Consider the following 57,671-nt stretch of genomic DNA (forward strand, 5'->3'; position numbering starts at 1 on the left):
AAAAGTGTATCCGTTAGAACGGTATCGCCGCGCGCCATTAACTGAACACTCACCGGACGTTTGGTGTGTCCGTAAAAAAGTCGCATATTTTCGTATTCGCGGGTACGTTTGTATGATATATCTGATTTCGAGACATTCATTTCAGCCTCATAAATTATTGAGTCTTTAAAAGGGATGGTATCGCTGGCCAATGGTGCATAGCGCGAAAAGGCTCCCATCACACCGTAACGACTGTGCTCTACCGTAGAATCGACTTTGCCGTATATCGGATAACGTTTCCAGTTATCGGAATTCAGTTGTTTTGCACTAAAAATATAATCATAAGGTTGCAAAGCAGGACGCAACCCCACTCCTGTTCCGCCAAATTTCACCTGCAGTTTGTTTCGAATAAAAGATGTTATCCGGTCGCCTTCAATCTGGCTGTCGCCGTAATGCATAATCCGAACCAGCGAATCACTTTTCAGATGACCAAAAAAGCGGTACAGATTTTCTTTGCTCTGTTCTGTCATTTCAATACGGTGTATCGATTGAACAAGCGTATCATAATCTGCACGATGAACGACTTCAACAATAGTATCTCCGGCTGTAGTATCCATTTCAATATTTACCAGTGAATCTATTTCAAATTGTTGCGAGATAATTTCTGAAACATCGGCATATTCCACATCATCACCAATAATCATTTCAGAGAATGTTGGCATATGAAAAGTCATTTCACCCATCTCGAAACCATCGTCTGGCATCAGCCACATTGCGCCAGCCAACAAGGTAATTACGCCTAAAATAAATGATAATGTGTGTAATGGCTTCATCTCATTAAAATTTAAAACTTTCAGTGGTATTCGATGTAACTCGCTGACAATTTTGCTCCTTTATGCAACTATTTTTACGTGCTCGTTTCATTGAACGTAAATAATTAGTTTCTGACCTATTTGAATTTTACGTGCATCGCTGATGCTGTTCCATTCCAGTATTTTTTCGGGTGTTACCCCATCGTATTTTTGTGCAATTACATAAGGCGATTCACCACTTTTTACTATGTGCTCCACTTTTCTCGACGACTCAGGAATAACAATACCCGGTAAAGTTCCTGAGCCAAAATTTGGAACTATTGTTTTGGGCTCCTCATTTTTTGCTGTTTGTTGTTGAAGATTGCGATAGTGTTCCGCATTCTCATCGTCGACAAAAATATCGAGCGTTTTCCCTGCCTGAATTTTTCGTTCGTTATAAATATTATTCCAGTATTTTAAATCGGCCACACGCACATCGTAATCTTCGGCAATAAAACCCAACACATCACCCGATTTAATGGTGTATTCTATTTTTGTCTTTCCTTCAATCTCCAGATCTTTTACCTTCTCACCCAAATACTGACGATTGGGTGCCGGTGGATATTCAATCTTTTGGGCTACAACCTCAAACAAAGTAGAGTCGACACCCTTATAAATGGAATCCTGCAGAAACAAAAAGTCTTGTTTCATTTCTTCAGGTAAAGTAATCGATGCCTTTTCAGGTATAATGGAGTAATGATATTGCGGATTTAAAAACCAGAGTTCATTATTTGAAATCGGTAACACCGCACTAATTTGGTCAAAATGTGTTTGCAAGCGTACTTTTGCTAGCGCTGTTTTTGGAAGTTCCTGTTCATAAAAAAATTTGTTCTGACTCAAAAATGCTGCAGATGCCTGGTAAGCCGCCATAAAATCAGTCATTTCTTCCGGTGCAATTGCCAGCAATTCGTTTACCGAACAATCATCACCGCCCGCCCTGCGACATAAATTCTTTATTTTGGTTTTCCCGAAAACAAAAGCCAGTATGGCTTTTTGGGGATCATCAAACAATGTTTCATTCTTCTTCAATTCCTGAACCGCTGCACGAGTAGCTTTTTCTGTATTTATGCGTTCATCTACAAGTTTATTAATTTGCAAACCATTCAATACCCCCTGAAAATGTGTTAACTGCCAAATTCCTGCCCGTTTAAAAGAACTTTTGGCTTCGGTATTAAAAGCAGAAAGTACCGCCGGCAGATACTGTAAATCTTCGCCTAGCCCTGCCTGGACTAATTCTTTTATTATTTCCGGCTGATAGAAATAAAAGCTTTTGATAAAAATTGCCTTATCGGGTGCAGATAAATTATTTAAAGCCGAAAAGCTAGCCTCAAATTTATCGGGATTATATGCATATTCCCTCGCGTCCTTCAGTTTTCGTTTCATCGTCTGCCGGCTAGCAAGCTCCAGCTTCCCCGGGAGAAAAGCAGCATCGTTCCAGGGATATTCAAAAACCTGCTGATGGATATTTTTCAACAACCGATTTTCGAAACCTTCGTTGATTGTACTTTGCTGCCCACTATTTACCAATGGAACAAGCAACAGTAAAATCATAAATAGTCCAATAAAAGAACCTGGCTTATTTTGTACTAATTCTTTCAAATATAATTCTTGCAAAAATGTTACGCAAAAATATGATTTCCGATTAAACAGGCGACAATTATTCCAAAGGAATTCTATAAAAACATCTAACCCGTTCCGGATTGGATAATCGATAATCTATTTTGATTCATTATCGCGGTCACGAATCTCTACACGGCGAATTTTTCCGCTAATGGTTTTGGGCAATTCATCAACAAATTCAATTTGCCTGGGATATTTATACGGGGCGGTAACTTCTTTTACATGAGCTTGCAAAACCTTAACCAATTCATCACCGGCCTGATCTTTATAATCTTTTGCCAAAACAACCGTCGCTTTTACGATCTGTCCTCGTATTTCATCAGGAATACCGGTAATAGCACATTCCACCACCGCCGGATGTGTCATCAGCGCACTTTCCACCTCAAAAGGCCCAATTCGGTACCCCGAGCTTTTTATCACATCGTCGGCTCTTCCCACAAACCACAAATAACCATCCTCATCTTTCCAGGCCAAATCGCCGGTGTAATAAATTCCATCCGACATCGCTTCATCGGTCAATTCCTGGTTGCGATAGTAGCCTTCAAAAAGTCCGGCCGGATATTGTTTGTCGATACGAATTACAATTTGCCCTTGCTCTCCGGCTTCGGCAGACTGGCCTTCTGAATTCAGCAAATCAATATCGTAATGCGGACTTGGAAGTCCCATCGATCCCGGCTTTGGTTCTACCCATGGCGAAGTAAATACCGATAGGGTTGTTTCACTTTGTCCATATCCTTCTCGCAGTTTAATTCCTGTTAATTCGAGAAACCGGTTGTATACCTCGGGATTTAAAGCTTCTCCGGCAATGGTACACCATTCAAGTGCTGACAAATCATATTTTGCAAAATCTTCCCGGATCAGGAATCTAAAAATTGTTGGCGGGGCACAAAGCGATGTAACCCGATATTTTGATAATACTTCCAGAATATCGGAAGGCGTAAATTTTTCGTGATCGTACACAAAAACAGAAGCGCCAACCAGCCATTGTCCGTATAATTTTCCCCAAACCGCTTTTAGCCAACCGGTGTCGGCAATAGTTAAATGCAGGCTATCTTCGTGCAGGTTCTGCCAGTATTTTGCAGTAACAATGTGTGCCAGCGGATAAACACTGTCGAGTACCACCATTTTCGGATCGCCAGTAGTTCCCGAGGTAAAACTAACGATTAAAGGATCTTCATTTTTTGTGGGTTCTTTTGGGCGTTGCAATGGTTTTGCCTTTTCAATTCCCTTATGAAAATCTTCCCATCCTTCCGGAATTACCGGACCGATAGAAACCACCTTTTCAATTGATGGCGACTCGGGCAAAGCATCATTTACGTGCCTTGTTATCTGCTCATCACCATCGCAAATAATGGCTTTTATTGTTGCGGCATTGTTACGGTAAATAATGTCTTTTTTAGTCAACAAGTGTGTGGCCGGAATAATTACGGCGCCAATTTTATGCAATGCAATAATGGTAAACCAAAACTCGGCACGACGCTTTAAAATGGCCATTACCATATCTCCTTTCCCAATTCCCAGCGACGATAAATAACCGGCAGTACGATCCGTAATTTCTTTCAATTCGTCAAAAGTAAACGAGCGGCTTTCGCCTTTATCGTTTGTCCAAAGCAATGCTCGTTTATTCGGTTCTTTTGCGGCCCACCCATCTACCACATCGTAAGCAAAGTTGAAATCTTCCGGAATAAGTAACTCATAATTGGCTTTAAAATCCTCAAAATCGGTAAAAGCCGTTTGTTTTAAATATTTTTCAATCATGTAGCGTCAAAGTTTTTATTATAGAATTACAGCCAGAAATTTTACTGTTTTCCCGTCCAGTGCTTTCATTCCGTGCGGAAGTGTTGCATCAAAATAAAGGCTGTCTCCTTCGTTCAGTATTAATTCGTGCCCTCCAACACTCAGCAACATTTTACCTTGCAAAACATAGTTCATTTCCTGTCCGCTGTGACTATTTAAGTGAATTGGTTTTTCTTCGGTATCCGGTTCAATGCTTACAATAAACGGATCGGCTTTCCGTCCTGTAAACCCCGATGCCAATGCCTGGTATTTATATGCCTGTGTCCGTTCCATGGCGGTTCCCTGCCCCGCCCGGGTTAGACAAAATGATTTCATGTGAGGCTCATCGCCAAACAGCAATGCCGTTAATCCAATGTTATATTTTTTAGATATATTTTCGAGAACGCCAATCGGAATGTCGTTTTTTCCACTTTCGTATCCTTCGTATTCTTCGGCAGACACTTTGCAGCAAGTTGCTATTTCATCAATAGAAATATTGAGCATATCGCGTAAACCTCTCAATCTTAAAGCTATTTCCTTAATTTGTTCGTTCATAATGTTTCGATTCTATTGCTTCGTTTAAACCAAAGTTGTTGCTTTTTATATTGGTCGCTCAGTTTTCAAGTTTCACAATTCCAGTCGTAAATTTAAAAACAAAAAAGTATTTACAAATTCTCGAAGAAATACTGACTTACCTTCTCCATCAGATGTACGCGATCTTTACCACGGACATTATGCGGATGAGCTGGGTAGGCGAAAAAGTCAACCTGTTTGTTTTGTTTTACACATTCGCGCAGAAATTTCATGCTGTGCTGCATTACTACTGTTTCGTCCTGTACGCCATGAATAAGCATCAGTTTTCCATCCAGACTTATCACGTAATTGCTCATGTCTGCATTATTATATCCTTCCGGATTTTCCTGCGGCATATCCATGTAGCGCTCGCCATACATTATCTCGTACATGCTCCAGTCTACTACCGGACCACCGGCCACAGCCACTTTAAAAATATCGGGATGTTTCAGTTTTAAATTCAGGGTCATAAAACCACCGTAGCTCCATCCATGAACACCAATCCGGTCGGTATCAACATAAGGAAGAGAAAGTAAGTATTCAATTCCCTGCATCTGATCTTCGGTTTCCAGCTCGCCCAATTTACGATGAATGGCAGTTTCAAAAGCACGACCACGATTTAACGTTCCGCGGTTATCGAGCGTAAATGCAATGTAGCCTTGTGCTGCCATATAATATTGCCACCAACGTGCCTGGTTGTGCCAGCCCTTGGTTACCAGTTGCGAGTGCGGTCCGCCATAAACATATACAACAACCGGGTATTTTTTTGCAGGATCAAAATCTACGGGCAGAATCAAGCGTCCGTGCAAATCATATTTTTCATCTTTGGTTTTTAAGGTTACCAGTTTGTTTTCGCCCAACTGATATTCCTCCAAGGGATTTTCTGCTTCGAAAATTATTCTTTCAAACCCTCCTTTTGATGAAAACAAATCAACTTTTCCAGGCACTTCATTTGCCGACCAACGATCAATGAGATAGGTTGCTTCGGGGCTTAAATTTCCGCGATGAACGCCAGTTTCAGTTGAAAGCCGTTCTGTTTTTCCCGTTTTCACATCCACTTTATAAATGTTATTTTGCAGCGGATCATCTATTGTAGCTTCAATAAACAGAGTTTCTTCTTTTGCATCGAAACCAAGCATGTTTGTTACTTCCCATTCTCCTTTTGTTATTTGCTGAACCAATTCACCATCGGTGTTGTATTTGTATACATGAAACCATCCATCGTGGCGACTCAGATAATAAAATTCGGTTGGATTTACTTTTGAAAACTGAATGGGATAAAGCGGCTCAACATAGGTATCTGAAGACTCTTCAAAAAGTGTTTTTACTTTTTCACCGCTTGCCACATTGTAACAATTTAATTGCATGTGGTTTTGTTCCCGATTCAATTCGGCCATGTATATATTTTTCTCATCGGGCGACCACGCTACATTCGTAAGAAAATGATCCAATGGCTCTCCGGTTTTTAGGAAAGTTGTTTTTCCAGTTTCAATGTTATAAATGCCCAGCGTTACATGATGACTTGCCATTCCGGCCATTGGGTATTTTACCGGATTGTATTCTGCTTCGCGTGCCATAAAATCCACCAGCGGATAATCTTTTACCATACTTTCATCTTTGCGGTAGAAAGCCACAAAATTTCCTTTTGGCGAATTAAAAATGCCTCCTGAAATACCAAACTCATTACGGTGAACGGTTTGTCCGTTTACAATTCCGTTTCCGCCATCGTTCGTAATTTGTTTTGTTATTCCATCAGTAAGGGTAATAAATAAATCATCGCCTTGCGTGAAAGCCACAAATTGTCTTGATTCAGAAAAATTCGCATTTTTTGCTTTCTCCGGAAGTTCAATTACATATTCCGCTTCCTTTTTATTTAAATCAATCAACCAGTGCTTTTTTGATGACAAAAAAAGGAGCTTTGCTTCACTAATCCAGCGGTGTGATGGTACACGTCGGAAAGTTGAACCCGTAATTTCATTGAGTTCATCAAGCGTAACAACAGCTTTTTGGTCGCCTGTTTTTGCCGATTCAGTAACGATATTTTTGTCTTCAACAAAAGAAAAATGTTCATCATCTATCCATTGTAAACCGGACATCGATTTCGGACTCAAATAAGTGTACCGCCCATAAACGGCATCTTCCAGACTCATTTGTTTGGTTTGGGCAAAAGCAAAAGCTTGAACAAAGAGGAACAGGATAATTATAATTCGACGCATTTTTTCGATTTTAAAAATGAAGTCCGAAAATAGCAAAAGTTCTGCTTTTTCCTGCCATGAGAAACAACAGGAATTAAAACTTTTCAGTCATTCGCATTCAGCAAGGTTTTAATAAAAGTACCTCTTTCAGCTTACGCCGCTGGAATGATCACTAATAATCACCCATCCCCCATCAATCTTCTGAATAATTAGCGTAAAATGCCCGATCAGATCACCAATCTCGCGTGTCAGTTCATAACGTCCGATCAGAAAAACTGTTTTGGTATCGATTTTCCTTAAATCCAGAATTTTAAATTCCAGATGCCCCATCGCCGTTTTGCCGGGATAACCTTTTTTGTAACCATCAAGCGTTGCCTGCCAGCCGTAAGTTGGTCCGCGTGATCCCATAAATACCAGTTTATCCGATTTCCAGTAGGTTTCCATAAACTTTTCGAGGTCGCCTTCATTCCAGGCTTCAGTCTGTTTATCAAGCAACAACAATATATGCTCCTTTTCATTCTCCGTGATTTTTTCTTGTGTAAATCCCAAGTTGGAGAACAGCAAAAAAATGATGCTGATTACAAGAGTCTTTCTCATAAAATTGATTTTTAAAATTGAGTGTTGAAAATAGTGTATTTTTCAGATGCCGTGGCAACAAACCAATGAAAAACAAATAAACGAACGTTTTTTATACCGATCAGAAAAAATACCGTATTATTGTTTTTTAGACAGTATGAAAAGTCTTTGTTGTAAACCAATAAACTAAACGATCAAATCGAACATAAATGAAAATCTTATTCTCTGTATTTCTTCTGGTATCAAGTCTGCTATTATCAGGTCAAACCCGCGAAAAAGCGTTTGAAATAAACGCTCAATTGGGTCGTGGTATTAACTTCGGGAATATGTTCGAGGCTCCTTCTGAAACTGCCTGGGGCAATCCGTGGAAACCGGAGTATCCAAAAATTATTGCTGATCTTGGCTTTAACCATGTTCGTATTCCTGTTCGCTGGGAGCCGGAAGAAAGAAGTGCTGCAACCGAACCATTTACAATAACCCCGGAATTTTTAAATCGTATCAAAGAAGTGGTTGATTCATGCTTAAATACTGGATTGTACGCCATCATAAACATGCATCATCACGAGGAGCTTTTTGAAAATCCTGATGGGCAAAAAGAGCGATTCCTCACCCAGTGGAAACAGATTTCGGAGTATTTTGCCGACTACCCCGATTCGTTATTATTCGAGATCTTGAATGAGCCTCACGGAAATCTTGATGCCACAAAATGGAATACTTTTTTCGCCGATGCACTTTCAACAATTAGGGAAGACAATCCCGACAGAGTGGTGCTAATCGGGACTGCAGAATACGGAGGGCTGGGCGGTTTATCAAAACTGGAATTACACGACGATGATAATATTATTGTTACGGTGCATTATTACAATCCCTTTTCGTTTACGCACCAGGGAGCAGAATGGAGCAACGGTACCGACGCATGGCTGGGAACGGAATGGACGGACACTGAAACAGAACGCGAAATTGTACAAGATGAATTTGCTCCATTAAAAGCATGGGAACAGCAGAAAAATATTCCGGTACATGTGGGCGAATTTGGATCGTATAGCAAAGCAGATATGGATTCGCGCGAGCGCTGGACAACTTACATCGCACGTTTTATCGAATCGCAGGGATGGAGCTGGACCTACTGGGAATTCAGTGCAGGTTTTGGCATTTATAATCCCGATGATGACAGCTACAATAATCGACTGATTGATGCATTACTAAATAACGAAATGTCCGAACCTGCCGTATATGTTGGCACAGCGATTTACTCCTCACAATTTGATCAAACGATTAACGACTGGTCATTATCAACAAACAACGGAGCAGGCGCAACGTTGATACAAAGTAGCGGAAACCTGGCAGTGGATATTACAACTGCAGGTTCTGAAGGCTGGCACATTCAACTCGCAAAAAACAATGTAGCTTTGGAAGCCGGGAAAAAATACCGGCTTACTTTTAAAGCCAAATCGGTGGATGACAGAACTGCAACTTCGTATGTTGGCATGAATGTTTCGCCATGGAGTTCTTACAGCGGTTATTCCGGTTTTAGTCTGACTGATACTTTTAGGGTGTATTCAACTGTTTTCGATATGACAACAACCGACAACTATGCCCGGATCGTTTTTGACCTGGGAACAAATGCATCAGATATTACAATTGAATATATAACGCTTGAATCGGTTGAAATCCAATTTCCAACTTCGGTTGAATCTGTAAAAATTCTTAAAAGCAAAATCTATCCCAATCCCACTTACAATCAACTTTTTATTGATAATCAGGATGATTTTCAGCAACTACAACTAAAAACTATCGACGGGCAAACCATACAACAAACACAACTTGCAAATCACCTTAACGAGATTACTGTTGATAAACTGTCTTCTGGCATATACTTTGTAACTTTATCAAACCAGGTTTTACAACAGACCTTTAAAATCATTAAAAAGTAAGTCATGAAAAGAATTATTGTATCCTTAGCCCTTATCGTTTTTTCACTCGTCACTTTTGCGCAAAATACTGAAAGTGGAATTATTACTGTTGAAGGAAAATCGACAGTAAAATTAGTTCCCGAAGAAATTTCCTTTACAGTTAACCTGAGTGTTAAAGACAGTAACTATTCCCGTTGTGCCGATATGGCTGTTGAAAAACTGGCAAAAATAAAAGCACTTTTTGTGGAAAATGGAATTGATGAAGACTTGATAAAAGCCAGTAGTTATTCCATCAGGGAGGTACAACGCCACGATCCACAACTCCGAAAAATGGTTTTCGATGGTTATGAAGCAAATATCCCGCTTACATTAAAAACACAGCGCGATTATGAAAAAAACGATCTCATATTTTCAATAATAAAAGATAATGTTGAATCCAATTTCAACCTGAGTTTTGGACTGTCGGAAGAACAACGCAATGCAGTAAAAGAAAAACTGATCGATCTTGCGGTACAAGACGCGCGTGACAAAGCGGAAATTATTACAAAAAGTGCAGGAGTAAAATTGGGGACAATCAAATCGATACAATATGGCGATCAAAGAACTATTGCCCGGATGAACGACCGCGAATTGTTATCTTCCGGATCGATAGCAATGAAAATGCAGTCTGAATCATCGATTACCGAGGTACTATCGCCCGACGAAATTATTATGGCCACCAATATTATTATTTCTTGGAATTTGTAAGAACATTCCCTGCTGAAGGATATAAAAAAGGCTGTCCAAAATTAGTATTGGACAGCCTTTATCTTTAGAGCAAAATTAGTTGCTATTCTAAATCAAAACGATCAGCGTTCATCACTTTATTCCAGGCTTTTACAAAGTCGGTTACAAATTTTTCTTTGCTATCGTCTTGTGCATAAACTTCAGAATATGCGCGTAAAACAGCATTCGATCCAAACACTAAATCAATACGAGTTGCCGTCCATTTTACGTCGCCTGATTTTCGATCGCAAATTTCGTAATAACCTTTATCCGTTGGCTTCCAGTTGTAAGCCATATCCGTTAGATTTACGAAAAAATCATTGCTTAATGCTCCAACTTTATCAGTAAACACGCCATGCTGTGTACCACCATAATTTGTTCCCATCATGCGCATTCCACCAACCAAAACGGTCATTTCGTGTGCTGTTAATCCCATTAACTGTGCCCGGTCGAGCATCAGTTCTTCCGGACTAACCACATAATCTTTTTTCTGCCAGTTTCTAAATCCATCAGCCAATGGTTCCAACGGAGCAAACGACTCGGCATCGGTCATTTTATCGGTAGCATCTCCCCGTCCGGGCAAAAACGGAACAGAAACATTCATTCCTGCTTTTTTAATGGACTGTTCAACCCCAACATTTCCGGCCAATACAATTACGTCGGCTACGCTAATTCCAAACTCAGCCGCTATTGGCTCAAGCACCGCTAAAACCTTCGCCAAACGTTCCGGCTCATTTCCTTCCCAATCTTTCTGAGGAGCCAAACGAATGCGGGCACCATTGGCACCACCGCGCATATCCGATCCACGGAAAGTTCTTGCGCTATCCCATGCTGTAGAAACCATGTCGGTAATGCTAAGTCCTGAAGCAGCAATTTTTGCTTTTACCGCATCAACATCATAATCCGATTTACCTGCCAGAACCGGATCTTGCCAGATCAGATCCTCTTCAGGAACATCCGGGCCAAAATAACGTGCTTTCGGTCCCATATCGCGATGCGTTAGTTTAAACCAGGCGCGGGCAAAAGCATCAGAAAGCGCATCGAAATCATTCATGAACTTTTCAGAGATCTTTCTGTACTCCGGATCCATTTTTAAGGCCATATCGGCATCGGTCATCATCGGGATGGTACGAATTGAAAAATCCTCTACATCAGCCGGTTTATCTTCATCTGCAATACTAACAGGTTCCCATTGTTGGGCACCGGCAGGGCTTTTGCGCAATTCCCATTCGTGGTTAAACAGCATCTTAAAATAACCGTTATCCCATTTGGTTGGCTCTGTTGTCCAGGCACCTTCCAAGCCACTGGTAACTGTATGTCTACCTTTTCCTGTTTTATGCGGATTCTTCCAACCCAAACCTTGCTCATCCACATCGGCAGACTCAGGGTCGGGCCCCAAGGCCTCTGCATCGCCGTTACCGTGAGTTTTTCCTACGGTATGTCCACCGGCAGTCAGCGCCACTGTTTCCTCATCGTTCATAGCCATTCGGCGGAAAGTTTCGCGCATTTGCTGAGCAGTTTTTAACGGATCGGGTTTTCCGTTTACTCCTTCCGGGTTTACATAGATCAATCCCATTTGAACGGCAGCCAACGGATTTTCCATCGTCTCAGGTTTTGTTACATCATCGTAACGTTCGTCACTTGGTGCCAGCCATTCTTTTTCGGCTCCCCAGTAAGTATCTTTCTCCGGATGCCAGATATCTTCGCGGCCAAATCCAAAACCAAAGGTTTTTAGTCCCATACTTTCGTAGGCGATGTTACCGGCCAAAATGATCAAATCGGCCCAACTTACTTTATTGCCGTATTTCTTTTTAATGGGCCAAAGTAAACGACGCGCTTTATCCAGACTCACATTATCGGGCCACGAGTTTAATGGTGCAAAACGCTGGTTTCCTGTTCCTCCGCCTCCACGGCCATCGGCAATTCGATACGAACCGGCAGCGTGCCAGGCCATTCTAATCATCAATCCTCCGTAATGCCCCAATCGGCCGGCCACCACTCCTGGCTATCGGTCATTAAATCGTGAAGATCCTTTTTTAAAGCCGCTACATCCAGCTTTTTCAGCTCTTCCCGGTAATTAAAATCTTTTCCTAATGGATTTGTTTTAGTGTCATGCTGATGCAAAATGTCGAGATTTAATGCATTGGGCCACCAACTCATAACTGATGAGCCGGAAGCGGTATTTCCACCATGCATTACCGGACATTTGCCTTGTTTTGAATGATTGTTTTCCATATACTTAGTTTTAAGTGATAATTTATGTAACTATCCCAATAAGATACGAAAAACAGCACGACTAAAAAATGATTAATTCTTTAATCTACAAGCTTTTAAATACTAATTACTAATGATTAATAGATTTTATCTATGCAATTTACAATTCAAGCAAACATAATCACGATGACTTTTTTAACTGATGATTAAATCTTCATGTATTAGCAATTGAACTTTCACGCTGTGTTGGGGTTCTGTTACTTTTACGGCAAATTACAGAAAAATGACAATTACAGTTCATCCTGAGGCGAAAGCCTTGATTTTTGATTTAGACGGAACCCTGTCGAACTCGCTTCCCGTGCATCTGGAAACCTGGAAAATAGTGGCGAAAAAATATAATTTTGATTTTGACCCGAATATTATTCACGAAATGACAGGCCGCCCGACGATTGAGTTTGCCAAACGAATTGTTGAGCAATACAAAGTGGATGAACAACCCGAAATACTGGTTCGTATGAAACAACAAGCATTTTGGGACGCGGCGCATTTACTTGAGCCAATTGAAGAGGTCATCTCAATTGTAAAAAGTTATCACGGGAAACTACCCATGTCGGTAGGAACCGGCGCAAGCGGAAAAAGTGCCGAAGTGCAGTTAAAAGAGCTGGGTATTCGCGACTATTTCGATTTTGTAATTTCAGCTGACGATGTACAGAAACACAAACCACACCCTGAGACCTTTGTAAAATGTGCCGAATTGATGGGCGTTGAACCGCAACTTTGCCAGGTTTTCGAAGATGGAGATTTGGGTATTTCCGCAGCCAAAGAAGCCGGCATGTTTGTTACCGATGTGCGTGAACACATTGTTTACGGCGACTGGGAATTGACTGCAAACAAGTAAAACGGGATTTATGGCACATTTTTTACTGGCCCTGAAGACTGTTGCGCCCCTGTTTCTTGTCATCTTTACCGGAACACTTTTTTCGCGTACAAAAGCGGCTCACGGGCCTTGGGTTGATGTGCTGAACAAATACGCTCTGTGGATCGGATTCCCGGCACTGGTAATTGCATCGCTGATGCACCTCAATCCGCAAGGCGAATCCTATACACAACTCATTCTTATTAATTCGGCTTATATTGCGACGTGCATGTTACTGGCCTTCCCCATCGCACGTATCTTTAAATTTTCAAAGCGTTTACGCAGTTCACTGTTCCTTATCCTATCGTTTGGGAACGTGGCTTACCTCGGCATCCCGGTGTTGCGTAGTAGCTTTGGCGACGATATTTTACCTGTAGCAGCTGTCCTCTCCGCTGTTTATGTTTTTTGGCTGCTTACGCTTGGTGTCATACTTATTGAAGCTACGGGGGAAGAAAGCATCCAACCAAAAAAATTAATGCTGAGCCTGGTCAAAAATCCACTGCTGATCTCCGTTTTTGTGGGTGTAACCATCGTTTTATTTCAACTAAAAGTGCCGTCGTTTATCGATAAATCCATCAGCCTTTTTGCCGAATCGGTAACTGCTGTAGTTCTTTTCTCGTTAGGAATATTTCTGGGGCAAAATAAAATTGGCGCTCCTAAGGAATGGATCAGGGTTTTAGGTTTTGTGTGTGTTACCATGATCATTCTTCCTTTGCTACTACAATTTAGTATCCGAACAGCCGGTTTAAACGACCTTCAGTTTAAAGCCACTATTCTCGATTCGGCAATGCCACTCGGACTAACTCCTTATGCACTTGCCGTTCAGTATAAACTGGAAACAAAACTGGTAGCTCGAATCGTTGTACTGGGTACGCTGCTTTCGGTGATTATTATTCCGCTTTGGATCGCGTTTCTTGGCTGAATAAAAAGTTTCTCGCAGACTACGCAGATACCAGATATTGAATCCAAATAAAATTCTACGCCATCAACGAAATCTGCGTGAAAATTATTTAAGGATTAAAGTCTAAAGCCAGCCCATCCAGTTTCCCAATAAAAACAATGTGACTTTCAGGTGCCTCCAAAATTAAATCGCCCTCTTCCAATTCAAAACGGCCACCAACGCCCTGCAAAATATATTCATAAGGTTCATTCTGAAAACAAACTACTCCTTTGCAGCGGTAGATCTTACTTTTATAAATGTCGAGTGTATATTCCAGCCAGTAATTGAAGTCCTTTCTATTCAGCGGTGCTGAAAAAGAAAGTGTTTTGGTTTTCACCAATGCATGATTTGTTTTGTACGAAAGAAAAGAATAGGAATTAAAAGAGTGTCGTTTTAGATCCTTCAAATTTAGCTTATCAACTTCACCATAACTTGTTATTACTGTTTCTAACAAGGGAGCAACTGATTTTACTTTTTTTGAAATTTCATCGATTTGTTTCGGACCAAGAGCTTCAGTTTTATTTACCAGAACCAGATCGGCAATATTTAACTGCCTAAACGCCATTTCCTCTTCCGGTAAATCATCAAAATTTAAGGCATCAACCAAACAAATGGCACCGTTATACTCGTACAATTCCTTTAAGTCTTCCTCGGCAAAAAAAGGTTGAATCACTGGCGCCGGATCAGCAATTCCTGTTGTTTCAATCAACAGGTGATCGACATTTGGGAAACGTTCGGCCAACTCTTTTAAAACCAACTCATACTCATCAGAAATTGTACAGCAAATACACCCTTGTTTTAACTCAAACATCTGGCTGGCATCTACACCTTTTATTAGTTTAGAATCAATAGGCACATCGCCAAATTCATTCTCAACCAATGTAAACTGAATACCGGGATTAGTTTTTAACAGGAAGTTGATAAAAGTAGTCTTCCCGGCCCCAAGAAAGCCGGTGATTATGGTTACTGGTATTTTATTTTGCATACTCACATTCTTCTAAACAAGTCCCCTTAAGTCGATTTCGGGGTGTAGATTCACCCCTCGCTCTTCGGGCACTCCCCTCAGTGAGGGGAGATAATCCATTTTCCAAAACTTTTTTTCGCTAGTGGCTAGTAGCTCTTAACTTGTAGCTTTATTAACTAAACACCCCAAACAAATTCAGAATCACAATTATCATGGCCAGGATCAGTACGTAACGCACATATTTTGCACCACCTTTAACGGTAAAATTGACTCCTAGCCAAGCACCAAGCATATTTCCGGCGGCAAGTATTAAACCCGCAACAATATCAACTTGTTTATGAAAAATAAATATCCCGATGGAAAAAACAGTATAGATCAAAACAATAAAAACCTTTATAGCATTGGCTCTAACCAAATTATGACCACAACCCAAAACCAAGCCGGCCAGCAGAAAAAAGCCCACTCCCATTTGAATAAACCCGCCGAATAAACCTATTCCAAAGAAAATAATATACTGTAGTACCGTCGGTTTGGGATCGACCTTCCCTACCCGATCTTTTATCCATACTTCTGGTTTTAAAACTACCACCAGCAACAAAACCACCATTAGTCCGGCAATAATCTTTTTCAAAAGCTCTACATCGATTTCAACAGCAAACAGTGCCCCGATAATTGATCCGATAATTGCCGGAACAGCAAGCCGGTAATCAGTTTTAAAATCAAGTACGTTCTTCTGCTTAAAAGTTTTTACGGCAATCACATTTTGAAGCAGAATAGCGATTCGATTGGTTCCGTTGGCAATATTTGCAGGCAGTCCCATAAACATCAATAAAGGGATGGTTAACATGGAGCCACCACCAGCAGTAGTATTAATAAAACCGGCTGCGATTCCGGTTCCTATAAGTGCCAATATCATGTACCATTCCATATCCATAGCTCGAATTTATAGTTAAAGAAAGTGAAAACATAAAAAAAGCCCGAAAATAATTCCGGGCTCTCTATATTTTAACCTTAAGTTCTTAATTAATAGGCAAACAACGGAAAGTCTTTCATCAGTTGATGTACTTTTTCGCCAACCGCTTTAATGTAAGCCTCGTCGTTGATGTTTGCAATCGAATCGTCTATCAACTGCACAATTTCTGGCATCAGATCTTCTTTAACACCACGGGTTGTAATAGCCGGTGTACCTACACGCAAACCTGACGTTTGGAATGGCGAGCGACTATCAAAAGGAACCATGTTTTTATTCACGGTAATTTCAGCATTTACAATGGTATTCTCCACTACTTTTCCGGTAATCTCCGGGTATTTTGTACGCAAGTCGATCAGCATCGAGTGGTTATCGGTACCTCCCGAAATTACTTTGTAACCCAAATCAACAAAAGCCTGTGCCATTACAGCAGCATTCTTTTTAACCTGTGCCTGGTATTCTTTGTATTCCGGTTCAAGCGCCTCGCCAAAAGCAACAGCTTTAGCAGCAATTACATGCTCAAGCGGGCCACCTTGTTGTCCGGGAAATACTGCAGAATCCAGCAATGAAGACATCTTGCGAACCACTCCTTTTTTAGTTGCTATTCCCCATGGATTTTCAAAATCTTCACCAATAAGAATAATACCACCGCGAGGTCCGCGTAAGGTTTTATGTGTTGTTGATGTTACAACGTGTGCATATTTTACAGGATTATCAAGCAAACCGGCAGCGATTAAACCTGCAGGATGTGCCATATCAACCATAAATAGCGCTCCTACTTTATCGGCAATCTCGCGCATACGTTTGTAATCCCACTCGCGGCTATATGCCGATGCACCACCGATTATCAACTTTGGTTTGTGTTCGATAGCCAGCGCTTCCATTTCGTCGTAATCAACCAAACCGGTATCTTCTTTTACCTTGTACGCTACCGGATTGTAAAGAATACCCGAAGAGTTTACATGCGAACCGTGCGAAAGGTGACCACCATGCGAAAGGTCGAGGCCGAGGAATGTATCGCCCGGTTTCAGGATAACACTTAACACGGCAGCATTCGCCTGTGCTCCTGAATGCGGCTGAACGTTAGCCCATTCTGCGCCGTACAATTCTTTAATACGGTCGATGGCCAATTGCTCGGTCATGTCAACAAACTGACATCCACCATAATATCTTTTTCCAGGATAACCTTCAGCGTATTTGTTGGTCATTACCGATCCCATTGCCTCCAAAACCTGCTCACTTACAAAGTTTTCTGAAGCAATCAGCTCAATTCCGCCCAACTGACGTTCGTGTTCCTTCTTGATAATATCAAAAACCAAAGTATCTCTCTTCATTTTGTAACTGAATTAATTTAATGAAAGCCCAAAGTTAATACATTTTAATTCAGCCTTTTGATGATATCGGGTAGAATTTAGGAGATTTTTTGAACAATTAAGATAGACAATGTTAGCGCTTTGCTAATTGACACCAGCTAATTTTTATTGCTACCATTTTAAACTTTTAATCAGATAAATCATCTAACTGATCCAGAAGCTAAAAACAACTGATAATCAAAATCTTTTAACGTATTAACTAAAATTAAAATGAAAAGAACAGTATTTCTAGTAATGGTGTTGGTTAGCACACTTTTAATGTCGTGTAACAACGGAAGCAATAACTCGCAACAATTGCCATTTGGCCGTGGAGGCGGAATGGGTCCCGGAAATTTTGATCCGCAGGCTATGGTAGACCGCCAGATTGAAGATATGGACGAAAATCTGGATTTAAGCAACGAGCAGGAAGAGAAAATTCGCGAAATAATGGAAGAGAGTTTTGAGAATATGGCTGCCATGCGCGAAGAAATGCAAAACAGCGGTGCCGGATTTGAAGGAATGCGTGAGCAAATGCAAAAATCACGTGAAGAGCAAAACAAAAAAATGAAGGCTGTTCTTTCTGAAGAACAATGGGAGAAATACCAGGTGATGCAGGAAGAAAGACGAGAAAGGCGTGGGCAGGGGGGAATGCCTCCGCAGAATTAGAGCATCAAAAAAAAGAAGTCATTTGAAAAATCAAATGGCTTCTTCTCTCTTCAATCAGTTCTCAGTAAGGATGTCATCTCTTTTTTGCGGATATGTGAGAAATGGAGCACTGAGAGGTGGAGCAAAAATGCAACTTGATACTTGTAACTTTTTTGTAACAGATCTCTCACTGTGCTCTAGATGACAAGCAGTGGCAATTAACAGAAAGATCCGATCCGTATTGTTAAAAATTAAACGGATCGGATCTTTTTATGCACATTGGTAACTTGCAACCTGAAACCTGAAACCTGAAACCGGCAACTTTTTTGTAACAGATCTCTCGCTACGCTTCGAGATGACAGCAACTGTCAACTGCGACTGCAAACTGAAATCTTCGCGCCTTAGCGTCTTTGCGGTTAACAATAGACTAAATCCCCAGCATCAACTCCCCGGCGTCTTTTCCTCCGGTGAATAAACGTTCCGGATTTTCAAGCAGTTCTTTCAGTTTTACCAGGAATCCTACCGAATCTTTACCATCGATAATACGATGATCGTACGACAGTGCAACATACATCATTGGGCGGATAACTACTTGTCCGTTAACAGCAACCGGTCGCTCCACAATATTATGCATGCCCAAAATTCCCGATTGCGGCGGGTTAAGAATTGGTGTCGACAGCAACGACCCGAAAACGCCACCATTGGTAATGGTAAACGTTCCTCCCTGTAATTCTTCAACTGTAATTTTCTTATTACGTGCCTTTTCAGCCAGTTGTTTGATTTCGAGCTCAATTTCGGGTATCGATTTACTTTCGGCATTCCGGACAATGGGCACCATCAATCCTTTTGGTGTTGATACCGCAATACCCACATCAACAAACTGCGGCATTACTATTTCTTCGCCATCCATCTGCGCATTCACCATCGGATGGAAATCCATGGCAGTGGCAACGGCTTTGGTAAAAAACGACATAAAACCGACTTTGAATCCGTGCGTATCCACAAATTTTTGCTGATACTTTTTGCGCATATCCATTACATAGCTCATGTCGATCTCGTTGAAGGTGGTGAGCATGGCTGTTTCGTTTTTCACCGAAACCAAGCGTGCACTTAACTTTCGGCGCAAGCTCGACATACGCTGGCGCTCTTCGTTGCGTGTAGCTTCTTTTTGCGGAATCACTGCAGCTGACTGTGGCGCATTTACCACAGCTTCCACTTCTTTTTTACCTAATCTTTTCAAACCGTTAATCACATCGTCAACCGAAAGATCATGCTCTTTCATCATTTCCTTAGCTACCGATGTAACTTTTACTTTATCGTGCCCCGACGCTGACGGTCGGGATTTCGCTTCGCTCAACTCATCTTCGGATGTTGACTCCTCGGTCTGGGTTGCTTGTTTTTCGTTATCGGAAGTTGATTCCTGAGCGCTTTTTTCTTCCGGCTTCCGGCTTCCGGCTTCTGGCTTTATACTTGTATCAATGGTACAAACAACAGCTCCAACCTCTACAGCCTCACCTTCTTCAGCTTTTAATGCTATTTTACCACCTTCGCTGGCAGTAATAGTCAATGTGGCTTTATCCGATTCCACTTCCGCTATTTCCTGATCTTTGGCAACAACGGCTCCGTCTTCAACAAGCCAACTGCCAATTTCAACTTCAGTTATAGATTCTCCCGGACTGGGAACTTTGATTTCAATAATCATATTTTGGTTTTTTATGAAGCTACAACTTCTTTTTCTTTAAATACTAATTCCAGGATATGGTTGAGGCCTTTTTTGTGTTTATCCATTAGACCAACAGCCGGGCTGGCACTTTCCGGGCGAGCAACAACCTTAAAGCCAAGGCAATCTAATTTACGGTTAATAAACGGCCACGCTCCCATATTTTCAGGCTCATCCTGTGCCCAAATCAATTCGGTCGATTTTGAATATTTACTCAATACTTCATTGATCTGCTTATTCGGAATCGGGTAAATTTGCTCCAAACGCACAACGGCCGTATTTGAAATTCCGTTTTCTGATTTGTATTTTACCAGATCGTAATACAATCGGCCAGAGACAAATATAACCTTCTCTACCAAATCAGGTTCAGCTACCGGATCGTCAATAATTTCCTTAAAATGTCCGTCGGCCATTTCTTCAATGGTTGAATGTACCATTGGGTGACGCAACAAACTCTTTGGTGTGAAAACCACAAGTGGTACACGCATTTTCATTTTCACCTGGCGGCGCAACATGTGAAACATATTGGCCGGAGTGGTTGGCATAACTACCTGTATATTATTATTCGCCGAGAGTTCTAAAAAGCGCTCAAGACGTGCCGACGAGTGTTCGGGCCCCTGCCCTTCAAATCCATGAGGCAGGAACAACACCAGGTTATTCATTAACCCCCATTTCTCGTATGCTGAAGTAAGGTATTGGTCGATTATAACCTGTGCCACATTATAGAAATCGCCAAATTGGGCTTCCCAAATTGTCAACCCGTTTGGTTCCGATAAAGCATAGCCATATTCAAAACCCATTACGGCATATTCTGAAAGCGGCGAATTATAAATTTTAAAACGTGCCTGATCGTCCGATATATGTTTTAACGGAAAATATTTCTTCTCCGATCCATCAATTACGAACGAAGCATGGCGGTGAGCAAAAGTTCCACGTTCACTGTCCTGACCACTCAAACGCACCGGATGACCTTCAGCAACCAGCGTTCCGTAGGCCAGCAACTCTCCCATTGCCCAATCCAAACGGTTATCATGGATCATCATTTTCCGGTCGGAAATAATACGATTTACTTTTTTAAAGAAAGACAGTTCTTTGGGCAGCGTATTTATTTTCTCCGCCACAGATCGCACGGTTTCCTCCCCAACAGCGGTATCAACAGGTTCGTTAAAAAGAGCTTTCGATGGTAATTCATAGTTTTCAAAGTCTTTTACCAGGAATTTACGAATCTGCAACTTTTCAATTTTCTCCGACTCCTTATATTTCCCATCTAAAAACTGATCGAATTCCCGAATCTCTTCTCTTGATTCATCGTGGGTCATAATTCCCAGTTCATTCAATTTGCCCGCATAGATATCGCGCGGATTTTTATGTTTTGAAATGGCTTTATATAGCATTGGCTGCGTAAAACGTGGCTCATCGCCCTCGTTGTGTCCGTACTTTCGGTAACACAGAATATCGATAAATACATCGGAATGGAATTTTTGACGGAATTCCATTGCCAGCCTTATTGTCCAAACCAAAGCCTCAACATCGTCGCCATTTACATGAAAAACAGGCGAGCGTGTTACTTTTGCCACATCAGTACAATAAGTGCTCGATCGTGCTTCAAGATACGGTGTAGTAAATCCAACCTGGTTGTTGATTACCAAATGAATCGTACCTCCCGTTTTATATCCCGGAAGCTGCGCCATTTGTACTGTTTCGTAAACCACACCCTGTGTTGCAATGGCTGCATCGCCGTGAATAACAATGGCGCACGCCTTGCTGTAATCGCGCTGGTATTCGCATTCGATCTGAGAGCGAACCATGCCTTCAACAATTGGGGCTACAGTTTCCAAATGCGATGGATTTGGAAGAAGCTTCAAATTTACTTTCTTGCCAAAGTCAGTTACCACATCATTCTCGTAACCCAAATGATATTTCACATCTCCTTGTGCTATATCGTCCTCGTATTCAGTCGCGTAGAATTCTTTAAAAATATTTTCATATGGTTTTTCCAGGATATTAGACAGTACGTTCAATCGTCCGCGATGTGCCATTCCCAGAATAAATTCTTCCATTCCCAGTTCTGCACCGCGTTCGATAACGGCGTCAAGTGCAGGAATTAAAGCTTCCGCCCCTTCGAGTGAAAACCGCTTCTGCCCAACAAATTTTTTATGGATAAAATTTTCGAAGCCTACCGCCAGTTTCAGGTGATAGAAAAAGTGTTTCCGTTTTTCTTCGGTATATTCCTCCGAGTTTTTGGTACTTTCCATTCGCTTGCGCAACCATTGCACCACCTCCGGATGTCGCATATACACATATTCCACACCAACCGACTGGCAGTAAGTGTCTTCAAGATGTGAAATAATATCTTTTAATTTGGCCGTTCCAATTCCAATTTCGTTACCCGCCTGAAATGTTTTTTCCAGATCGGCTTTTTCCAAACCAAAATTCTCGATATCGAGTGTTGGAGAGTATTTACGACGCGCACGAACGGGATTGGTTTTGGTGAACAGGTGTCCACGCTGACGATAGCCATGTATAAGATTTAGAATAGCAAATTCTTTATCAATATTGTCGAGTTTTATCCCCGAAGGTTTTTCGGGATACTGCTTGCGGGCCAGCTCAAAACCCGAAAAAAACTGTTGCCAGCTCTTATCAACAGACTCCGGATCCTCAAGATAAGACTGGTATAAGTTCTCAATCGCCTCGAGTTCCTGGTTTCCCACAGCCGAAAATTTATCCATAGTTGATTTTTAATTAACTTTTATATGATATTGAAGAAACAAAGCAGTTTTTTTATTGTTTACCTGCAATCATAGTTTTTTGTTATCAAAATTAAGCTTTCCTGATGATTTTTAGGCAAGCTTAGCCATTTTGGTTTTGAGAAATATTTTGATTGGCTATTTTTGCTGAAAATTTAAGACAATGATTCAAAGAATTCAAACCTTGTTTATCCTGGTAGCCGGCATGCTGATCGGTTCGTTATACATTCAGAAATTTGCAGATATTATCGTTAACGATCAGCTGCATGTTTTTAACGCTTTTGGAATTTTTAAAGATGAAGAACTACTTTTTAGTGGTTTGCCGCTAATGATTCTAATAGGCATTATTGCAGTACTTCATCTGGTGACAATATTTTTATACAAAAAGCGCATCCTTCAAATCCGTATCCTTGGATTCTCCATGATTCTGATGCTCGGGCTTTTCGGACTGTTCTTTTATTTCACTTACGCCAGCTTTGATGAAGTGAAAGTGGCTTTTAAAGTTGCCGTTGCCTTACCGATTGTAGCTATTATTTTAGATTGGCTGGCTATTCGTGCCATCGGAAAAGACGAAGCTTTGGTTAGAAGCCTGGACAGGATACGCTAAGCCCCTCCTAACCTCCCCAATGGGGAGGTACAGATCTCACTACTCGCATCTAATAATCTATAAGTCTTTCAATATGCAAGCAATGATTTTCGCCGCCGGTTTGGGTACCCGTTTAAAAGACGAAACGACCAATAAACCAAAAGCTTTGGTAGAAGTTGGCGGGAAACCGTTGCTGCAACATGCCATTGAAAAACTTAGTGCCGCAGGTGCCACCCGGATCGTTGTTAACGTTCATCATTTTGCACAACAGGTAATGGATTTTGTAAAAAGCAAGGATTGGGATGTCCCGGTGCTCATCTCCGACGAAAGCAACAAATTATTGGAAACCGGAGGCGGACTAAAATTTGCCGCCCACCTATTTTCAAAAGAAGAACCCATCCTTATTTATAATGTAGATATTCTTGGCAACATAAATTTAAAGGATGTGCTTGCAGAACACGACAGATCGAATAGCATTGCAACGCTGGTTGTGCGGCAGCGCGAAACGCAACGTTACTTTAAGTTCGATTCGGAGCAAAATCTGGTGGGCTGGATGAATAAAAAAACGGGAGAAACAAAAATATCAAACCCGGATAATTTTCAGGGAGCTACGGAAATGGCTTTTAGCGGAATTCATATTGTTGAACCTGAAATTTTTGATTTTATGCCGCTTGAAGATCGATTTTCAATTGTGCAGGTTTACCTTGAACTGGCAAAAACGAAAAACATAAAAGGTTACTTCGATAATTCAGAATTGTGGATGGATGTTGGGAAACCGGCTCAGCTGGAAGAAGCAAGGGAGTTGTTTCGATAGTTGTCATTTCGAAGGAGGCACGACTGAGAATTGAAAATCAGCGAAGCTAAATCTTTAACCAACTGCAGAAAAGTTAGAGATTTCTCACTACGTTCGAAATGACAGAATTATTTCAGCAACTCATAATTCCGATACTCAAATAAACGCACTCCAAATAACTTTTCGATTCGATAAAGCAGACGGTACTTAAATTTCATCTGAATTTTATCAGTATCTACATTAACATCCCAGTTCAAACGTTTTATCCTGCCTTGCATTATTTTTGGATGCGTGCCTTCAAAACGAATAAGAGCGTCGTACTCTGTCCCATAGTTAAATTCCTGCTCCGATGCTTTTTTTTGTGCCTCTTCTTCCGAAATTCCGTGGTAAAAAGCTTTAACCGAATCCACTTTTTCCTGCATAAATTTTGGGTGGCGTACCCAACCGTAATGATAAATTTCGGCATCAACCGGAACAACCTTTAACTTCTCCCCGTTTTTCCGAAATCCCTGCGCATCTTTATACGAACGGATAGATTTGTCATTACGAATCACACGAATCTCGTTTCGATACCAGTGCCGGCAATCGCCCACATAATCGTAAGTTCCGTAAAAATGCCGGTAGCGAAACAATAATCCTTCAACCTCTTTTCTGTCAAGGTTTGTTTTCATTGCTTTTTTAATCGCCAGCAAATGTTTTTCGTGCACTACCTCGTCGCCCTGAATGTAAAAACACCAATCGTATTCATCACCAATAGCATCAAAAGCTTTGTTGGTTTCGTCGGCATAAACAACACCACCTTCGCGAAGGTTTTCATCCCAAACCGTATCAACCACGGTAATTTTATCCCGATCGATTTCTTCAATAATTTTTCGGGTTTTGTCTTCCGATTTTCCAACGGCAACTACAAAATGATCGCAAATGGGCAAAGCCGAAGTTATTGCTTCAACAATAGGGAAATCATATTTTTCGGCATTTCGGATAAATGTAAAACCACAGACTTTCATACGATAGATTGAACTAAAATTTGATGACCAGAACGATAGTACTGATTTAATTTGGCTAAAATAACGATTGCACCGAAAAAGCGAAGGCATCATCTTCGTTGCTTGGTACCACCGGATATTTATCTTTTATTTCATGGGGCGAGTTATCGGTTAAAAAGGAGTGCATGGTAAATTCCAGCAGGTCAAAATCGTTGTAGTCATTTCCCAGCCCCATCGTTTCTTCTTGCGTAATTCCCAATTGTTTACAAATTTCGTTCACCCCGTTTCCTTTCGATACGGAATGGTGAAAAACCTCGATCCAGATATACCCGGGAGTAATTGGCGACGATGCACGGATAACTCTAATCTCGGGGCACAAAGCTTCGATATCTGCTTTCAGGTGTTTAAACCGTTCTTCATCTTGTTTAATAATGACCAGAAACTGGCATAATTCGCCGTTTGGCAAAGCCTTGGTTTTTAGTTGCTCTGCATACGCTACATTAAATTTAAAGTAACGTTCAAACTCTTCGCAATCGTCCTTCCCGCGGTAATAATAGTGTTTATGATTATCGGGAACCGGATAAAAAGCATGAAAATTTACATCGCGTTGAATAAAATGATTAAGCAGCTTTTGGGCCGACGACACTTTTATATTCTGATTGGCAATAAGTTGCTTTTTCTGCCAGTTGTAAACGCCGGCGCCCGAAGAAAACACCACAAAATCGAAAGGCAAATCGGGCTGCAGTACATCTTTTACTTTCTGCAAATTCCGCCCCGTTGCTGCAACACGAACAATCTGTTTATCACCCAGTTTATGCAAAGCATCAATATTTGCCTGACTAATTGTCCGGTCATTTTTCAGAAACGTACCATCCAAATCGGTTGCAACAAGTTTTATATTTTTCATTTTCATAAATTAGTCCGATAAAATTAGATAAAAATCAATTATTTAATCATTCGTAGCTTTAAATTACCGTTAACCCTGTTCGCCGCATTTCCCCTTGTGTTCATCGAAATAATTTAATGTGCGAAACTGCTATGGCTACATTTGAGTATTGTTACCCGTTGTGCGGTTTAAACTGCCAGGGCATATTTTAAATTATTAATTGGTTTACCGTTCTTTAAATTAATGTATTGCAGTAAAGTCACCGAAGTAACTTTTGTGAGTATTCTGACTGACAATCCAATAAGTGTTTTGGCGTAATTACGTTTAAGCATGAACTGGTCGCAAAGTTGAGAAAACAATGTTTCGATCCTTTTTCTAAACTTTTTAAAAACAGGTGGGTACAAAGTGTAAGCTTTTTGATTAGCCCGCATGGGGGTTTCCAGTTTAACGTTGCAGGAAGAAAACAGGTCAATTTGCTGAGAACTGGATAAATATCCTTTATCTCCCAGCAGGATACAATTGTTTAGCCCAGAATGCTTTACCTGCGACAGGTAATGAACATCATGGACACTAGCCTTGCTTAAGTCCATACTATGAAAAACCCCGTTTGCAGAGGTAAGCAAATGAAGCTTGTAGCCGTAATACCAGGTTTTATTAACAGCAGAATAGCCTTTGTTTGGTGCTGTCTCAAAGTTTTCTTTGCAAATCCTGCTGCGTTGTTCACGGGCGTTCTTGCAAACAGGGATGGGAATCGAATCAACCAGGAAACAGTCTTCTCCTGCATTGAGAAAGCCGGCTACAGTCTTGTTCAATTCTTCGATAAAAGGATAAAGGCGTTTTCTTCTGCGGTTAAAGTTGCTTCGGTCGATTAGGTTGGGAAAATCATCAGCATGTTCGCTTTTGATTTTAGCCCACAAAAAAGCTTCGCTGTCGATTCCGAGTGACTCGCCAGTAATAGAGAACGCAATAATTTGACAATCAGACATCTTTGGGCGGTTTCTATACGAATAGAAATTATCGAAAGAGTTGATGCGATTTTTAAATACAGATTTGGTAATGAGAAAGAATCTGTCGTAATTTGATTTCAAGTTATGCATAACAGAAGTAAAAATGTGGTGTTTTATACTTCTAAGATATTGAATATCATGATTATGCATAACTTTTTTTAGTTATAGATATTAATAAGGTTATTAACAAATTAAACCGCACAACGGGTTATTGTTATATATTTGTGGCTTATTCTAAAACAGATAATCAGCAAAATAATGAGAATTGCACTAATTGGCTACGGGAGAATGGGACAGGAAATCGAGAAAATCGCGGTGTCGCGCGGTCACGAAATTGGCCTCACCATCGATCTCGACAATCAACACGATCTTACCGTCGATAATCTCAAAAAATGTGATGTTGCCATTGAATTTACTATTCCTGCATCAGCAGTAAATAACTATAAGTTGTGTTTTGAGGCGGGTGTTCCTGTTGTTAGCGGAACCACCGGCTGGCTCGATAAAAAAGAAGAGGTGTATAATAAATGTGCTGAAACCGACGGTACATTTTTTTATGGAAGTAACTTCTCGGTAGGTGTAAACCTGTTTTTCGAGCTGAATAAAAAACTGGCAGAATTGATGGCGCCACGTGCCGAATACGGTGTTGAAATGACAGAAGTTCATCATACGAAAAAGCTGGATGCACCTAGCGGAACAGCAATCAGCTTAGCAGAAGATATCTTTGAAAACCTTCCGGCAAAAAATGCCTGGGTTAATGATAAAACTCCTGCTGCTAATGAAATGAACATTAAATCAGAGCGCGTTGGACAAGTACCGGGTATTCATACCGTAAAATACGAATCGGAAATCGACTTTATTGAAATCACGCACAGTGCAAAAAGTCGTACAGGATTTGCATCCGGCGCCGTACTTGCTGCCGAATATTGCCTCGACAACAAAGGCATACTGACAATGAAAGATTTACTAAAATTATAAAATAAGAATTAATGACACGTTCGATCCTAACAAATAAGTGGTTTAAATTCATCACTGTAGGAACACTTTATGCCCTTTGGGTAATCTGGCTTGGAAGCTACTTGTGGTTTCTGGGGCTGGTAATAATCTTCGATATTTATATTACAGAAAAAGTACATTGGGCATTTTGGAAAAAGAAAAACCCTCCCAACGGGAAACAAACCAAAGTTGTTGAATGGGTCGACGCTATTATTTTTGCGGTAATAGCGGCTACTTTCATTCGTATGTTTTTTATTGAGGCATACACGATCCCCACCTCATCAATGGAAAAATCTATGTTGGTTGGCGATTATCTTTTTGTAAGTAAAACGGCCTACGGACCTAAAACACCAAACACGCCGCTGTCGTTTCCGTTTGTGCACAACACCATGCCCGTAATTGGTGGAAAATCATACTCTGAAGCCATTCAGCAGCCTTACAAACGACTGGCAGGATTTACGGAAGTAAAAAACAACGATGTAGTAGTTTTTCATTTTCCGGAAGGCGACACCGTAGCGCTGGGAGTACCAACGCAAAGTTACTACCAATTGATTAGATCGTATGGAAGAAACAGAGTTTGGAGCGATAAAAGAAACTTTGGAGAAATCATTACGCGACCGGTTGATAAACGCGAGAATTACATTAAACGAAGTGTAGGTATTCCGGGCGATAAAATTGAAATTAAAATGGGGCAGCTGTATGTAAATAACGAGGCTCAGAAAAAATACGAAGGTGTTCAATACAACTACCTGGTTGAAACTAATGGTACTGCCATCAACCCAAAAACACTCGACAGGTTACACATTGCCGAAGACGACCGGAATACCTATTCGAGCCAGCAGTATTTAATGCCGCTCACTCAGGATGCCGCTGATAAGATCGGAGAACTTGCCAATGTTGAATCGGTTGAAAAAATGTTGGATGAACCTGGAGACAGGGAACCTGGTATTTTCCCAAACGACAGCCGCTACCCATGGAACGTTGACAATTTTGGTCCGCTAACAATTCCGGCAAAAGACGAAACCATTGATCTTACCGTAGACAATCTTCCGCTTTACCGCCGCATTATTGATATTTACGAGGACAATGATCTGGAAGTAAACGGAGATCAGATTAAAATTAATGGAGAGGTGGCCACATCCTACACCTTTAAAATGGATTATTACTGGATGATGGGCGACAACAGGCACAACTCTGCCGATTCGCGCTACTGGGGTTTTGTTCCGGAAGACCATGTGGTTGGCAAAGCCAAATTTATCTGGCTTTCGCTGGATAAAGACAAAAGTTTCCCGGCAAACATAAGGTTTAACCGACTGTTTACTACGGTAAAATAAATTTGATATGTACGTTTTGTTGTACACTCTTGTTTGTACACAACACTCACAATCTTATTAAAAAACATTCGTTAAAAGGATAATAGTTAAACTGTTATCCTTTTTTTATAATTTCGGGGTTGATACTTGAAAACCATTAATTATGCAATTAATCGTTGTAATACTTCTGATTCTGGCAGTCCTTCTGGTAATTTTCACGTTGCAAAATGCCATGGACATAACGCTGAACATATTCTTTTGGGAAATAAAGGATGCCCCCTTGGTGCTTGTGCTACTTAGCTGTATTTTTTTGGGGTATCTAATTGCGGCATTTTACTTTTATCCGCGCTTATGGAAAATAAAACGTGACTATAAGCAGATGGTAAAATTCAATTCGGAATTAAAGGAATTACAACAAATGCACGAACCGCAAAAGTCGGAAGAAGTAACCGATCCGGAAGGGATTGAGCTGGATGATGAAGACGATGCCGACGACAGCTTTTTCAAAGACTAATAATGAATAACAACGCACTTTTACTGAGTACTGCCTATTTTGCACCGGTACATTTTTACACCCGCTACTTACACCACAACGAGGTTTATATTGAACAATACGAGAACTTTAGCAAACAAACCTACCGCAATCGTTGTCAACTACTGGGAGGGAATGGACCAATTTCGCTTGTTATTCCGGTGGTAAAAGGCCGCGGTCCAAAAATTTTAATAAAAGACCTGCAAATATCGTACGACGAAAACTGGCAGCGCAATCACTGGCAAACCATCGTTTCAGCCTACAATTCGTCGCCCTATTTCGAGTACTACCAGGATGAACTTTACCCGTTTTTTGAACGTAAAACCAAATACCTGCTCGATCACAATCTGCAAATACACGAACAACTCTGCGACTTTTTCGATATAGAAAATAAAATCCGGTTAACTTCCGATTTTGAAAAAGTACCGGAAAAAACATTTAATCTGCGCGACGGAATATCACCAAAACGAAAACACAATCCCGACCATCAATTTCAACCACAAACCTACACTCAGGTATTTTCAGAGAGATATGGTTTTACGCCTAATCTGAGCATTCTTGATCTGCTTTTTAACGAAGGGCCAAATGCTTTCACTATCCTTTTGCAAAGTTTGCAGGATAACTAATTACAGGAAACAATACGTGCTATTTACTGTTTTGAGTTTTATGAAACGAACATGAACTTATTTAATCATAACTACACGAAAAGGATGATTAAAAAAGTTTATGTGAGAGCGGAGCGCTTACATCCGTTCTCAAATTTTAAAGTAAATATTACAAATCTTGAAAATTTTAAACGGATGAAACGTAAAAACAGTCAGATAAAAATCGGGATTTTCTTAATGATCTTCTCCGGGGTATTTTTTGCCGCCACACTGATTATTCCTTTTTTTGATTTGCCTACAAAAACCAAAGTAGTCGCATCAACCACAAGTTTTATAGTAATGGAAGTTGTGTTTTGGGCTGGAGGTTTGCTGGTAGGAAAAGAACTGTTCACCAAATACAAAAAGCAGTTAAACCCGGCAAATTGGTTTAAAAAGAAAGAGCAAAACGGTTAGTCGAATAAGGCGTTAACACGATAAAACTTCTTTCATTCTCACTTCACCCTCGCTTCATTCTGCCTTGCTTTTTTTACTGATTTTTTGTAACTTATATGTTGCACCAAAAATCTTTAGCCATGGATATAAATGATTACATTTCGTTTGCCTCAGCAAATCCGGTTTGCTATTTGGCCACCTGCGACGGCGATCAGCCACGGGTAAGAACCGTTCGCTTATTTTTTGCCGATAAAACGGGTTTCTATTTCGGTACGCTCTCTCCAAAAGACATGTCGAAGCAACTTCACCACAATCCAAAAGTTGAAGTATGTTTTTATAACAATCCACACAATCAGGCACAAGCAAAACAAATGCGCTTAACCGGCACCGTTGAATTCGTCGACGACCCGAAAATGTTACAACGCTTGCATAAAAAACGCCTCTACCTTGACGACATTGCCGGAAGAGATCTGGAACCAATTAGCGAAATTTTTAAAGTTTCTACAGGCGATGTGCACTTTTGGAGCTTGAGCGATGTTATGAATGAAGCGAACCTGGAACACAAGGTTTTCTGAAGCTTTAGTAATTGTCTTGTGTACCGTTCAGTGATAAAATAGACTTGCGCCACACCGCAAAAGTGATTGTTATGAAAAAGTAGCGGTCAACTCCAATTAAGCACGTTTCAATTAAAAATATAGCAGTTGCAAAAACATTCAATTTACTCCAATAAAAAAGGCTTCAGGTAATTCTGAAGCCTTTTTTATGCTACTATTTTCGCTCACAATACTTTAAAACCAAGCGTGAGCATAAACGAAGTTGAATTCCCGTTTATCAAATTCGGGTCGTCGTATATGTTACTAACATGCTCCATCCTGGCATCAAGAGTAAGGAACAATACATCAACTCCCAGCCCATATTGCACACCGAATAAGTGATCGTTAAAAAATTCATCATGCAAATACGGATCCAGCTCATCCGGATAATCGGCATCGGTTACAAAACTGAATACAGGCCCCGCCATAATTCGAAAATCAACCATCGAACTTTTTATCAACTTATACCCCAAAAGAACCGGAACATCAATATTTTTATAATCAAATCCTCCACTTAATGAAATCAGATCGGTCGGATCATCATACGAGAGATCACCACCTTTTTTACTAAAATAAACTTCAGGCTGAACGTAAAAACGGTTAAACCCAACGCGGCCAAATGCCCCCCAATGTACTTTAGTAATTGCATCTGAGTTTAGGTCAAATTCCCCGTCAAGACTCATATTTGAGTAATGCACTCCTGCTTTTAAACCCAGATCAAAAACAGGCTGTGCAAAACTAATTGTGGTAAATAACATTAAAATAGAAGCAAAAAGAAATCGTTTCATAACTATTGTGTTTTTGTTTAATAACGTTAAAATCAGAATTCAAGTATACGGAGATTTTATGAATATGCACAAACCTTTTTATCGGAAATTCAGGCATGAATATTGCTAATTCCACTTCAAAAACAAACAAACCATGAAAAAACATTTACCTTTTCTATTCATATTAGCTACTGTTATACTTTTTCAAGGCTGTTCAAGTCCCAAGTATATATACGACAAATCAAGTTACGAACGACAAAAAGAACTACGCAATTCTCGTGGTGGAAATGTTTTTGTTGATGTAATGGCGGGAGTAGGAACTGTTTTTGTAGGTGCAATGCTCGAATGCGAAATTGACTATGTACCTTCTGAGCAACAATTTAAAAAGCTGAATTTGATAAATCCTACAAACGATACACTTTATATAAATATGCTTACCGACCTGATTTGGGATAACGAAGGCTATTGTGATTTTATGGATATTCGCATTCCTCCAAAATTAAATTGTAAAGTTATGGTTCCCATGCATGCTGCTTACAATTTATATTTTAGCGATACACCCGAAAGCCACGACGATGAGATGATAGAGATTTTTACAACCGATGTAAAACGATTCACCCTCTACCCGGGAATGACCTTGGAAGCTGACAGTTCTATACTACCTGCCAAATAACAACATCCATTTTTAATGACATATTAACAATTAACACCATTTTGTCAACAAATAGCCCGATTTATACTACTATGTATCATTGACTTAGAAACTTGTTTCTCATAATTTGCAAAAAACTAAAAGCAAGAGGATATGAAGAATTTTAAGCACAGCATTGGGGCAGTTGTAATCGTGGTAATTTTGCTAACTACAATAGTATTATTATTCCCACTGGCATTCGATAACCAGAAAGTTTACAGCATAATTGTATACGCTTCAATAGCTATTTTTATTTTGCTTTTGCTCTTGCTGATTTATATTAACCTTTTTTCACTACAGCATAAAAAGCATTGATTTATAAAAAGTTAACTTAACTACTATCCAATAAACCTTTTAAACTCCCTGTAATCTTTAACTGCCTTAAAATTTCTTGGTAATTTGGGTTCTAGCTCACGAACCTGCCACCCTGTAATAAACACTTTCTGGTGCTGATAAACTTCTTTTAAATTGGCCAGGTAATGCTCCAGTTCTTCTTTATTAATGGAGCTGATAAACGCAGTAAAGATGTATTCAATCTGTATATGCGATTTCATTTTTTCAAGATCTGCAAAGGGCACAAACTGCCCCAAATAAATAACATTATACCCCGATTTTGCAGCTAAATACGAGTAAAACAGCAAACTTAATTCGTGCAACTCGTTATCCGGCAAATAAAAAAGTATGCTTTTATCTCTTTCATTGTTAAGCCCCAAACTGTCGATGGCAGCAATTACTTTTTGGCGAATAATATTCGACACATAATGTTCTTGCGCCGGGAATATCGATCCTACCTGCCAATAGGTTCCAATTCGCTCAAACAAACCAAAAAATACGCCTTGCATCGCCTCCTCAATTCCAAACTTCTCAATAATTTCGTTTACCAGGGTTTGAAATCCAATATTGTCGAAATTTACCATATGCAGCAATAGTTGCTCTACATAGCTTTGCTCTGTTTTTTTATTTTTGGCAACATCAATTACTGTCCCTTTTATCTTTTCGTCCTCCCAGCCAGCAACTTTCGATATTTTATAACCATTTCTTACCAACAACGAAACATTCAGCATGCGCTTTAAATCGTTGTCGGTATAATACCTGATATTTGTGTCGGTTCTTTCCGGCTTTAACAAATCGTATCTTTTCTCCCATATTCGTATGGTATGTGCCTTAATGCCCGATAAAGTCTCCAAGTCTTTTATTGAATATCCTTCTGTCTTCATTTTTTTAGAAAATTATGTTGTCATGCGTATAAAACTATAATTACAACATTGCCAACACCTATTTTGTTTAATGTTAAAACTACAAATAATAAACAAAAATACACTTTTTTCTTGTTGAAATTATTTTTAAAAGAATGTTGACGAATACTACAGCATTTTAAATTTTATGTCATTTTTGTAAGAAATTGCACACAATGATTAAACGAATACTATTTATTACTCTTCTTTTGGTTGCAGGGTTATTGTCAGTTTATGGTCAAAAATATGCCATAGTAATACATGGTGGAGCTGGCGTTATGTCGAAAGACAAAATGAACGAAGAAGCCCGGACAGAATACAAAGCCAAACTAAATGAAGCACTTCAGTTAGGAGAACAACTTTTGAAAGACGGAGCAACTGCTACCGATGTTGTGGTAAAGGTTATTAACGTTATGGAAAACTCGCCACTATTTAACTCAGGCAAAGGAGCCGTTTTTACCCACGACGGAGTAAATGAACTAGATGCCTCAATAATGGAAGGGAAAACACTGAACGCCGGAGCTGTTGCCGGCGTGCAGGATATAAAAAATCCTATTAATGCTGCACGCGAAGTGATGGATAACTCGGAACATGTTATGCTGAGCGGAAAAGGTGCTTCTGAATTCGCCAAACAACAAGGTCTTGAAATCGTACCCAACAAATATTTTTATACGGAGCGCCGTTACCAGTCGTTGCAAAATTTATTAAAACGCGAGCGCGAACGCACTCAAAAAGACAATACCGGAACGGTTGGTTGCGCTGTTCTCGATACCCACGGAAATTTATGTGCAGGCACATCCACCGGAGGAATGACCAACAAAAAATATGGCCGTATTGGCGATTCGCCCATAATTGGTGCCGGTACCTATGCCAATAATAAAACATGCGCCATTTCGTGCACGGGCATGGCGAATATTATATTCGGTTGGGATTTGCACGCGATATTTCGGCAATGATGGAATACCAAAACCTGAGTGTTACCGAGGCTTGTAAAAAAGAAATCGACAAACTGAGCGAACTTGAAGGCACCGGCGGCGTTATTGCTGTTGATGCCGATGGTAATATTGCCATGGAATTTAACACCAGCGGAATGTTCCGTGGTTTTATAAAATCAAGTGGCGAGAAAGAAATTGCTATTTTTAAAAACGAATAATAAAATCTGTTGTCCCGAAATTTGTAAGACACAGCAATAAACCGGTATGAATTTTCTTTATCCAACATTTTTATTTGCGCTATTGGCAGTTGCCATTCCTATACTTATACACTTGTTTAGTTTCAAGCGCTACAAAACCGTATATTTTAGCAATGTCAGCTTTTTAAAAGACATCAAAAAAGAGTCGGAAAAGAAATCGCGGCTGAAACAATTACTGCTCCTTGCCGCACGAATTCTCACTATAATATTCCTGGTTTTTGCATTTGCCCAACCGTTTATTCCCACCAACAACGATGCTCAAAAACAAAGCAATCAGTTGGTAGCAGTCTATATCGACAATTCATTTTCGATGAATGCGCTATCGGAACAAGGACAATTGCTGGAAGTAGCACGTAATAAAGCCCTTGAAATTTGTATGGCCTACCCGCCCGGAACAAAATTCAGATTGTTTACCAACGATTTGAATCCGAAACACCAACACGTTTTTAATAAAGAACAGTTTATTCAACAGGTTTCAAACATTCAGGCTAGTCCTACGTTGGTGCCTTTGTCGATTATTTATAACCGTTTTGCCAGCGAAATTAACGATAACGAAGCCGATAAGAACCTGTATTTTATTTCCGATTTTCAACGCAGCATCACCGATATTGATAATTTTTCGGAGCCGGGAATTTTCAGTTACTACCTTCCGTTGGTACCAAACGAAGTTGCCAATCTTTACATCGATTCGTGTTGGGTGGAATATCCGGCTCACCGATTGGGGCAGGAAGAAAATATGTTTGTCAGGATAAAAAACAGCTCCAGCCAAAATTACCAGAATCTGCCCTTGAAGCTGTTTCTGAACGACTCCATTAAATCGATTACCAATTTCACGGTTGAAGCGCAAAACGAGATTATTGCCAACCTGAAATACAACAATACCAGCAGTGGCTCGCAATTGGGAAAGATTGAAATTACCGATTATCCGTTTACGCATGATAATAACTGGTACATCAGCTATTTTGTTGAACCCAAATTAAAAGCACTGGCCCTTTATACCGATGCTTCCGACTCGAAAGAGGGGTTAAATTATTTACGTGCTTTATTTAATAACGACGATTATGTGGTGCTCGACGAAATGAACCGGCAAAACCTGCAGGTAAACCGCCTGAGTGACTACAACACCATTTTTTTACTGAACATCGACAATTTCTCAAGTGGTTTGTTAAACGAGCTGGAAACTGTTGCAAGTGCCGGAACTTCGGTGGTGCTTTTCCCAAAATGGATGAGCGACAATAGTGCCAGCAATCGCTTGTTAGCTGCGTATAGTGCCAACCGCATCGTTCGAATCGACTCCACAAAACAGGATATTTCAGCTATCGATTACGAGAACAGGTTTTATGCTGATGTTTTCAAAAAACGGGAAGAAAACCCGGTGCTGCCACAGGTTGATGGGCACTACCGCTTTGCGCAAACCATGCAAACCGATGAGCACACTTTGCTGGCCTTTCAAAATGGCGACAAAGCACTTTCGCAACTCAATTACAAGGATGGGAAAGTATGGGTATTTGCCTTTCCTCTTTCGCAAAAAAACGAATCGTTTGCCCGCGATGTACTTTTTGTGCCAACACTTTACAATATTGTACTGAATAGCTTGCCGAAACAGGAAATGTCGTTTATTGTTGGTAAAAACAACTTTATCAACTTACCCCGAATGCTGCAAGTTGATTTAAACGCTTCTATCGAGATTGAGCATGCAGAATCGGGCGAGAAATTTATACCGGCACAAACGATGACAGGCAGAAATATACGACTCGAATTTGGTGAACAAATTAACACTGACGGTCATTACCTGATTAAAAACGACGAAAATACAATTGCCTCAATGGCGTTCAATTTTAATCGTTTAGAATCGGATTTGCGGTATTTTGACAGCAACGAATTAAACTCTCGGCTGGAAACCAATCAACTAGCAAATTCAACAGTTATTGAAGAAGTTGATCGCAATTTCTCAGACATTTTTGATGATATACAGAATGGTCGCCAATTATGGAAATGGTGTTTGTTGCTGGCATTGTTTTTTATTTTTACAGAAGTGTGCATAGCGCGTTTCTGGAAATAAGCCAGGCGCTGTAAATCTGAACAAATAAACTGATTTTTCTCACTGCTGTTTAACACCACTGCTCCCGTTGCTTTTTAAGCGTAAAAATCGTATTTCTGCATTAAAATAAAACAACAGATTATGACTAAACTGAGTTCTGCAGACTACATGGCCAAAGAAGATAAATTTGGCGCACACAATTACCACCCGCTACCCGTTGTTCTATCAAAAGGCGATGGCATTTTTGTGTGGGATGTAGAGGGTAAAAAGTACTACGATTTCCTAGCCGCTTATTCGGCTGTAAACCAGGGCCACTGTCACCCAAAAATTATTGATGCACTTACCAAACAGGCACAAACGCTCGCATTAACATCAAGAGCTTTTTACAACGATGTGCTGGGCGAATGGGAAGAATACATGACCAAACTGTTTGGCTACGATAAAATGTTACCCATGAACTCGGGTGCCGAAGCTGATGAAACGGCTTTAAAACTGATTCGCAAGTGGGCATACAAAGTTAAAGGTATTCCAACCAACGAAGCCAAGATTGTGGTTTGCGACGGTAATTTCCACGGGCGAACCATAACGATCATTTCCATGTCGAGCGATCCGGATGCCTACAGTCATTACGGCCCTTATACTCCCGGATTCATAAGTATTCCTTATAACGATGTTGACCGCCTGGAGAAAGAGTTGCAGAACCCGAATGTGGCAGGATTTCTTGTTGAGCCTATTCAGGCCGAAGCAGGAGTTTACGTTCCTGAAGACGGCTACCTGAAAAAGGCCCGCGAACTGTGTAAAAAATACAACGTTTTGTTTGTTGCCGACGAAGTGCAAACCGGCTTGGCCCGCACAGGAAAAATGTTGGCTTGCGATCATGAAAATGTTCGCCCCGATATTTTGGTGTTGGGTAAAGCTCTTTCGGGTGGAATTTACCCGGTGTCGTGCGTGCTGGCCGACGACGAAATTATGCTGACTATAAAACCAGGAGAACATGGCAGCACATACGGTGGAAACCCAATTGCAGGTAAAGTTGCCATAGCAGCTCTCGATGTTATTCAGGAAGAAAAGCTGGTAGAAAATGCTGAACGACTGGGGAAAATATTCCGGAATGAAATGCGTGCAATCGATTCGCCATTAATTGAAATGGTACGCGGAAAAGGCTTGTTAAATGCAGTAGCCATAAAACCAACCAACGGAAAAACAGCCTGGGATGTGTGTCTGGCCTTAAAAGAAAACGGCTTAATAGCCAAACCAACACACAAGCATATTATTCGTTTTACGCCACCTTTGGTTATTAACGAAGAACAACTGATGGAAGCAGTTGCGATAATAAAAACTACCTTGAAAGAGTTTGAAGTTTAATGATACTAAATCTCAAAAAAATGCCGCTTAAATTATTAAGCGGCATTTTTTTGTATTATGGAATTGTAATTAGCATCGATAACTATTCGGAGCTCCTACTTTGTTTGTTGGATTTTTAGCGGGAGAACAGGATTGCTGTTTACCTATTCAACTTTTATTAACGATCTCGGAAACGTTTTCACGAAAGGCGTATTTATTGTTTAATCGCAGAACCGGAGCAGCAATTGCATTTTCTTTTTATTATCGTTAATGATTTGAAAGAGCTAAAAATAAGAACTACTTCAGCGGAGAATCCGGCTCGTTTTTAAAAACAGCATAAAGAACCTGATCGACCAGCCATGCCCAGAGTTTAGCCACTAACACAATAGCTTTTCCATCCCAGAAAGAAACGATCATTTTCCGCCGGCGGTTTTTGATTGCACGGTACATGATAGATGCACAGCGTTCGGCGGACATCATTTTATTTTCATTCCGTGGAGTTTTACCCTGATGGCTTCCATCAGCAACAAGTGCTGTTTCGCGTATCTCGGAGGCAGTAAAACCGGGAGCAGCAACCAAAACATGTAATCCCGAACGCAGGTTTTCAACCCTAAGTGTATCGAGAAAACCACGCACAGCAAATTTTGACGAAGAATAACCGGTGCGTCCGGGCAAGCCGATGTAGCCTCCGGTTGAGATAACACCCACAACAGAACCTTTTTGTTCGAGCAAGTACGGAAGCGCATATTTAGTACAATAAACGGTGCCCCAGTAGTTCACGTCCATTACTTTTCGTAAAACTTCAGTGTCAACATCTTCGAGTACTGCACGCATCGAAATTCCGGCGTTATTAATAAGGATATTAATTTTCCCGAATCGCTCAACCGCTTTATCGATCAAATGCTTGCAATCCTCTTCATTGGAGACATCCGTCTTTACCGGCAGAACTTCAACATTGGTCAGTCTTTCTTTCAACGTCTCTAAACGCTCGATTCTGCGCGCGGCTAAAACAAGGTTAAAACCCTCTGCTGCATACTTTTCGGCCAATGCTTTTCCTATTCCTGACGAAGCTCCGGTAATTACAACTACTTTGTCTGTCATTTAATAATACTATTGATAATGCTGTCTGGTGCCCCAGTTAATTTGCGTTGGCAAAATACGCATTTTTCTGTTTTTAAACGGAGGTTTACCTAATAACCTGAGTTCGATTTTAAATATTAGCCTCAGAAATACAGAAATGTGTAAGATTTGGATTGAAACTCCTCGCAGCAGAGCTGACGAGGAATCCGATTCTGTTAAGGACTTTTTTATTTTCTTGTTCGCTTACCCCGAGGCAAAGCCATCGGAGAATGCGCTCACCGGAATTCAAAATATCGCAAGAATAGCGGACTATTTTAAGATATTTTTGGTTCAAAGATTGTGTATTTCTGTATTTCCCTTCGGATTTCCCTAATTTTTATTTGAATAGTTTTTTAAGACCTTCTCCCAGCTTATTCAACGAATCTTTCAGATCATCTTTTGTGGCATCGGTAACCGCTTTTTTTGTGGCGCTTAAATCAAGATTTACTTTTGCATCGCCAACCGGTCCTTTAAGAACCACTCCGGCGGGCAACATGGTTATCTTTTCATTTCCCGGCAATACGGCAAGTATTTTCTGAATATCGGGGCCAAACATTTCGCGTTCTATATTAAAATCGAGACGCATATCGAGCAAACTTTCTGCGTTTAAACTTCCGCTAATGGTTGTTTCCTGCCCAATTACTTTTGTAGTGAACGGACGCAGTTTAATACCGCCATCTTCAACCGTTAAATTAGCCGTAAAATCGCCAATGGAAACATCGCGCAGTTTTTCCTGTTGAATAATGCCACTCAATTGGTTAAATAATTGAGAGTTCTTAATTTCAACATTGTTAGTACTGAATTTCCCTTGTCCGTTAGCGGATGCAGGAATAAGTTTTAACTGCGGATTAAGCCTTCCTTTCAGCCCCAAACTGGTACTAAGTCGTCCGGTGCTGTTACCTGCACCCGGAATAAGCTTGCGAAAGCCGGCTACCGTTTGGTACAAAGCCGGAATATCGAACCCGTCGATATTAAAACCAAAATCAAAAAGTGGCTGATTTTGAGTTGTATTTTCGTAAGAACCATCCATAGTCATTCTTCCATCCAACATATTCATATCCAATCCGTCGAGAACAAGTTTTTTATTTACTGCCCGAACTTCTCCTGTTATTGCGGTAATTGGTATTCGGTTTAAAACTGCGCGGTTGATCGATGAACGAAATGTGATATCAATATTTTCGGGTACATCAAAAGCCAATGCTTCTTCTGCTTCCGGCGTTTCCAAGTTCTCTTCTTCCATCACCTGCAAACGAAGCAATTCATTCAAATTCACAAAGTTTGAGTTCAACTGCAAATTCCCTTTCAAAACACCGTCTTTAAGCATATAATTCAGGTAGTTACTCACTTTCCCTGATAAACGAAAATCGCTTTCACCAGTCTTAATACTAAAGTTTCCAAGGGTTATATTCTGCGGCGAGAAATCCAGTTGCCCCGAAGGAATTACCACTTGCTGAGTAAGGCTGGGCGAATCGTAAATAAAGTTGTTTAACAGTACAACCCCATCCGAATTAATCTTGTCGTAAGCTTCGGCCTCAACATCAGAATAACGCCCATTGGCAAACAAATTCGCATCAATAATTCCCGAGATATTTACACTGTCCATTGGCAAGGCATCTTTTAAATGATTGAGGTTTACTTTGCCTACAAAAGCACCGTCAAAAAATGGATCGGAAACAGGATTTGAAATTTTCAAGGTCAGATCAACCGGGTTATTACGAATTTCGGCATGCGCTTTATTCACATTAATCTTCATCAGATCCAGTTCACCCTGCGGCTTTTCTATCACTATTTCGGCGCTGATGTTTTTTATATCTTCGGGCATATCGGCATATTTCAGGAAGCCTTGATCTACCAAAACCTGCAAATTAATGAGCGGATAATCCTCTTCAAAATAATAGCCCATTACACTGCCCGCGATAGTTGCCGACCCGGTTGTTGTAATCTCCTTCAAATAGGGTTCGTAACTTTGGGGCACCAAAGCCAAAAAGTTTTCAAAATCAGAAGCTTTTGTATTTAGCTGCAAGTTAAGAAATGTGGTATCGTTCGGAATTCGCACGTTTCCACTTAACTCTAAAGGTAAACGGTTAATAATTAACTCGCTCTCGGCAATTGTGTAAGTCATTGTCTCAAAATCAGCATCCAGCAAAGTGCTTAAATCCAGCGAAGTATTCGACAAGTAGGTTGTTCCTTCCATCGAGTAATTAATTTCGTTCACCTTCCCTCCTACCTGCAACTGGGTTGAACTTCCATACATCTTGCCCGCAATATCTAAGTTAATATCATCGAGCCTGGCAAGCATTTTACCTGCTTTGTCGTTGTATGTAAAATCTGCATTTCTGATTTTAATTTTCTCTAAATCCAGTTGAAATTCTTCTGAACTCTCTGTGTTCTGTTCACTCTTATCATCCTTAGAAGGCACAATATCCCAGTTAACATTCCCACTTTCAGCTACAACAAGCTTCAATACGGGTTCCTCAAGAAGGAGTTCTTCAATACTTCGATCGGCATTAAATAGTGATGATAAATGCATTGTTGCACTTATTTCAGGGGCATTCAGTAATGTGTCCTGAGCAAATTCTCCTTTACCCAAAATCAATGCATCTTGAAGTACTACAGTAAGCTTGGGAAAATTTTTGAATAGGGACAATTTGAGATCGGCAAGCTCAACCTCGGCATTTAACTGTTTGTTGAGGGTAGTTTTTGCTGTATTTAAAATATTTTCCTTGAAAAATACCGGAATTGCCAGCAATGCACCTAACAGCACCGCAATTACGATAAGTATAATTACAATAATTCGTTTCATATTATTCTGTTTTCTGATTTAAAAATACATTATTAGAACGTTTAAGAACGTTAGAAGTTGTTAAAAACCTGGAAGAGTTAAGCTCGAAGACCGAAGTCGGAAGATGGAAGTTCGAGATCCGAATTTATAACTCACCAAGAACCATTCGTCGCAGTAGTTGCAGGGCAGTTTGTCCCGAGCGTACGATATTTCTATCGCGTTGATCGCCAACAAAAGTGTACTTTTTTACAACTATTTTTTCTGGTCCCGAAACGGCAATCCATACCAAGCCTACCGGTTTCTCTTCTGTTCCTCCTGTAGGGCCGGCAATTCCGGTGGTTGCCACGGCATAATCGGCTTTCATCACCCGTTTTATACCTTCTGCCATTTCGCGTGCTACCTGCTCGCTAACGGCACCGTATTTCTCCAGATTACTTCTACTTACTCCCAGCAACTGCTCTTTCATTTCGTTTGAATACGAGGTAACCGAGCCATTATAATACGCCGAACTCCCCGAAACAGAAGTAACGAGATGCGATATATAACCACCCGTACAACTCTCGGCAACAGCCAGTTTTTTGTTTTGTAGCACCAGTTGCCGGCCAATTACCTCCGACATGGTTTCGTTATCGTAACCAAAAATGGCCTCCGGAATAATTTTTTGAAGTTTCTCAATTTCGCTTTCAACATCTCGTTTTAAAGCTTCAACATCGTCGCCAATTGCTGAAAGCCGCAGTCGCACCGCCATTGGATTGGGCAGGTAAGCCAGTTTAATATTCGTTGGCAAAGTATCTTCCCAGTCTCCAATTCGTTCGGCCAGCACCGATTCCGGAACTCCCTGCGTTAACACTGTTTTATGAAAAATAGCTTTTGTTCGTCGGGTTTTGCGCAGTCGTGGTAACAATTCAAACTCCACTAAATATTTCATCTCAAAAGGTACTCCCGGCATTGACACAAAAATAGTATCGTTTTTTTCAAACCACATTCCCGGTGCCGTGCCCATTTTATTAGGTAAAATAGTGCAGGCTTCGGGCAACATTGCCTGATCGCGGTTCAACTTGTTCATATCGATTCCGCGATGTTTAAAACGTTCCACAATAGTATCAAGAGTGGGCTTATGAAAAACAAGCTCGGTATTGAAATATTCGCAAAGCGTGTGTTTTGTAATATCGTCTTTTGTTGGGCCCAAACCACCTGTTATAACCACTAAATCCGCGTTCTTTTCTGCGTTTTTCACGGCTTGCATAATATGATTGTGATCGTCGTGAACCGAAGTGATCTGGTAAATCTCAATACCGTTAAGGTTAAACTGCTCGCCCATCCAGGCCGAGTTGGTATCCACAATTTGTCCGATCAGTATTTCATCGCCTATTGTAATTATTTCTGCTTTCATTTTCTCAATTTAGAATTGTACCGCCGAAAAGCAAAATTAACAATATATGTTATGAGACAATTACTGTGTGCTTAATTTTAAAATCGCTTTTTACAATGCGCGATAGATTCAATCTTAAACTTTTAAGCACACAAAATTATCCAAATATAATTTCAATTACTTTTGTACGAACAAAACAAAATACAAATGAATACTTTCAAAAATACACTCATCCAGATTACCCATAACGGAATGGGCACGGGCAACGATGAACTGGGCCAATTGTTAGTAAAAAACTACCTGACGTTGCTTTGCGAAGAAAAAGAACTCCCAAAAGTGATCACCTTTTACAACGAAGGAGTAAAACTTCTCTGCTCCGGTTTGCCGGCACTTGAATCGCTGAAACAACTTGCAGAAAAAGGCGTGAAATTAGTGGCTTGCAAAACTTGCCTGAATCATTTTCAATTGTTGGAAAAAGTAAAAATTGGCATACCCGCAACTATGGTTGATATTATGCATTTTCAGAAAATTGCGGACAAGGTTGTTAATCTATAGATTGAGGGAGATTGAATTGGATTGAGCGTTGTAGGAGAAGATGCAAGTGCATAAATGCTCCAATGCTTAAAATTAATCTTCCAAACTATTTCAACCTGCAACTTGAAACCTTTCCTTCGCGTCTTAGCACCTTTGCGAGAGTCTTCTTACTTCTCAAATGACTTTAAAAACTCCAGCCTTTGCAGTAAAGTTGGGTGTGAGTAGTGAAAGAATACAAATGTTTTATGTGGTGTTAAATTACTCAGGTTATTGATCGACAGCTTTTTTAATGCCGATGCCAGCGCTTCCGGTTTGTAATATTCGGCAGCAAAACGGTCAGCCTGGTATTCATTTTTCCGCGAAAGCATATTCATAAAAATGCCTGTAAAAAAAGAAATGGGAGAATACAATACTCCAAAAGCCACCAATCCAATATGAAAATTTGGCTCCTCAACACCCAGTGCTGCACTTAAAGCCGGACTATCAATGAACAGCCCAAAAACAAACAAAACAATTGCGGTTTGCACCAAGTCAATCAAGAGTCCCTGAACAACGTGTTTCTTTTTGTTATGGCCAATCTCGTGTGCTAAAACTGCTACCAGCTCTTCGGTTTCCAGATCGTTAATAAGTGTATCGTAAAGTACAATTCGTTTTTTAGCTCCAAGCCCGGTAAAATAAGCGTTTGCTTTTGTAGATCGTTTTGATCCGTCGATCACAAAAATATTATCCAGTTTAAAACCCACTTTTTTGGCAAAGGCACTAATAGCATCACGTAATTCACCTTCTTCAAGCGGCGTTTGTTTATTAAACAGCGGTACAATCAGATTGGAATAAAACATAGCCATAAAAATGGAAAATGCTGAAACCACAAGCCACGCATAAATCCAAAATAGCTCACCTGTTAACTGATAGATAAAAATAACCAGTGCCAGCAATCCGCCGCCAATTAGTGCACTTACCAGCCAGCCTTTTATTTTATCAAAAACAAAGGTTTTGGGTGTAGTTTTATTAAAGCCGTATTTCTCCTCTATTTTGAAGGTGTCGTATATTTCAAAAGGAATATTAATAATATCTGAAGCAAACATGATTATTCCAAAAAAAATGAGTGCTGCCAATATTGCAATTCCGGTAAAGCTCCAGACCCAGCCGTTAACCAATGCAAAACCATAAAACAAAAACATGGCTAGGGTAATGGCCATACTAAAACTGCTGGTTAGAATTCCGAAGCGATGATTCTCACGCTGATAAGCCTGCTGCTTTTTGTATTTTCCCTCATCGTAAATCCCCTTAACTTCCTCCGGGATTTTATCACTCATGGTAGTGGTATTGAGGTATTCAAGATATTTCTCAAATAAAAAATCGAGTACCAGAATCGCAATTATTATCCAAAACAAAATTGTATGCATTTAACTATTTCTTCGGTTATGGCCGACAAAGATAATCAACTACTGTTCTTAGCCATGTAAAAAGGCCATCCTTCATAAAGAAGAACGGCCTTTTGAAAAATCAAATTTGTGTGAATTTACTTAAGTATTGCCGATTTTGTTAACGTACGGTTACCCGATTTTAAAACGGCTTTATAGACTCCGGCAGGAAGACCTGCCGCACTTATTGTGGTATTGTGCACGCCCACGCTTACACGTCCTTGATTCTGAACTTCCACAATTTGTCCAAGCTGGTTAACAATTAATATGTCGATATCCATAGCTTCACCGGTGGCATATTTAACGGTAAAATCTCCGTCCGATGGATTTGGATAAAGGTTAATGAATTCAAACATTTTACCCGAGACATCACCCAAATTACCTACAGATGTAATTACTGAATCAGGGTTTGCTAAATCAATCTCACCGTCGAATACCACATTTCCGTCTTCGCTAATGAGTGCCATTCCCAGCTTAGGCAGCTCTCCTTTTAATACAAGATTAAAAATCGGAGCTTGTACTCCCGAGCCAGGCTCATAGGGACACGTTAGTTCAAAAAAGGCATTATGCTTTGACATGTAGCTTTCTGTACCATCGGAAATTCCGTCGTCGTCAGAATCCGGATCAATCGATCCGGGAGTAGCTTCTGCTCTGGTATCATCGCAATCTCCCGTGCCTCCAATAGCAAAGAATTCAGCTTCGCCTCCAAGGTCTTGTTCATCGGCAAAACCAAATGAAACATATTTAATACTTTCGTCTAAGTTTTCAATCATTTCCGGACTAACAGAAACAGCCACAAGTTTGCCCCCCACGCCAAGCTGCGCAGGCTCCCACGGAATTACCACGATCGGTTTTCCATTCCAGTTAAATTCGTAACAACATTCCGATCCGTCGCATTTTGTCACACAAACGGTTACTACCCCGGTGTAATTAAAAGCGGTCAGTGTGAACAGCATATCTTCCACTGCCTGCGGACTAAGTGTTCCTGAGGCAGGAATTGACGAAGAATTCCAACTTTGTCCCGAGGCTGCTCCATCAATAATTAAAGTTCCCGTATTAAAACTTCCTCCTGGTGAAGAACTTATCTGAACCGAACAAATAGGGTTAGAAGGATCGGGATTGGAAATTTCGAACGTACCCACATATTTATTGAAGAAAGGCCATGATCGTCTCAGTTTAAAATCAACAATCGGACAACAATCAGAAGTTGGTTCCTGAGCTTTACAATCCAATTCTATACGTTTTTCGCAAACCTCACCATTCGCGAAATAAGCGACATAATTAAGTACAACAACTCCAGTTGTATCAGGTGTTACACATGTAATTAAATCAACTGCTGATACAGTGGTGTTAAAAGTATAACTGCTCTGGCCAATAACTCCTGTTGAAACAGAAATGCCATTTAAAGTAACATTGGCAAAAGTTCCGTTATTTATCATTACGGCAATCGAATCGGTTTCGCATTTTGAAATAAATTGTGCACAACATTCGCCCAAATCAGCATCCTGATAGGCCAGTAATTCAACATTATCGCAACAATCCTCTGCTACATAAGCACAATCCAACTGAACCTTTTTCTCGCACTTTTCGCCATTGGCCATGAAGAAAACATAGGTTACAGTGAGTACTCCAGCCTGGTCGACTGTAAAACAATTATTCATATCCAGCACGCACGAAGCCGAATTAAAAGTATAGCTACTTTGTCCAACAGCATCGTTTGGAATTGGCGTTGAACAATTCCAGCTATTCGAACTGAAAACACCATTATCCACAGCAACCATTACCGAATCAACTTCACAGTCGGCAGTAACTTTCACACAGCATTCTTCCAAATCAGGATCATGATAAGTTTCCAACGTAATACTATCGCAACAGTTTTGTGCTGTATACTCACAATCCATCTCTATATCCTTTTCGCATTTTTCTCCGTTTGCAAAAAAGAATACGTAGGTAAGCGAAACCGTTCCACTTTGAGTAGCGGTAACACAATTGGTCATGTTCAGCACACACGAAGCGGCATCGAACATATAACTGCTTTGCCCAATTGCCGCAGCCGGAATAGTTGTTGAGCAATTCCACGTATTCGAACTAAATACCCCGTTATTTACAGTAACCAGCACCGAATCAATTTCGCACTCGGTAAGCACTCTCACGCAGCATTCACCAAGGTCAGGATCCTGGTAAGATTCCAAAGTAATGCTATCGCAACAATTTACAGAAACGTCTCCACAATCAACAGTAATACTATCGGTACAAGTTTCACCACTATCAAAAGTTATCACATAGTTTACTGTTATCGATCCTGCCTGATCAGTCGTAAAACAGTGTGTCATATCAATTTCACAACCATTTCCGGGGAAAGTAAAATTACTTTGTCCGGCATATCCGGTTGGCAAAGTACTACACGATGAAATTGCTGAACTTATTGTTCCGTTTTCAACACTTAATTCAACCGATTTCACGGGGCACTCAGCAGTTATTCGCACACAGCAATCTTCTCCTGTTGCCGGATTTGAAACCGCCTCAATTATAATACTATCGCAACACGACGATTGCGCTGCTGTATCGATTGTGAGACAAACCGGAGGTGCAGCAATTGGTGTTAATGTTACGAATTGCGGCGTACCATCAAGTAAAAATTCGGTGCTCGATATGGCTGCAAAATCGTTACAAGCCGTTTGTTGCGAGGTAGCTCCTGACGGAATCGTCACATCAAACTCTTCTTGCAATTTAACAGTTGGTGCAAGCAACAAACTTGTATAATCAATGAAAATGTTACGCTCAGGAGTACTTCCGAATGTTGGTCCGTTACATCCTGCAGGCGAATAGGAGAACATTGGTAAACAAACATTTAAATCGTTTGAATAGGTTGGTGTAGGTCCGGTAAACGGAGCACCCGGCACCAGAGCTGAAGAATGGTTATTGGCGTAATCAACTCCAAAAGTACTTCCTCGTGGAGTATTTCGGTCAAGAATTAACCAATCATCAGGAGAAGTATCGTCAAGCGGCAAAAGATCAACAAGATTAATTGACGATACCTGCACGTTGGAAGTGTTTGTATAATTCAAACGATAACGTGCTGTTCCGCCCGGACTTACCGCACCCGACGATGCAAATGTAGTTCCACCATCTGTCGACACTTCTTTTTCAACCTCCTGCCCCAATGAAGCCACAACAAGAACATTAACATCGTTTGATGTTTCATTTGAAGTTAAATTGCCTCCACTTATATCGAAGTTATTTACAGTTACTCCCGGAAGTGCAAAATCGTCTACCTGAACATCAAATTCGATAAAGTAATAGGGCAAGGTATAGGTGCCGTAGGTGCCGCAGTACGATGAATAAAACAATTGACAATCGGCGGGAACATCGGGTATAATCCAGTTCAAATTATTTCCGGAATGCGTTGGATTTACTCCTGTCCACGCTGATGCTCCTGAAGGAATACCTCCTCCCGAAGAACATGCTGGACTATAAGTACTAGCCACATAATAAGTTTCGTTACCCACATAAGAGAAATTGCTGTTTAAAACATCCTGAATGGTTGCGCCCGATAAATCGGCACTACCAATGTTTTGAACTCTCAGGCGAAAACGCACAATATCTCCCGGTTCATAATCGGTTTGCGGCGAGCAAATATCTTTAACAATGCAAGGCCGTGGTTCTCCTGCTTCAACAGTAAAACTAACACACGCATCATCCAAACTTAAAGAATTAGCCAAACCATCAAACGATGCGCAATTGGTTACAACTGTTCCGGTCGGATTCGGATTGACCGTAAATTCCACATACATATAAATGCAATCGCCAACCGGTAAACTTCCGGTCATTTGCAACTGGATGTCGTTAACTGTCGTTCCTATAGTTCCGGTTGAATAAGTACTGTTTATTCCTGTAGCATAAGAAGAACCATTGATATTTAAATCAACAGTAGTAGTTGCATTGGCATTGTAAATATTAATCTCATCAACGCTAACTCCCGATGGAATTGCATCATCAATATTAAACGCCGAAAGCGGAACATTTCCGTTGTTGCAAAAAATAATGCGGTACATTCCAGTGCATCCGGGAACGCGGTTGGCAAGCGAAATATACTTCTGGAAATTAGCATTCTCGTTAGGTGTATAATCGATAACCTCAACGCAAGTCTGATTACTTGTATGCGAAACATTTTGATTACAAATTTCGCCATCCAAAGTAAGCTCGTTGTTTATAATGGATCCGATAGGAAAACTACCTACTGGGTACTGAACTTCAATCTCGCAGTAATAATAGGCATACGGCGTTGTGGCATCAAGAGAGCCGGAGTTAACATTCCAGGTTATGGTACCTGAAGAACCTATCGGAATTCCGCTGCAAGTGCTCGACGTTACTACCGCACCCGGCGGTAAAACATCAGTAACTGTAGCACCAGTCATGTTCATTTGTCCGTTTACATTTCCGTAATACGGACTGCTTTTCATCACATATAAACGATAAGTTACCGTTCCGTCTGGTGCAATCATGTAACCACAACTTCCTCCCGATGGATTTACTACAGCACCGCCAACGATTGTTTTGGCTACCTTCCACGGATCAACTGCTGTAGCCGTTGTACTAACAAATGGAGTATAGTTCCATTTGTCGTCAACTAAAATACCGGCCCGGTTTCTAACGCTTGTTCCGTCACAGGTAACCCCTTCCGGAAATTTAACAACAATAGTGAATGATCCGGATGAAGCAGAACCTCCGGGCAACCCGGTGAGCGAATAGGTAACTTCTTCATTTACCCCGGGAGTTCCGGTAATTGAAACTGTAGGAGTTACGCCATTTACATCAGCAGGTGTTGGCACATTAACCACCTCAACATCTATCGGAATTTGATCGGCAATAGTTACTGTTGTTGCTCCGGCCGGGGCCGAAAACATAAGGGTATAACTAAAGTTTACACCACTGGCAATAGTCGTATTACTCACAATTTTCTTTAATGCATATCCATCACCTACCCACTCAGCCTCGTTGGGGTTGGGCACTTGAGCATACAGTAGGTTTGTAGATAAAACAACTGTAGAGACAATTAGAAAAAGCACCACTATTCCTTTCTTTAAGTAGTGTGTGCACATGTCGCTAATAATTTTTTTTGTGTTAAAAAGCTGCAAAAACAGCAAATTTGATTTCCTGGTAAAATTTAATTGCATATTGTATATATTCAGGTTACTATCGGATATTTATGCCAAAATAAAGGAAATTCCACAACATTAAAAGTATTTCTGCTCTTTTTTTCCTTTTTTAATGGCTACGTTTTTTATTTTCGTACAGAATAAGAATGAACATTATAGCAGGTTTACTTTAGTGAATGTGCTGCATGAAAATGCTTTCCATTTATTATCCCTGTCAATTTTTTTCCCATTTTTGCAATGTTACAATTGGTAAACTATGGAGAAATACATCGAATTGTTAAAAACACTGATCGCTACGCAGTCGTTTAGTAAAGAGGAGGAAAATGCGGCCGCCGTTATGCGTGCTTTTCTCGAAAAAGAAGCTATTCCTTACACGACCAAGGAAAACAACACCTGGGCATACAACAAATATTACTCGAAAGAAAAGCCGACAATTTTGCTCGATTCACATATCGATACTGTTCGCCCGGCAAAAGGCTACACCAAAGATCCGTTTTCGCCCATTGAAGCAGGAGATATTTTATACGGATTGGGGAGCAACGACGCCGGTGGCCCGCTGGTTTCGCTTCTGGCAACTTTCATTCATTTTTACGAACGCGAAGATTTGCCATTTAACCTGGTTTATGCGGCAACTGCCGAAGAGGAAATTTCAGGACGTCGGGGAATGGAAATTGTTTTGCCCGAGATTGCCCCAATTACCTTTGCCATAATTGGCGAGCCCACCAAAATGGAGCTGGCCATTGCCGAAAAAGGTTTGCTGGTTTTGGATTGTTACGCACACGGAAAATCCGGTCATGCCGCCCGCGAGGAAGGCGAAAATGCACTTTACAAAGCCATTGCAGATATTGAAAAACTCCGCAATTTTGAATTTGATAAAGTTTCTGAAGTTCTCGGAAAAGTAAAACTTTCGGTAACACAAATAGAGGCCGGAACACAACACAATGTTGTTCCCGACAATTGCCATTTTGTAGTTGATGTGCGTACCAACGAACATTACACCAACAAAGAAGCTGCAGATATTATTGGTCAGGTAATTGAATCGGAAGTGAAGCCACGATCGGTTCGTTTAAACTCGTCGGGAATTTCAGCGCATCATCCTTTTGCAAAGTTGGTAAAGAAAAAAGGCATCAATATTTATGGTTCGCCAACCACTTCCGATCAGGCGATTATTGCCTCCCTCTCAGTAAAAATGGGGCCTGGCGATTCAGCACGTTCACACACTGCTGATGAATACATTCACAAAAGCGAAATTATTACAGGTATTGAATGCTACATCGATTTGCTGGAAGATCTCAAGCTGTAATTCGCCGCTGATTATTCGGAGGATTCCGTCATCGAGCGCTGCCTGATCGGCAGTAAAACTTGCCAGTTCGTCCATATTTAGCAGTGTATCTATTGCCAGTTAACCGTTTGCAATGCGTTGTCCCCAGTGCTGATGATTTGGAATTTCCCTATCTCCTGCAATCAGTTTATAATCTTTTTCGCTGAGATATGGAAACAGATCGCCGCAACCTGGTTCGTGAACTTTGTCGATTAGCTCATTTTCATTTTTCGGAAGATTATTTACCAAAGTGTTGTTGGTTGTTAATGCAGTCATTTCAGCCGCCCAGTTTTTATCAGCTTCTGCCATATCGCCGGTGTCGAGCCAGAGTTCCGTACTCGTATTTTTTAATCCCTTCCCAAAAGAATCAGGAGTAGCACTCGCCTTGGTTTCATTTACATCTTGTAAAACAAATTCTTTAATCTTTTTTTACGTTCCATTCATCATATTCAATCTTCGTAATTCTACCATCATTACGGTAATTTAATTTTATGGTTATACCCGCCAAATCAATACTTTCCAACTACTTTTAACATTATGCGCATTCTTTTCATGAAATATTCTCCGAATAAATAACTTTGTCACCATGTTACAGGAGATCAGTTTTTCAGCCTATATACAACTGGCTACCACGGTTCCGCTTGTTGATGTTCGCTCGCCGGGCGAGTATGAAAAAGGGCACATACCGGGTGCACATAGTATTCCTTTGTTCTCGAATGAAGAGCGGGCAGCTGTTGGTACGGTGTATGTTCAGCAATCAAAAGAACAAGCCATTAAACTAGGATACAAATACGTAACGCCAAAGTTGGAATGGTTTATTTCGGAATCACGGAAACTTGCTCCCGATGGAATTATTGCGGTTCATTGCTGGCGTGGAGGAATGCGCTCGAAATCGTTTGCACAACACCTTTCTGATAATGGCTTTTCAAAAGTTTATGTGATAACCAGCGGTTACAAAGCTTTCCGGAACCATGCGTTGGAATCGTTTAAAACCAAAGCTAATATTTGCATACTCGGCGGTTATACCGGCAGCGGGAAAACACATATTTTATACACACTGAAAGAACAAGGTGAACAAATACTTGATTTGGAAGGAATTGCCAACCATAAAGGATCGGCTTTCGGACGGTTGGGAGGTGGAAGTCAGCCAACCATGGAACAGTTTGAAAACAACTTGTTCTGGAAATGGAAAGACCTGGATTACAACAAAACAATATGGATTGAAGACGAAAGTCACCGTATTGGTCTGGTAAATATTCCAGTTAACTTTTTTGAGAATATGAGAAGCCATCCAGTTATTTTTCTGGATATTCCGCGTGAAGTAAGAGCCCGTTTTCTTGTGAAAGATTATTCGGAAGCCGACAAGGCAATGCTGGAAGATTCCATTCTCCGGATTCAAAAAAGATTGGGCGGTTTAAATACCAAACAGGCATTGGAACACCTTAAAAAAAACGAATTATATGAAGTAGCGATGATCTGCCTGCTCTATTACGATAAATATTACCTGAGAGGCTTGAGAAAGCGAGAACACCAGGAAATTTACACTTTAGAGTCAGAATCGATTTCGCCGAAAATGATTTCCAAACAAATTAAAGTATATTATGAGTCAATCAGAAACAAAAAAGATAAAGCTCACGCAGTATAGTCACGGAGCGGGTTGCGGATGCAAAATATCGCCAAAAGTTTTAAGTACCATTCTTGAGACAAATCTCGACATGGGACATCAACCCAACCTGTTGGTTGGCAACGACAGTCGCGATGATGCTGCAGTGTTGGATTTAGGAAACGGCACCGCAATCATTAGCACCACTGATTTTTTTATGCCCATTGTTGACGATCCGTTTACGTTTGGCCGGATTGCAGCAACCAACGCCATCAGCGATGTTTTTGCCATGGGAGGAAAACCAATTCTGGCCATTGCCATTTTGGGCTGGCCCATTAATAAACTCGCTCCGGAAATTGCCCGCGAAGTAGTTGAAGGTGGTCGCCAGGTTTGTAAAGAAGTGGGCATTAGTTTGGCCGGAGGACACAGCATCGATAGCCCGAACCTATTTTTGGGCTGGCAGTTACCGGACAGGTTGATTTGAAAAACATAAAACAAAATGATACGGCAACTAAAGGATGTCGGTTGCTTTTGACCAAACCACTGGGAGTTGGTATTTTAACCACTGCACAGAAAAAAGGTGTTTTGGCTAGCGAGCATGAACAAACAGCCCCCGAATTAATGTGCGAGTTAAATACGCCCGGTTTTGAACTGGCAAAAATTAAAGGAGTAAAAGCCATGACCGACGTAACAGGGTTTGGTTTGCTGGGTCACCTTACAGAAATGTGTGAGGGCAGCAATTTATCAGCTCAAATTGAATACGATAAAATACCAACTTTACCCATGCTGCAATCGTATCTGGAACAAAACTGTATTCCGGGCGGAACACTGCGCAACTGGGATAGTTACGGACACAACGTAGCAATGAAAAACGAAGCCTACAAAAATATTCTCTGCGATCCGCAAACCAGTGGCGGTTTATTACTGGCGGTTGAGCCGGAAGCACTTGCCGAAGTGGAAGCCTGCCTGGCGAAATTTAATATCCATACAATCCCATTTGGACAGCTGGCAGAAAAAGAAAAGCAACTTATTACCGTAGTTTAATATGGAACGCAACGCAAATAAAAAGCCTGAAAAACAGCCTAATAATCCGCTGCATGGAAAAACACTTGAGGCGATTTTGGTATACCTGGTAAGCTACTACGGCTGGGAGGAATTGGGCGATATCATTCGCATCAATTGTTTTCGTAGTAATCCGTCCCTAAAATCGAGTCTGAAGTTCTTACGCCGAACTCCCTGGGCACGCGAAAAATTGGAAAATCTTTATGTTGAAACGTTTAAAGAAACCTAGCCGCACCTCAATAGTTATAACCACATCTAATAATGTTGCTCTTTTTGTTCCTGCAACTTGAAGTAAACAGCATGTTAATGACATCTTTTAATCAAACCTACTATTAGTCGTTTTGGTATATTGCGCACTTTACAGTTAAAAATTAAAAACAACGAATAATTGAAACAAAATGAGTAAGATCGTTCAGTTTGGAGAGAATGTACAGGGCTACACTATTCCTGTTTTAAATGAAAGAGAGATTCGGGCCGCAGCCGGAATGCTTTTTATGTTAATGTTTATTTCCATTCAACAGGCCACGGAGGGAAATTTTACGCCGTTAAAATATGCCATTATAGTATTCCTGACCGACATGCTGATTCGGGTTTTCATCAGTCCAAAGTATTCACCAACGCTAATTCTTGGCCGTTGGATCGTGCGTAACCAAACACCTGAATACGTTGGAGCACGCCAAAAGAAATTTGCCTGGAAAGTTGGAATTGGCCTCGCCCTTACCATGTTGGTATTGGCAGTAATTGTAAACTCTTACAGCCCGATAACCGGAATTATTTGCATGATTTGTCTTGTCTTTCTATTTTTTGAAGCAGTATTTGGAATTTGTTTAGGCTGCAAATTTTATCCTTTATTATTTAAAGATAAGGTTCAATATTGCCCGGGCGAAGTTTGCGATGTAAAGTCACGTCACGATATTCAAAAAACAAACTGGTCGCATTTTTTTATTGTCATCGGGTTTGCGACTTTTATAGTGCTCATTTACTTTTTGTTGAACGAGCAATTTATAAAACCACCGTTCGATTTATTTGGATTGAGTTCATAAGATTGAAATTATGCCCCGTCTCCTATTATTTTTGATAAAATTAGTTTTTCAAAATCCTTTTAATCAAAATACTTTATCGGTCTGTTGTTACTGATATCAGTACAAAATATGCGGATCGTTTGCGTTCTGTGACTTAGATTCTATAAGAATGTGTTATAAATCATAAGAAAACTCCTTGTCGTGTGCGCACACGGTCAATTATATTTTATAGATTTGTTTCAAATTAAATATCTAAATCAAAATTTATGATTCTTGGATTATTAAAAGAACACGGTAATGAAACACGTGTCGCTTTACTTCCGGAAACTGTAAAAGCTTTTACCGACTTAAAAGTTGAGGTACTGGTTGAACAGGGAGCCGGAGAACAAGCATTTGCTTCTGATGCTGATTATGAAGCTGTTGGAGCAAAAACAGTTTCGCGCGACGATGTGTTTTCCAAAGCCGAAGTTCTACTGCAAATTCAGCCACCGGCTGACGGTGACACCGGGAGAATTAATGATTCTCAGGTTTGGATTAGCGCTTTTAACCCACTATGGGATACTGCGCTGGTAAAAACTTTCCTCGACAAGAGTATCACAACATTTAGTCTCGATTTGATTCCACGTACTTCACGGGCGCAAGCCATGGACATATTATCATCGATGGCAACGGTATCGGGCTATATGGCTGTGCTTGAGGCAGCGGTTAAACTACCTACATTCTTCCCCATGTTTATGACAGCCGCCGGTACAATCCGTCCGGCCAATGTACTTATTCTGGGTGCCGGAGTGGCCGGCTTACAAGCCATTGCCACGGCAAGAAAACTGGGTGCTCAGGTGCAGGTTTTCGATGTACGCTCGGCTGTAAAAGAGCAGGTAATGAGCCTTGGTGGTAAGTTTGTTGAAGTTGAAGGAGCAACCGAAGACAAAGCTGCCGGTGGATATGCGGTTGAACAAACCGAAGAATTCAAAAAGAAACAGCAGGAAAAGATCAATGAAGTTGCTGCCAAATCGAACGTGGTGATTTGCACTGCCCAAATTCCGGGACGCAAAGCTCCGGTTCTTATTCCGAAAGAAGCTGTTGATGCTATGAAACCGGGTTCGGTTATTATCGACCTTGCAGCATCGACAGGTGGAAACTGCGAGCTGACCAAAAACGACGAAGTTGTTGTTCATAAAGAAGTAAGTATTATCGGGCAGTCCAATTACCCGGCACAAAAACCGGTTGATGCAAGTCGAATGTTCGGCAAAAATGTGTTGAACTTTATGAAACTGATAATTGGCGAAGAAGGTGAACTGAACCTGAATTTTGAAGACGATATTGTAAAAGGAACCTGCATCACGCATGCAAAAGAACTTTACAACGAAAGAGTAAAATCAATAATCGAAAACGCATAAATCTACAGGTATGGAACAATTTTTAACGTTTTTCTTTGAATACAAAGAAGCCATTTTCATCATTGCTCTATCCATATTTGTGGGTATTGAAGTGATTTCGAATGTGCCGGCCGTATTGCACACTCCGCTTATGTCGGGGGCAAATGCAATCAGCGGTGTAATTA

48 protein-coding genes and 2 pseudogenes (2 of these 50 only partly in view) are annotated in these 57,671 nt (G+C 40.6%); 26 read left to right on the plus strand and 24 right to left on the minus strand.

Features of this window, described 5'->3' with window-relative positions; genetic code table 11:
- The 6 genes from G0Q07_RS13565 to G0Q07_RS13590 form a co-directional block, all read right to left on the minus strand.
- Positions 1-812, minus strand: the 5' portion of a protein-coding gene (locus tag G0Q07_RS13565; RefSeq protein ID WP_163346952.1) for a GDSL-type esterase/lipase family protein. Its footprint begins 655 nt before the window's first position; 812 of the gene's 1,467 nt are visible here — the first part of the coding sequence; the start codon lies at positions 810-812; its stop codon lies beyond the left edge, outside the window.
- An 87-nt stretch (positions 813-899) separates the two neighbouring features.
- Positions 900-2,429, minus strand: a complete 1,530-nt coding sequence (locus G0Q07_RS13570; RefSeq protein ID WP_163346954.1) for a LysM peptidoglycan-binding domain-containing protein — start codon at positions 2,427-2,429, stop codon at positions 900-902.
- A 117-nt stretch (positions 2,430-2,546) separates the two neighbouring features.
- Positions 2,547-4,208, minus strand: coding sequence for an AMP-binding protein (locus G0Q07_RS13575; protein ID WP_163346956.1), 1,662 nt, complete (start codon positions 4,206-4,208; stop codon positions 2,547-2,549).
- 18 nt (positions 4,209-4,226) lie between these two features.
- A complete protein-coding gene (locus G0Q07_RS13580; RefSeq protein WP_163346958.1) occupies positions 4,227-4,781 on the minus strand; it encodes a helix-turn-helix domain-containing protein in 555 nt (184 codons plus the stop codon).
- Between the two features lie 110 nt (positions 4,782-4,891).
- Entirely contained in the window at positions 4,892-7,015 is a 2,124-nt protein-coding gene (locus tag G0Q07_RS13585) for a S9 family peptidase (RefSeq protein ID WP_163346960.1), read from the minus strand.
- A gap of 126 nt (positions 7,016-7,141) precedes the next feature.
- A complete protein-coding gene (locus G0Q07_RS13590; RefSeq protein ID WP_163346962.1) occupies positions 7,142-7,591 on the minus strand; it encodes a YybH family protein in 450 nt (149 codons plus the stop codon).
- 188 nt (positions 7,592-7,779) lie between these two features.
- Between G0Q07_RS13590 and G0Q07_RS13595 the strand changes: the two genes are divergently transcribed.
- Together G0Q07_RS13595 and G0Q07_RS13600 are read left to right on the plus strand one after the other, a co-directional pair.
- Positions 7,780-9,504: a cellulase family glycosylhydrolase gene (locus tag G0Q07_RS13595; protein ID WP_163346965.1), complete on the plus strand. Its 1,725-nt coding sequence runs from the start codon at positions 7,780-7,782 to the stop codon at positions 9,502-9,504.
- A gap of 3 nt (positions 9,505-9,507) precedes the next feature.
- Complete coding sequence (locus G0Q07_RS13600) at positions 9,508-10,230, plus strand: SIMPL domain-containing protein (RefSeq protein ID WP_163346974.1); 723 nt, start codon at positions 9,508-9,510, stop codon at positions 10,228-10,230.
- A gap of 82 nt (positions 10,231-10,312) precedes the next feature.
- Here the strand turns inward: G0Q07_RS13600 and katG are convergent, their stop codons facing one another.
- Both katG and G0Q07_RS20355 read right to left on the minus strand, forming a co-directional pair.
- On the minus strand, positions 10,313-12,247 hold the full coding sequence (gene katG, locus G0Q07_RS13605; protein WP_203532541.1) for a catalase/peroxidase HPI: 1,935 nt from the start codon (positions 12,245-12,247) through the stop codon (positions 10,313-10,315).
- Positions 12,211-12,483, minus strand: coding sequence for a hypothetical protein (locus G0Q07_RS20355; RefSeq protein WP_203532542.1), 273 nt, complete (start codon positions 12,481-12,483; stop codon positions 12,211-12,213). The genes katG and G0Q07_RS20355 overlap by 37 nt, the downstream gene beginning before the upstream one ends.
- Positions 12,484-12,745: 262 nt before the next feature.
- Between G0Q07_RS20355 and G0Q07_RS13610 the strand changes: the two genes are divergently transcribed.
- Both G0Q07_RS13610 and G0Q07_RS13615 read left to right on the plus strand, forming a co-directional pair.
- Positions 12,746-13,360 carry a beta-phosphoglucomutase family hydrolase gene (locus G0Q07_RS13610; protein WP_163346976.1) on the plus strand — a complete coding sequence of 205 codons (615 nt, stop codon included), beginning with the start codon at positions 12,746-12,748 and terminating at the stop codon, positions 13,358-13,360.
- Positions 13,361-13,370: 10 nt separating this feature from the next.
- The gene (locus G0Q07_RS13615; protein WP_163346978.1) at positions 13,371-14,300 is read left to right on the plus strand and encodes an AEC family transporter; all 930 of its coding nucleotides are present in this window, start codon (positions 13,371-13,373) and stop codon (positions 14,298-14,300) included.
- Between the two features lie 88 nt (positions 14,301-14,388).
- Here the strand turns inward: G0Q07_RS13615 and G0Q07_RS13620 are convergent, their stop codons facing one another.
- The 3 genes from G0Q07_RS13620 to glyA form a co-directional block, all read right to left on the minus strand.
- A complete protein-coding gene (locus G0Q07_RS13620) occupies positions 14,389-15,303 on the minus strand; it encodes a CobW family GTP-binding protein (RefSeq protein ID WP_163346980.1) in 915 nt (304 codons plus the stop codon).
- A 151-nt stretch (positions 15,304-15,454) separates the two neighbouring features.
- Entirely contained in the window at positions 15,455-16,216 is a 762-nt protein-coding gene (locus tag G0Q07_RS13625) for a sulfite exporter TauE/SafE family protein (RefSeq protein WP_163346982.1), read from the minus strand.
- Between the two features lie 89 nt (positions 16,217-16,305).
- The gene (gene glyA, locus G0Q07_RS13630) at positions 16,306-17,586 is read right to left on the minus strand and encodes a serine hydroxymethyltransferase (protein WP_163346984.1); all 1,281 of its coding nucleotides are present in this window, start codon (positions 17,584-17,586) and stop codon (positions 16,306-16,308) included.
- A gap of 249 nt (positions 17,587-17,835) precedes the next feature.
- Here glyA and G0Q07_RS13635 point away from each other — a divergent pair, with 249 nt between their 5' ends.
- A complete protein-coding gene (locus tag G0Q07_RS13635; RefSeq protein WP_163346986.1) occupies positions 17,836-18,270 on the plus strand; it encodes a hypothetical protein in 435 nt (144 codons plus the stop codon).
- A gap of 406 nt (positions 18,271-18,676) precedes the next feature.
- Here the strand turns inward: G0Q07_RS13635 and odhB are convergent, their stop codons facing one another.
- Both odhB and G0Q07_RS13645 read right to left on the minus strand, forming a co-directional pair.
- Positions 18,677-19,951: a 2-oxoglutarate dehydrogenase complex dihydrolipoyllysine-residue succinyltransferase gene (gene odhB, locus G0Q07_RS13640; protein WP_163346988.1), complete on the minus strand. Its 1,275-nt coding sequence runs from the start codon at positions 19,949-19,951 to the stop codon at positions 18,677-18,679.
- 11 nt (positions 19,952-19,962) lie between these two features.
- Positions 19,963-22,698: a 2-oxoglutarate dehydrogenase E1 component gene (locus G0Q07_RS13645; RefSeq protein WP_163346990.1), complete on the minus strand. Its 2,736-nt coding sequence runs from the start codon at positions 22,696-22,698 to the stop codon at positions 19,963-19,965.
- 181 nt (positions 22,699-22,879) lie between these two features.
- On the opposite strand from G0Q07_RS13645, the gene G0Q07_RS13650 reads away from it, so the two are divergent.
- Positions 22,880-23,323 (plus strand): DUF4293 domain-containing protein, encoded by a 444-nt coding sequence (locus G0Q07_RS13650; RefSeq protein WP_163346993.1) that lies wholly within the window; start codon positions 22,880-22,882, stop codon positions 23,321-23,323.
- Between the two features lie 73 nt (positions 23,324-23,396).
- Complete coding sequence (locus G0Q07_RS13655; protein ID WP_163346995.1) at positions 23,397-24,116, plus strand: nucleotidyltransferase family protein; 720 nt, start codon at positions 23,397-23,399, stop codon at positions 24,114-24,116.
- A 107-nt stretch (positions 24,117-24,223) separates the two neighbouring features.
- On the opposite strand, the gene G0Q07_RS13660 is transcribed toward G0Q07_RS13655, so the two are convergent.
- From G0Q07_RS13660 to G0Q07_RS13670, 3 genes are all read right to left on the minus strand, one after another.
- Positions 24,224-25,102 (minus strand): glycosyltransferase family protein, encoded by an 879-nt coding sequence (locus tag G0Q07_RS13660; protein ID WP_163346997.1) that lies wholly within the window; start codon positions 25,100-25,102, stop codon positions 24,224-24,226.
- Between the two features lie 55 nt (positions 25,103-25,157).
- Entirely contained in the window at positions 25,158-25,988 is an 831-nt protein-coding gene (locus tag G0Q07_RS13665; RefSeq protein ID WP_163346999.1) for an HAD-IIB family hydrolase, read from the minus strand.
- Positions 25,989-26,155: 167 nt separating this feature from the next.
- The gene (locus G0Q07_RS13670; protein ID WP_163344491.1) at positions 26,156-26,953 is read right to left on the minus strand and encodes an IS982 family transposase; all 798 of its coding nucleotides are present in this window, start codon (positions 26,951-26,953) and stop codon (positions 26,156-26,158) included.
- Between the two features lie 279 nt (positions 26,954-27,232).
- Between G0Q07_RS13670 and dapB the strand changes: the two genes are divergently transcribed.
- From dapB to G0Q07_RS13700, 6 genes are all read left to right on the plus strand, one after another.
- On the plus strand, positions 27,233-27,949 hold the full coding sequence (gene dapB, locus G0Q07_RS13675; RefSeq protein ID WP_163347001.1) for a 4-hydroxy-tetrahydrodipicolinate reductase: 717 nt from the start codon (positions 27,233-27,235) through the stop codon (positions 27,947-27,949).
- Positions 27,950-27,960: 11 nt separating this feature from the next.
- Positions 27,961-29,301, plus strand: coding sequence for a signal peptidase I (gene lepB, locus G0Q07_RS13680; protein WP_163347009.1), 1,341 nt, complete (start codon positions 27,961-27,963; stop codon positions 29,299-29,301).
- Positions 29,302-29,443: 142 nt separating this feature from the next.
- Positions 29,444-29,794, plus strand: a complete 351-nt coding sequence (locus tag G0Q07_RS13685) for a LapA family protein (protein WP_163347011.1) — start codon at positions 29,444-29,446, stop codon at positions 29,792-29,794.
- A gap of 2 nt (positions 29,795-29,796) precedes the next feature.
- Positions 29,797-30,438 (plus strand): WbqC family protein, encoded by a 642-nt coding sequence (locus G0Q07_RS13690; protein WP_163347013.1) that lies wholly within the window; start codon positions 29,797-29,799, stop codon positions 30,436-30,438.
- Positions 30,439-30,522: 84 nt separating this feature from the next.
- Complete coding sequence (locus G0Q07_RS13695; protein ID WP_163347015.1) at positions 30,523-30,870, plus strand: transporter suffix domain-containing protein; 348 nt, start codon at positions 30,523-30,525, stop codon at positions 30,868-30,870.
- A gap of 119 nt (positions 30,871-30,989) precedes the next feature.
- Positions 30,990-31,424, plus strand: coding sequence for a pyridoxamine 5'-phosphate oxidase family protein (locus G0Q07_RS13700; RefSeq protein ID WP_163347017.1), 435 nt, complete (start codon positions 30,990-30,992; stop codon positions 31,422-31,424).
- A 203-nt stretch (positions 31,425-31,627) separates the two neighbouring features.
- Here G0Q07_RS13700 and G0Q07_RS13705 read toward each other — a convergent pair whose 3' ends face one another.
- On the minus strand, positions 31,628-32,230 hold the full coding sequence (locus G0Q07_RS13705; RefSeq protein WP_163347019.1) for a porin family protein: 603 nt from the start codon (positions 32,228-32,230) through the stop codon (positions 31,628-31,630).
- 133 nt (positions 32,231-32,363) lie between these two features.
- Between G0Q07_RS13705 and G0Q07_RS13710 the strand changes: the two genes are divergently transcribed.
- Positions 32,364-32,882, plus strand: coding sequence for a hypothetical protein (locus tag G0Q07_RS13710; protein WP_163347021.1), 519 nt, complete (start codon positions 32,364-32,366; stop codon positions 32,880-32,882).
- Between the two features lie 132 nt (positions 32,883-33,014).
- Complete coding sequence (locus tag G0Q07_RS13715) at positions 33,015-33,215, plus strand: hypothetical protein (protein ID WP_163347023.1); 201 nt, start codon at positions 33,015-33,017, stop codon at positions 33,213-33,215.
- Positions 33,216-33,238: 23 nt separating this feature from the next.
- Here G0Q07_RS13715 and G0Q07_RS13720 read toward each other — a convergent pair whose 3' ends face one another.
- Positions 33,239-34,117, minus strand: coding sequence for a MerR family transcriptional regulator (locus G0Q07_RS13720; protein WP_163347025.1), 879 nt, complete (start codon positions 34,115-34,117; stop codon positions 33,239-33,241).
- 311 nt (positions 34,118-34,428) lie between these two features.
- On the opposite strand from G0Q07_RS13720, the pseudogene G0Q07_RS13725 reads away from it, so the two are divergent.
- The 3 genes and pseudogenes from G0Q07_RS13725 (at position 34,429) to rocD (ending at position 38,733) form a co-directional block, all read left to right on the plus strand.
- Positions 34,429-35,288 (plus strand): annotated as a pseudogene (locus tag G0Q07_RS13725) (isoaspartyl peptidase/L-asparaginase family protein).
- Between the two features lie 46 nt (positions 35,289-35,334).
- Positions 35,335-37,389, plus strand: a complete 2,055-nt coding sequence (locus G0Q07_RS13730; RefSeq protein WP_163347027.1) for a BatA domain-containing protein — start codon at positions 35,335-35,337, stop codon at positions 37,387-37,389.
- A 120-nt stretch (positions 37,390-37,509) separates the two neighbouring features.
- On the plus strand, positions 37,510-38,733 hold the full coding sequence (gene rocD, locus G0Q07_RS13735; RefSeq protein WP_163347029.1) for an ornithine--oxo-acid transaminase: 1,224 nt from the start codon (positions 37,510-37,512) through the stop codon (positions 38,731-38,733).
- A 276-nt stretch (positions 38,734-39,009) separates the two neighbouring features.
- Here the strand turns inward: rocD and G0Q07_RS13740 are convergent, their stop codons facing one another.
- The 3 genes from G0Q07_RS13740 to G0Q07_RS13750 form a co-directional block, all read right to left on the minus strand.
- Positions 39,010-39,813 (minus strand): SDR family oxidoreductase, encoded by an 804-nt coding sequence (locus G0Q07_RS13740; RefSeq protein WP_163347031.1) that lies wholly within the window; start codon positions 39,811-39,813, stop codon positions 39,010-39,012.
- A gap of 355 nt (positions 39,814-40,168) precedes the next feature.
- Positions 40,169-42,634, minus strand: coding sequence for an AsmA family protein (locus G0Q07_RS13745; RefSeq protein ID WP_163347033.1), 2,466 nt, complete (start codon positions 42,632-42,634; stop codon positions 40,169-40,171).
- A gap of 124 nt (positions 42,635-42,758) precedes the next feature.
- Positions 42,759-44,006, minus strand: coding sequence for a competence/damage-inducible protein A (locus G0Q07_RS13750; RefSeq protein WP_163347035.1), 1,248 nt, complete (start codon positions 44,004-44,006; stop codon positions 42,759-42,761).
- Between the two features lie 186 nt (positions 44,007-44,192).
- Between G0Q07_RS13750 and G0Q07_RS13755 the strand changes: the two genes are divergently transcribed.
- The gene (locus tag G0Q07_RS13755) at positions 44,193-44,540 is read left to right on the plus strand and encodes a DsrE family protein (RefSeq protein ID WP_163347037.1); all 348 of its coding nucleotides are present in this window, start codon (positions 44,193-44,195) and stop codon (positions 44,538-44,540) included.
- Positions 44,541-44,686: 146 nt separating this feature from the next.
- On the opposite strand, the gene G0Q07_RS13760 is transcribed toward G0Q07_RS13755, so the two are convergent.
- Positions 44,687-45,925, minus strand: coding sequence for a M48 family metallopeptidase (locus tag G0Q07_RS13760; RefSeq protein WP_163347039.1), 1,239 nt, complete (start codon positions 45,923-45,925; stop codon positions 44,687-44,689).
- Positions 45,926-46,041: 116 nt separating this feature from the next.
- Positions 46,042-51,045 carry a T9SS type A sorting domain-containing protein gene (locus G0Q07_RS13765; RefSeq protein ID WP_163347041.1) on the minus strand — a complete coding sequence of 1,668 codons (5,004 nt, stop codon included), beginning with the start codon at positions 51,043-51,045 and terminating at the stop codon, positions 46,042-46,044.
- 313 nt (positions 51,046-51,358) lie between these two features.
- On the opposite strand from G0Q07_RS13765, the gene G0Q07_RS13770 reads away from it, so the two are divergent.
- Positions 51,359-52,405, plus strand: a complete 1,047-nt coding sequence (locus G0Q07_RS13770) for a M20 family metallo-hydrolase (RefSeq protein ID WP_163347043.1) — start codon at positions 51,359-51,361, stop codon at positions 52,403-52,405.
- A gap of 99 nt (positions 52,406-52,504) precedes the next feature.
- Here G0Q07_RS13770 and G0Q07_RS13775 read toward each other — a convergent pair whose 3' ends face one another.
- Positions 52,505-52,732 (minus strand): hypothetical protein, encoded by a 228-nt coding sequence (locus G0Q07_RS13775; RefSeq protein ID WP_163347046.1) that lies wholly within the window; start codon positions 52,730-52,732, stop codon positions 52,505-52,507.
- A 277-nt stretch (positions 52,733-53,009) separates the two neighbouring features.
- Here G0Q07_RS13775 and mnmH point away from each other — a divergent pair, with 277 nt between their 5' ends.
- The 6 genes and pseudogenes from mnmH to G0Q07_RS13805 form a co-directional block, all read left to right on the plus strand.
- Entirely contained in the window at positions 53,010-54,068 is a 1,059-nt protein-coding gene (gene mnmH / locus G0Q07_RS13780) for a tRNA 2-selenouridine(34) synthase MnmH (protein ID WP_163347054.1), read from the plus strand.
- Positions 54,025-55,070: pseudogene (selD, locus tag G0Q07_RS20810) on the plus strand (selenide, water dikinase SelD). Before mnmH ends, selD begins: the two are co-directional and overlap by 44 nt.
- Before the next feature lies 1 nt (position 55,071).
- Entirely contained in the window at positions 55,072-55,317 is a 246-nt protein-coding gene (locus G0Q07_RS13790; RefSeq protein ID WP_163347057.1) for a VF530 family protein, read from the plus strand.
- Positions 55,318-55,486: 169 nt separating this feature from the next.
- Positions 55,487-56,131, plus strand: coding sequence for a DUF4395 domain-containing protein (locus G0Q07_RS13795; protein ID WP_163347060.1), 645 nt, complete (start codon positions 55,487-55,489; stop codon positions 56,129-56,131).
- 245 nt (positions 56,132-56,376) lie between these two features.
- A complete protein-coding gene (locus G0Q07_RS13800) occupies positions 56,377-57,507 on the plus strand; it encodes a Re/Si-specific NAD(P)(+) transhydrogenase subunit alpha (RefSeq protein ID WP_163347069.1) in 1,131 nt (376 codons plus the stop codon).
- A gap of 10 nt (positions 57,508-57,517) precedes the next feature.
- On the plus strand, positions 57,518-57,671 hold the start of the coding sequence (locus tag G0Q07_RS13805) for an NAD(P) transhydrogenase subunit alpha (RefSeq protein WP_163347071.1). Its footprint extends 161 nt past the window's final position; 154 of the gene's 315 nt are visible here — the first part of the coding sequence; the start codon lies at positions 57,518-57,520; its stop codon lies beyond the right edge, outside the window.

This window comes from Draconibacterium halophilum (assembly GCF_010448835.1).
GTDB classification, from domain to species: Bacteria; Bacteroidota; Bacteroidia; order Bacteroidales; family Prolixibacteraceae; genus Draconibacterium; species Draconibacterium halophilum.

Excerpts from the sequence above, each read along its gene's own strand:
- G0Q07_RS13625 (WP_163346982.1), bottom strand. The coding sequence starts at position 16,216 with ATGGATATGGAATGGTACATGATATTGGCACTTATAGGAACCGGAATC.
- G0Q07_RS13615 (WP_163346978.1), top strand. The coding sequence starts at position 13,371 with ATGGCACATTTTTTACTGGCCCTGAAGACTGTTGCGCCCCTGTTTCTT.
- G0Q07_RS13760 (WP_163347039.1), bottom strand. The coding sequence starts at position 45,925 with ATGCATACAATTTTGTTTTGGATAATAATTGCGATTCTGGTACTCGAT.
- G0Q07_RS13585 (WP_163346960.1), bottom strand. The coding sequence starts at position 7,015 with ATGCGTCGAATTATAATTATCCTGTTCCTCTTTGTTCAAGCTTTTGCT.
- G0Q07_RS13610 (WP_163346976.1), top strand. The coding sequence starts at position 12,746 with ATGACAATTACAGTTCATCCTGAGGCGAAAGCCTTGATTTTTGATTTA.
- G0Q07_RS13710 (WP_163347021.1), top strand. The coding sequence starts at position 32,364 with ATGAAAAAACATTTACCTTTTCTATTCATATTAGCTACTGTTATACTT.
- odhB (WP_163346988.1), bottom strand. The coding sequence starts at position 19,951 with ATGATTATTGAAATCAAAGTTCCCAGTCCGGGAGAATCTATAACTGAA.
- G0Q07_RS13730 (WP_163347027.1), top strand. The coding sequence starts at position 35,335 with ATGAATTTTCTTTATCCAACATTTTTATTTGCGCTATTGGCAGTTGCC.
- G0Q07_RS13755 (WP_163347037.1), top strand. The coding sequence starts at position 44,193 with ATGAATACTTTCAAAAATACACTCATCCAGATTACCCATAACGGAATG.
- mnmH (WP_163347054.1), top strand. The coding sequence starts at position 53,010 with ATGTTACAGGAGATCAGTTTTTCAGCCTATATACAACTGGCTACCACG.
- G0Q07_RS13645 (WP_163346990.1), bottom strand. The coding sequence starts at position 22,698 with ATGGATAAATTTTCGGCTGTGGGAAACCAGGAACTCGAGGCGATTGAG.
- G0Q07_RS13745 (WP_163347033.1), bottom strand. The coding sequence starts at position 42,634 with ATGAAACGAATTATTGTAATTATACTTATCGTAATTGCGGTGCTGTTA.
- G0Q07_RS13740 (WP_163347031.1), bottom strand. The coding sequence starts at position 39,813 with ATGACAGACAAAGTAGTTGTAATTACCGGAGCTTCGTCAGGAATAGGA.
- G0Q07_RS13775 (WP_163347046.1), bottom strand. The coding sequence starts at position 52,732 with ATGGCAGAAGCTGATAAAAACTGGGCGGCTGAAATGACTGCATTAACA.
- rocD (WP_163347029.1), top strand. The coding sequence starts at position 37,510 with ATGACTAAACTGAGTTCTGCAGACTACATGGCCAAAGAAGATAAATTT.
- G0Q07_RS13690 (WP_163347013.1), top strand. The coding sequence starts at position 29,797 with ATGAATAACAACGCACTTTTACTGAGTACTGCCTATTTTGCACCGGTA.
- G0Q07_RS13770 (WP_163347043.1), top strand. The coding sequence starts at position 51,359 with ATGGAGAAATACATCGAATTGTTAAAAACACTGATCGCTACGCAGTCG.
- G0Q07_RS13695 (WP_163347015.1), top strand. The coding sequence starts at position 30,523 with ATGATTAAAAAAGTTTATGTGAGAGCGGAGCGCTTACATCCGTTCTCA.
- G0Q07_RS13590 (WP_163346962.1), bottom strand. The coding sequence starts at position 7,591 with ATGAGAAAGACTCTTGTAATCAGCATCATTTTTTTGCTGTTCTCCAAC.
- G0Q07_RS13600 (WP_163346974.1), top strand. The coding sequence starts at position 9,508 with ATGAAAAGAATTATTGTATCCTTAGCCCTTATCGTTTTTTCACTCGTC.
- G0Q07_RS13665 (WP_163346999.1), bottom strand. The coding sequence starts at position 25,988 with ATGAAAAATATAAAACTTGTTGCAACCGATTTGGATGGTACGTTTCTG.
- lepB (WP_163347009.1), top strand. The coding sequence starts at position 27,961 with ATGACACGTTCGATCCTAACAAATAAGTGGTTTAAATTCATCACTGTA.
- G0Q07_RS13670 (WP_163344491.1), bottom strand. The coding sequence starts at position 26,953 with ATGTCTGATTGTCAAATTATTGCGTTCTCTATTACTGGCGAGTCACTC.
- G0Q07_RS13705 (WP_163347019.1), bottom strand. The coding sequence starts at position 32,230 with ATGAAACGATTTCTTTTTGCTTCTATTTTAATGTTATTTACCACAATT.
- G0Q07_RS13795 (WP_163347060.1), top strand. The coding sequence starts at position 55,487 with ATGAGTAAGATCGTTCAGTTTGGAGAGAATGTACAGGGCTACACTATT.
- G0Q07_RS13595 (WP_163346965.1), top strand. The coding sequence starts at position 7,780 with ATGAAAATCTTATTCTCTGTATTTCTTCTGGTATCAAGTCTGCTATTA.
- dapB (WP_163347001.1), top strand. The coding sequence starts at position 27,233 with ATGAGAATTGCACTAATTGGCTACGGGAGAATGGGACAGGAAATCGAG.
- G0Q07_RS13720 (WP_163347025.1), bottom strand. The coding sequence starts at position 34,117 with ATGAAGACAGAAGGATATTCAATAAAAGACTTGGAGACTTTATCGGGC.
- G0Q07_RS20355 (WP_203532542.1), bottom strand. The coding sequence starts at position 12,483 with ATGGAAAACAATCATTCAAAACAAGGCAAATGTCCGGTAATGCATGGT.
- G0Q07_RS13700 (WP_163347017.1), top strand. The coding sequence starts at position 30,990 with ATGGATATAAATGATTACATTTCGTTTGCCTCAGCAAATCCGGTTTGC.
- G0Q07_RS13620 (WP_163346980.1), bottom strand. The coding sequence starts at position 15,303 with ATGCAAAATAAAATACCAGTAACCATAATCACCGGCTTTCTTGGGGCC.
- G0Q07_RS13650 (WP_163346993.1), top strand. The coding sequence starts at position 22,880 with ATGATTCAAAGAATTCAAACCTTGTTTATCCTGGTAGCCGGCATGCTG.
- G0Q07_RS13635 (WP_163346986.1), top strand. The coding sequence starts at position 17,836 with ATGAAAAGAACAGTATTTCTAGTAATGGTGTTGGTTAGCACACTTTTA.
- glyA (WP_163346984.1), bottom strand. The coding sequence starts at position 17,586 with ATGAAGAGAGATACTTTGGTTTTTGATATTATCAAGAAGGAACACGAA.
- G0Q07_RS13750 (WP_163347035.1), bottom strand. The coding sequence starts at position 44,006 with ATGAAAGCAGAAATAATTACAATAGGCGATGAAATACTGATCGGACAA.
- G0Q07_RS13800 (WP_163347069.1), top strand. The coding sequence starts at position 56,377 with ATGATTCTTGGATTATTAAAAGAACACGGTAATGAAACACGTGTCGCT.
- G0Q07_RS13580 (WP_163346958.1), bottom strand. The coding sequence starts at position 4,781 with ATGAACGAACAAATTAAGGAAATAGCTTTAAGATTGAGAGGTTTACGC.
- G0Q07_RS13715 (WP_163347023.1), top strand. The coding sequence starts at position 33,015 with ATGAAGAATTTTAAGCACAGCATTGGGGCAGTTGTAATCGTGGTAATT.
- G0Q07_RS13575 (WP_163346956.1), bottom strand. The coding sequence starts at position 4,208 with ATGATTGAAAAATATTTAAAACAAACGGCTTTTACCGATTTTGAGGAT.
- G0Q07_RS13655 (WP_163346995.1), top strand. The coding sequence starts at position 23,397 with ATGCAAGCAATGATTTTCGCCGCCGGTTTGGGTACCCGTTTAAAAGAC.
- G0Q07_RS13685 (WP_163347011.1), top strand. The coding sequence starts at position 29,444 with ATGCAATTAATCGTTGTAATACTTCTGATTCTGGCAGTCCTTCTGGTA.
- G0Q07_RS13660 (WP_163346997.1), bottom strand. The coding sequence starts at position 25,102 with ATGAAAGTCTGTGGTTTTACATTTATCCGAAATGCCGAAAAATATGAT.
- G0Q07_RS13790 (WP_163347057.1), top strand. The coding sequence starts at position 55,072 with ATGGAACGCAACGCAAATAAAAAGCCTGAAAAACAGCCTAATAATCCG.
- G0Q07_RS13765 (WP_163347041.1), bottom strand. The coding sequence starts at position 51,045 with ATGTGCACACACTACTTAAAGAAAGGAATAGTGGTGCTTTTTCTAATT.